This is a genomic window from Massilia timonae CCUG 45783 (assembly GCF_000315425.1).
Classification (GTDB): domain Bacteria; phylum Pseudomonadota; class Gammaproteobacteria; order Burkholderiales; family Burkholderiaceae_D; genus Telluria; species Telluria timonae.
Window position 1 is genome coordinate 894,124 of record NZ_JH992922.1, and the last position, 55,843, is coordinate 949,966.

44 protein-coding genes (1 of these 44 cut by a window edge) are annotated in these 55,843 nt (G+C 57.6%); 18 read left to right on the forward strand and 26 right to left on the reverse strand.

Going from position 1 to position 55,843, the window contains the following annotated elements:
- Positions 1–490 carry the 5' portion of a 16S rRNA (guanine(966)-N(2))-methyltransferase RsmD gene (gene rsmD / locus HMPREF9710_RS03810; protein ID WP_229409718.1) on the reverse strand. 152 nt of this gene lie to the left of the window's left edge, so 490 of the gene's 642 nt are visible here — the first part of the coding sequence; it begins with the start codon at positions 488–490; its stop codon lies off the left edge, out of view.
- Positions 491–559: 69 nt separating this feature from the next.
- Positions 560–1,438: a DUF6279 family lipoprotein gene (locus HMPREF9710_RS03815; RefSeq protein WP_005664077.1), complete on the reverse strand. Its 879-nt coding sequence runs from the start codon at positions 1,436–1,438 to the stop codon at positions 560–562.
- Between the two features lie 40 nt (positions 1,439–1,478).
- Between HMPREF9710_RS03815 and glmU the strand changes: the two genes are divergently transcribed.
- Complete coding sequence (gene glmU, locus HMPREF9710_RS03820) at positions 1,479–2,855, forward strand: bifunctional UDP-N-acetylglucosamine diphosphorylase/glucosamine-1-phosphate N-acetyltransferase GlmU (protein ID WP_005664079.1); 1,377 nt, start codon at positions 1,479–1,481, stop codon at positions 2,853–2,855.
- A gap of 124 nt (positions 2,856–2,979) precedes the next feature.
- On the opposite strand, the gene HMPREF9710_RS03825 is transcribed toward glmU, so the two are convergent.
- A complete protein-coding gene (locus HMPREF9710_RS03825; RefSeq protein ID WP_005664081.1) occupies positions 2,980–3,450 on the reverse strand; it encodes an Lrp/AsnC family transcriptional regulator in 471 nt (156 codons plus the stop codon).
- Between the two features lie 162 nt (positions 3,451–3,612).
- Between HMPREF9710_RS03825 and glmS the strand changes: the two genes are divergently transcribed.
- Positions 3,613–5,442: a glutamine--fructose-6-phosphate transaminase (isomerizing) gene (glmS, locus tag HMPREF9710_RS03830; protein ID WP_005664082.1), complete on the forward strand. Its 1,830-nt coding sequence runs from the start codon at positions 3,613–3,615 to the stop codon at positions 5,440–5,442.
- Positions 5,443–5,687: 245 nt separating this feature from the next.
- On the opposite strand, the gene HMPREF9710_RS03835 is transcribed toward glmS, so the two are convergent.
- From HMPREF9710_RS03835 to HMPREF9710_RS03850, 6 genes are all read right to left on the reverse strand, one after another.
- Positions 5,688–6,946, reverse strand: a protein-coding gene (locus HMPREF9710_RS03835; protein ID WP_229409719.1) for an IS3 family transposase whose coding sequence is annotated in 2 segments (ribosomal slippage) — positions 5,688–6,616 and positions 6,616–6,946 — 1,260 coding nt in all. Because the reading frame shifts where the segments join, the coding sequence is not laid out codon by codon here.
- A gap of 262 nt (positions 6,947–7,208) precedes the next feature.
- Positions 7,209–8,297, reverse strand: a complete 1,089-nt coding sequence (locus HMPREF9710_RS27665; protein ID WP_005664087.1) for a hypothetical protein — start codon at positions 8,295–8,297, stop codon at positions 7,209–7,211.
- A gap of 3 nt (positions 8,298–8,300) precedes the next feature.
- Positions 8,301–10,040, reverse strand: a complete 1,740-nt coding sequence (locus HMPREF9710_RS27670; protein ID WP_005664089.1) for a hypothetical protein — start codon at positions 10,038–10,040, stop codon at positions 8,301–8,303.
- Positions 10,030–11,247 carry an N-6 DNA methylase gene (locus HMPREF9710_RS26905; RefSeq protein WP_005664090.1) on the reverse strand — a complete coding sequence of 406 codons (1,218 nt, stop codon included), beginning with the start codon at positions 11,245–11,247 and terminating at the stop codon, positions 10,030–10,032. The genes HMPREF9710_RS27670 and HMPREF9710_RS26905 overlap by 11 nt, the downstream gene beginning before the upstream one ends.
- A gap of 340 nt (positions 11,248–11,587) precedes the next feature.
- Positions 11,588–11,929, reverse strand: a complete 342-nt coding sequence (locus HMPREF9710_RS03845) for a hypothetical protein (RefSeq protein ID WP_005664091.1) — start codon at positions 11,927–11,929, stop codon at positions 11,588–11,590.
- A 215-nt stretch (positions 11,930–12,144) separates the two neighbouring features.
- On the reverse strand, positions 12,145–13,080 hold the full coding sequence (locus HMPREF9710_RS03850; protein ID WP_157225422.1) for a hypothetical protein: 936 nt from the start codon (positions 13,078–13,080) through the stop codon (positions 12,145–12,147).
- 76 nt (positions 13,081–13,156) lie between these two features.
- Between HMPREF9710_RS03850 and HMPREF9710_RS03860 the strand changes: the two genes are divergently transcribed.
- Positions 13,157–14,406, forward strand: a protein-coding gene (locus HMPREF9710_RS03860) for an IS3 family transposase (RefSeq protein ID WP_085986696.1) whose coding sequence is annotated in 2 segments (ribosomal slippage) — positions 13,157–13,442 and positions 13,442–14,406 — 1,251 coding nt in all. Because the reading frame shifts where the segments join, the coding sequence is not laid out codon by codon here.
- Position 14,407: 1 nt separating this feature from the next.
- Here HMPREF9710_RS03860 and HMPREF9710_RS03865 read toward each other — a convergent pair.
- Complete coding sequence (locus HMPREF9710_RS03865) at positions 14,408–14,929, reverse strand: hypothetical protein (RefSeq protein WP_040774975.1); 522 nt, start codon at positions 14,927–14,929, stop codon at positions 14,408–14,410.
- Between the two features lie 226 nt (positions 14,930–15,155).
- Positions 15,156–16,621, reverse strand: a protein-coding gene (locus HMPREF9710_RS03870) for an IS3 family transposase (RefSeq protein WP_371855218.1) whose coding sequence is annotated in 2 segments (ribosomal slippage) — positions 15,156–16,225 and positions 16,225–16,621 — 1,467 coding nt in all. Because the reading frame shifts where the segments join, the coding sequence is not laid out codon by codon here.
- 251 nt (positions 16,622–16,872) lie between these two features.
- Between HMPREF9710_RS03870 and HMPREF9710_RS03880 the strand changes: the two genes are divergently transcribed.
- From HMPREF9710_RS03880 to HMPREF9710_RS03900, 5 genes are all read left to right on the forward strand, one after another.
- A complete protein-coding gene (locus HMPREF9710_RS03880) occupies positions 16,873–17,124 on the forward strand; it encodes a hypothetical protein (RefSeq protein ID WP_005664100.1) in 252 nt (83 codons plus the stop codon).
- A gap of 75 nt (positions 17,125–17,199) precedes the next feature.
- Complete coding sequence (locus HMPREF9710_RS26910) at positions 17,200–18,249, forward strand: TnsA endonuclease N-terminal domain-containing protein (RefSeq protein ID WP_229409720.1); 1,050 nt, start codon at positions 17,200–17,202, stop codon at positions 18,247–18,249.
- Positions 18,227–20,386, forward strand: a complete 2,160-nt coding sequence (locus HMPREF9710_RS03890; RefSeq protein WP_005664103.1) for a TnsB C-terminal domain-containing protein — start codon at positions 18,227–18,229, stop codon at positions 20,384–20,386. Before HMPREF9710_RS26910 ends, HMPREF9710_RS03890 begins: the two co-directional genes overlap by 23 nt.
- 42 nt (positions 20,387–20,428) lie before the next feature.
- Entirely contained in the window at positions 20,429–21,937 is a 1,509-nt protein-coding gene (locus tag HMPREF9710_RS03895) for an ATP-binding protein (RefSeq protein ID WP_005664104.1), read from the forward strand.
- Positions 21,906–23,708, forward strand: coding sequence for a TnsD family Tn7-like transposition protein (locus HMPREF9710_RS03900; protein ID WP_005664105.1), 1,803 nt, complete (start codon positions 21,906–21,908; stop codon positions 23,706–23,708). Before HMPREF9710_RS03895 ends, HMPREF9710_RS03900 begins: the two co-directional genes overlap by 32 nt.
- A 76-nt stretch (positions 23,709–23,784) precedes the next feature.
- Here the strand turns inward: HMPREF9710_RS03900 and HMPREF9710_RS03905 are convergent, their stop codons facing one another.
- From HMPREF9710_RS03905 to HMPREF9710_RS03925, 5 genes are all read right to left on the reverse strand, one after another.
- Positions 23,785–24,387, reverse strand: a complete 603-nt coding sequence (locus tag HMPREF9710_RS03905; RefSeq protein WP_040774981.1) for a PIN domain-containing protein — start codon at positions 24,385–24,387, stop codon at positions 23,785–23,787.
- 537 nt (positions 24,388–24,924) lie between these two features.
- Complete coding sequence (locus HMPREF9710_RS03910; RefSeq protein WP_005664107.1) at positions 24,925–25,908, reverse strand: IS5 family transposase; 984 nt, start codon at positions 25,906–25,908, stop codon at positions 24,925–24,927.
- Positions 25,909–26,188: 280 nt separating this feature from the next.
- A complete protein-coding gene (locus HMPREF9710_RS03915; protein WP_005664108.1) occupies positions 26,189–27,565 on the reverse strand; it encodes a Dyp-type peroxidase in 1,377 nt (458 codons plus the stop codon).
- A 1-nt stretch (position 27,566) separates the two neighbouring features.
- Positions 27,567–28,265: a hypothetical protein gene (locus HMPREF9710_RS03920; protein WP_005664110.1), complete on the reverse strand. Its 699-nt coding sequence runs from the start codon at positions 28,263–28,265 to the stop codon at positions 27,567–27,569.
- A 12-nt stretch (positions 28,266–28,277) separates the two neighbouring features.
- Positions 28,278–29,336 (reverse strand): catalase family protein, encoded by a 1,059-nt coding sequence (locus HMPREF9710_RS03925; RefSeq protein ID WP_040775587.1) that lies wholly within the window; start codon positions 29,334–29,336, stop codon positions 28,278–28,280.
- 464 nt (positions 29,337–29,800) lie between these two features.
- On the opposite strand from HMPREF9710_RS03925, the gene HMPREF9710_RS26430 reads away from it, so the two are divergent.
- Positions 29,801–32,404: a hybrid sensor histidine kinase/response regulator gene (locus tag HMPREF9710_RS26430; RefSeq protein WP_169331312.1), complete on the forward strand. Its 2,604-nt coding sequence runs from the start codon at positions 29,801–29,803 to the stop codon at positions 32,402–32,404.
- On the opposite strand, the gene HMPREF9710_RS26915 is transcribed toward HMPREF9710_RS26430, so the two are convergent.
- From HMPREF9710_RS26915 to HMPREF9710_RS03950, 5 genes are all read right to left on the reverse strand, one after another.
- The gene (locus tag HMPREF9710_RS26915) at positions 32,339–33,055 is read right to left on the reverse strand and encodes an IS6 family transposase (protein WP_005664115.1); all 717 of its coding nucleotides are present in this window, start codon (positions 33,053–33,055) and stop codon (positions 32,339–32,341) included. The two genes, HMPREF9710_RS26430 and HMPREF9710_RS26915, sit on opposite strands and share 66 nt — an antisense overlap.
- Before the next feature lies 1 nt (position 33,056).
- Positions 33,057–33,956, reverse strand: coding sequence for a PDDEXK-like family protein (locus HMPREF9710_RS03935; RefSeq protein WP_081589839.1), 900 nt, complete (start codon positions 33,954–33,956; stop codon positions 33,057–33,059).
- 392 nt (positions 33,957–34,348) lie between these two features.
- The gene (gene istB / locus HMPREF9710_RS03940) at positions 34,349–35,134 is read right to left on the reverse strand and encodes an IS21-like element helper ATPase IstB (protein ID WP_005663619.1); all 786 of its coding nucleotides are present in this window, start codon (positions 35,132–35,134) and stop codon (positions 34,349–34,351) included.
- The gene (istA, locus tag HMPREF9710_RS03945; protein WP_005663623.1) at positions 35,131–36,210 is read right to left on the reverse strand and encodes an IS21 family transposase; all 1,080 of its coding nucleotides are present in this window, start codon (positions 36,208–36,210) and stop codon (positions 35,131–35,133) included. The genes istB and istA overlap by 4 nt, the downstream gene beginning before the upstream one ends.
- Before the next feature lie 127 nt (positions 36,211–36,337).
- Positions 36,338–37,393, reverse strand: a complete 1,056-nt coding sequence (locus HMPREF9710_RS03950) for a hypothetical protein (RefSeq protein WP_040774986.1) — start codon at positions 37,391–37,393, stop codon at positions 36,338–36,340.
- Positions 37,394–37,479: 86 nt separating this feature from the next.
- Here HMPREF9710_RS03950 and HMPREF9710_RS03955 point away from each other — a divergent pair, with 86 nt between their 5' ends.
- On the forward strand, positions 37,480–38,730 hold the full coding sequence (locus HMPREF9710_RS03955; protein WP_157225494.1) for an IS256 family transposase: 1,251 nt from the start codon (positions 37,480–37,482) through the stop codon (positions 38,728–38,730).
- Between the two features lie 541 nt (positions 38,731–39,271).
- Here HMPREF9710_RS03955 and HMPREF9710_RS27685 read toward each other — a convergent pair.
- Positions 39,272–40,864, reverse strand: coding sequence for a TnsD family Tn7-like transposition protein (locus HMPREF9710_RS27685; RefSeq protein WP_157225425.1), 1,593 nt, complete (start codon positions 40,862–40,864; stop codon positions 39,272–39,274).
- On the opposite strand from HMPREF9710_RS27685, the gene tnpA reads away from it, so the two are divergent.
- The 4 genes from tnpA (at position 40,840) to HMPREF9710_RS03980 (ending at position 45,150) form a co-directional block, all read left to right on the forward strand.
- Positions 40,840–41,136, forward strand: a complete 297-nt coding sequence (gene tnpA / locus HMPREF9710_RS03965) for an IS66 family insertion sequence element accessory protein TnpA (RefSeq protein ID WP_005664128.1) — start codon at positions 40,840–40,842, stop codon at positions 41,134–41,136. The two genes, HMPREF9710_RS27685 and tnpA, sit on opposite strands and share 25 nt — an antisense overlap.
- Positions 41,133–41,474, forward strand: a complete 342-nt coding sequence (gene tnpB / locus HMPREF9710_RS03970) for an IS66 family insertion sequence element accessory protein TnpB (RefSeq protein ID WP_005664131.1) — start codon at positions 41,133–41,135, stop codon at positions 41,472–41,474. Before tnpA ends, tnpB begins: the two co-directional genes overlap by 4 nt.
- 57 nt (positions 41,475–41,531) lie before the next feature.
- Positions 41,532–43,052: an IS66 family transposase gene (gene tnpC / locus HMPREF9710_RS03975; RefSeq protein WP_005664133.1), complete on the forward strand. Its 1,521-nt coding sequence runs from the start codon at positions 41,532–41,534 to the stop codon at positions 43,050–43,052.
- Between the two features lie 721 nt (positions 43,053–43,773).
- Complete coding sequence (locus HMPREF9710_RS03980; RefSeq protein ID WP_005664134.1) at positions 43,774–45,150, forward strand: ATP-dependent nuclease; 1,377 nt, start codon at positions 43,774–43,776, stop codon at positions 45,148–45,150.
- A 20-nt stretch (positions 45,151–45,170) separates the two neighbouring features.
- Here HMPREF9710_RS03980 and HMPREF9710_RS03985 read toward each other — a convergent pair.
- A protein-coding gene (locus HMPREF9710_RS03985) for an IS3 family transposase (RefSeq protein WP_371855218.1) occupies positions 45,171–46,636 on the reverse strand; the annotation gives its coding sequence in 2 pieces (ribosomal slippage) (positions 45,171–46,240 and positions 46,240–46,636; 1,467 coding nt in all).
- Positions 46,637–46,796: 160 nt separating this feature from the next.
- On the opposite strand from HMPREF9710_RS03985, the gene HMPREF9710_RS03995 reads away from it, so the two are divergent.
- Positions 46,797–47,252, forward strand: a complete 456-nt coding sequence (locus HMPREF9710_RS03995; protein WP_005664137.1) for a hypothetical protein — start codon at positions 46,797–46,799, stop codon at positions 47,250–47,252.
- An 8-nt stretch (positions 47,253–47,260) separates the two neighbouring features.
- Positions 47,261–49,027 (forward strand): UvrD-helicase domain-containing protein, encoded by a 1,767-nt coding sequence (locus tag HMPREF9710_RS04000; protein ID WP_005664139.1) that lies wholly within the window; start codon positions 47,261–47,263, stop codon positions 49,025–49,027.
- A 119-nt stretch (positions 49,028–49,146) separates the two neighbouring features.
- On the opposite strand, the gene HMPREF9710_RS26925 is transcribed toward HMPREF9710_RS04000, so the two are convergent.
- The 3 genes from HMPREF9710_RS26925 to HMPREF9710_RS04015 form a co-directional block, all read right to left on the reverse strand.
- The gene (locus HMPREF9710_RS26925; RefSeq protein WP_229409721.1) at positions 49,147–49,911 is read right to left on the reverse strand and encodes an IS5 family transposase; all 765 of its coding nucleotides are present in this window, start codon (positions 49,909–49,911) and stop codon (positions 49,147–49,149) included.
- A 140-nt stretch (positions 49,912–50,051) separates the two neighbouring features.
- Positions 50,052–51,287 carry a Na+/H+ antiporter NhaA gene (nhaA, locus tag HMPREF9710_RS04010; RefSeq protein WP_005664141.1) on the reverse strand — a complete coding sequence of 412 codons (1,236 nt, stop codon included), beginning with the start codon at positions 51,285–51,287 and terminating at the stop codon, positions 50,052–50,054.
- Between the two features lie 209 nt (positions 51,288–51,496).
- Positions 51,497–52,978 (reverse strand): SulP family inorganic anion transporter, encoded by a 1,482-nt coding sequence (locus HMPREF9710_RS04015; protein WP_040774994.1) that lies wholly within the window; start codon positions 52,976–52,978, stop codon positions 51,497–51,499.
- A 626-nt stretch (positions 52,979–53,604) separates the two neighbouring features.
- On the opposite strand from HMPREF9710_RS04015, the gene HMPREF9710_RS26435 reads away from it, so the two are divergent.
- Both HMPREF9710_RS26435 and HMPREF9710_RS26440 read left to right on the forward strand, forming a co-directional pair.
- Complete coding sequence (locus HMPREF9710_RS26435) at positions 53,605–54,210, forward strand: hypothetical protein (protein WP_005664143.1); 606 nt, start codon at positions 53,605–53,607, stop codon at positions 54,208–54,210.
- A gap of 917 nt (positions 54,211–55,127) precedes the next feature.
- A complete protein-coding gene (locus HMPREF9710_RS26440) occupies positions 55,128–55,766 on the forward strand; it encodes a TnsA endonuclease N-terminal domain-containing protein (protein WP_229409722.1) in 639 nt (212 codons plus the stop codon).
- The last annotated feature ends 77 nt before the right edge of the window (positions 55,767–55,843 follow it).

Sequence of the window (55,843 nt, forward strand, 5' to 3'; positions counted from 1 at the left end):
CAAGCAGCAGCGCCGCGCACAGCGGCAGGGTCTTGGCCAATAAGTCCTGTTGATAAGGCGGGTCGAGGAAGATCACGTCGTAGCGCTGGCCGCGGGTGGCCAGGTCGCGCGCCAGGGTCAGGGCGTCGGCGCGCAGGATCGTGATGTTGTCGGCCTTGAGCTTGTCGCGGTTGGCTTCGAGCTGGCGCACGGCCGGGCCGTGGTTGTCGACCATGGTCACCTTCGCCGCGCCGCGGCTGGCGGCCTCGAAGCCGAGCACGCCGGAGCCCGCGTACAGGTCGAGAAAACTGGCCTGGTTCCAGTCGCTGCCGAGCTGGTGGTTGATCCAGTTGAACACGGTCTCGCGCACGCGGTCGGGGGTGGGACGCAGGCCGAGGGCGTCGACCACCGGCAGCAGCGTGCGTTTCCAGGCGCCGCCGATGATGCGGACCTGGTGCTGGGCCATGCGCGGCGCGCCGTGGGGTTTGGCGGCCTGGGGCCTTGATTTCATGGACTTTTTTTGCATGGGCGGCACTATAGCATGCGGGTTTCCCACCCTGCGCTGGCCGCCCTTCCCTGCTTATTTACCTTCCGCCAAGGCCTCGAAATCATTGATCCAGCCCTGCATGCGCTGCTGCGCATGGGCCTTCTGCTGCGGCGTCGCCAGTTTGATCGCGGTCAGGATGTATTTCGTCGTGTGGTCGATGCTGGCGTCATAGAAGGCCTTGCGCTCGGGCGACTCCATGCGTGTGAACAACTCGCGCATCAGGCCTTGCACCCTGGCCGTGGTCTGCTCGCGGTTGAGCTTTTTCTGTTGCACCTCTTGCAGCAGCGCCAGGATGCGGCGCTGGCGGTACTGGCGCTCCTCCAACCATTGCTGGTTGTCGAGCGGGCGCAGGTCGGAGGCGCGGCGCAGGGCGGCTTCTTGTTCGCTGGTGAAATTGCCAAACCACAGTTCCATTTGCTCCATCGATTTCTTGAAGCGTGCGCGCTGGCGCTTCTCGACGCTGCCGCTCATGAACTTGCGCCGGTATTCCTCGTTCTTGTCCTTGAACTTCTTGTCGATATTGGCGATCTGCGCGGGGGTGATCGACATGGCCAGCGTCGTCAGTTCCGGCACCGCGCGCTGCGACAGGCGTTCGCCGCGCACGCGGATCTCGCGGTAGGCCTGGAGCAGGTCGGCCTGGCTCGGGTTGCCCGCCAGTTTTTGCTGGAAATTGCCCAATAGAGCAGCATAGTCGCGCAACTGGGTCTGGCGATGCCATTGGAACAATCCATTGATGTCGCGCTTGGCGGTGTCGGCCTGTTGTCCTTCGAAGTCGACATAGGAATTCATCCACCAGTACAGTAAGGTGTCGCCCTGGTTGTACGAGAAGCGAATGGTGCTGCAACCGGCCGCCAGCGCCATCAGGGCAATCGCCATTAACGCTAAGGTGCGCCGGAACAGGGTATCTCGCATGCTAGAATTTTTCATATTTTCAACTTTTTGAGAACGGCTTATGAACGTTGTGATCCTCGCCGCCGGCATGGGAAAGCGCATGCAATCCGCCCTGCCGAAAGTCCTGCATCCATTGGCTGGTAAGCCGCTGCTCCGCCACGTGATCGATACGGCCCGTAGCCTGAGTCCGCAGAAATTATGTGTGATTTACGGCCACGGCGGCGCAGCGGTGCCCGACATGGTGTCCGCACTGGCGCAAGAAACCGGTGTGTCGATCGATACCGCCCTGCAGCAGCCGCAGCTGGGCACCGGCCACGCGGTGATGCAGGCCGTGCCGCAACTGGACGATGGCGCCGCCACCCTGGTGCTGTATGGCGACGTGCCGCTGACCACGGCGGACACGCTGCGCCGCCTGGTTGAGGCCGCAGGAAGCGACAAGTTGGGCATCCTGACCGTCGAACAGGCCAACCCCTTCGGCCTGGGCCGCATCGTGCGCGAGAACGGCCAGATCGTGCGCATCGTCGAAGAAAAGGATGCCAGCGAGGCCGAGCGCGCCATCCGCGAAATCAATAGCGGCATCATGGCGATCCCGACCCGCCACCTCAAGAAATGGCTGGCGGCGCTGTCCAACAACAATGCCCAGGGCGAGTACTACCTCACCGACATCGTGGCCCAGGCCGTGGCGGACGGCGTGCCGGTCGTGTCGGCGCAACCGTCGGGCGAATGGGAAGTGGCTGGCGTGAACAGCAAGGTGCAGCTGGCCGAGCTCGAGCGTCGTCATCAATTGAATATCGCACATGCACTGCTGGAAAAAGGCGTGACCTTGATGGATCCGGCGCGCATCGATGTGCGCGGCGAACTGGTTTGCGGCCGCGATGTCGTCATCGACGTCGGCTGCGTGTTCGAAGGCCGGGTGGAGCTGGCCGATGGCGTGAAGGTCGGCGCCAACTGCGTGCTGGTCGGCGCCACGGTCGGTGCTGGCGCCAATATCAAGCCGTTCTGCCATATCGAAGACGCCACCATCGGCGCCGCCTCGCAGATCGGACCGTATGCGCGCCTGCGTCCCGGCACCGAGCTGGGCGAGGACGTCCATGTGGGTAACTTTGTCGAGGTCAAGAACAGCACCGTGGCGGCGCACAGCAAGGCCAACCACCTGGCCTATATCGGCGACGCCACCGTCGGCTCGCGCGTGAACGTCGGCGCCGGCGTCATCACCTGCAACTACGACGGCGCGAATAAATTCCGCACCGTGATCGAGGACGAGGTGTTCGTCGGCAGCGACAGCCAGCTGGTGGCGCCGGTGACGCTCGGCAAGGGCGCCACCATTGGCGCCGGCACCACGCTCACCAAGGATGCGCCGGCCGGCATGCTGACCATCTCGCGGCCCAAGCAGATCACCATCGAAGGATGGAAGCGTCCGGTGAAAGTGAAGAAGTAATCCACCGGCTGTCGACAGGGTAATCACAGAAAACAAACAAGATAAACACAGGGTTTTACCGTGGTTACCCCCTGTCCATCCACCTGGTCTTCCACAATATTATCCACAGGCGGTGGCCCGTGTTTTACACGGCGATGCGGGTGTCGAATTTGCTGCGGTGGGTCGAAAAATAGGATTTCACGTTGCGCACGTTCGCGTGCGACGTGAACAGCCGGTGCGCCAGCGCATGGTAGGCCGGCATGTCGGCGACCTGCACGACCAGCACGAAATCGGGTCCCGGTGAGACCCGGTAGCACTGCAGCACGGCCGCTTCTTTGGCGGCCAGGGTCTCGAACTCTTCCATGCGCTCGGCGGCCTGCACGTCGAGCGTGATCTCGACGATGGCGGACAGGCGGCTGCCGACCTTGGCGGGCGCCACGATCGCCACCTGGCGTTCGATGACGCCGCTCTCGGTCAGCTGCTTCACGCGGCGCAAACAAGTCGGCGGCGACACGTGCACGAGCGCCGCCAGTTCGGCGTTCGTATGCGATGCGTCAGTTTGCAAAATATTCAGAATGCGACGATCGAGGTCGTCGAGGGTGGGTAGCTCGGTCATCGTGATGAAATATTCGGTAAATTTTTATGTGTATATGAAATATTATTTTGTTCATGAGTCGTCATGAAATAATCTAACAAATATGGCTGCGCACTGTAAGCTTATTTCATTACGATTGCTTTACGATAAGACTCAACAGTTTTTCCATTCGAGAGGTTAGCCATGTGCGGTATCGTCGGTGCAGTCGCCAAGCGTAATATCACCCCCGTCCTGATCGAGGGCCTGAAACGGCTCGAATACCGCGGGTACGATTCCTGCGGCGTCGCCGTCCACCTCGATGGCCGCCTGACCCGCTCGCGCTCCACCTCGCGCGTGGCCGACCTCGAATCGCAAGTCAAAGAGGCACGCCTCGACGGCTTCACCGGCATCGCCCACACCCGCTGGGCCACCCACGGCGCCCCGGCGTCGCACAATGCCCACCCGCACTTCTCGCCGACCGAAGACAATGCGCGCATTGCACTTGTCCACAACGGCATCATCGAAAACCACGACGAGCTGCGCGCCGAACTGACCGGCCTGGGCTACAAGTTCACGAGCCAGACCGACACCGAGGTCATCGCCCACCTGGTCGACCACCTGTACACCGGCGACCTGTTCGAGACCGTGCAGCAAGCCGTCAAGCGCCTGCACGGCGCCTACGCGATCGCCGTGTTCTGCCGCGAAGAACCGCACCGCGTGATCGCCGCGCGCCAGGGCTCGCCGCTGATCGTCGGCGTCGGCAAGGACGAGAACTTCGTCGCCTCCGACGCGATGGCGCTGGCCGGCACCACTGACCAGATCATCTATCTGGAAGAAGGCGACGTGGTCGACCTGCAGCTGGCCCGCTACTGGATCGTCGACGTCGACGGCCGTCCGGTCGAGCGCGAAGTGAAAACCGTGCACGCCCATAACGGCGCGGCCGAGCTCGGCCCGTACCGCCACTACATGCAGAAAGAGATCTTCGAGCAGCCGCGCGTCATCGGCGACACGCTCGAGGGCGTGACCGGCGTGATGCCGGAACTGTTCGGCGACGGCGCCTATGCCGTGTTCAAGAAGATCGACCGCGTGCTGATCCTGGCCTGCGGCACCAGCTACTACGCCGGCCTCACCGCCAAGTACTGGATCGAGTCGGTGGCCAAGGTGCCGGTGAACGTCGAGATCGCCAGCGAATACCGCTACCGCGACAGCGTGCCGCACCCCGACACCCTGGTGGTGACCATCTCGCAGAGCGGCGAGACGGCCGACACCCTGGCCGCGCTCAAGCACGCGCGCAGCCTCGGCATGCACCATACGCTGACCATCTGCAACGTCTCGACCAGCGCTATGGTGCGCGAGTGCCAGCTGGCCTACATCACCCGCGCCGGCGTCGAAGTCGGCGTGGCCTCGACCAAGGCCTTCACCACCCAGCTGGCGGCGCTGTTCCTCTTGACCCTGACCCTGGCGCAAGTCAACGGCCGCCTGACCGATGCCGAGGAAGCCGAACACCTCAAGATGATGCGTCACCTGCCGGTCGCGCTGTCGTCGGTGCTGGCGCTCGAGCCGCAGATCATCGCCTGGGCCGAGGAATTCGCGCGTAAAGAGAACGCCCTGTTCCTGGGGCGCGGCATCCACTACCCGATCGCCCTGGAAGGCGCGCTGAAGCTCAAGGAAATCTCGTACATCCACGCCGAGGCCTACCCGGCCGGCGAACTGAAGCACGGCCCGCTGGCGCTGGTGACCGAAGAGATGCCGGTAGTAACGATCGCGCCGAACGATGCGCTGCTGGAAAAGCTGAAGTCGAACATGCAGGAAGTGCGTGCGCGTGGCGGCCAGCTGTACGTGTTCGCCGACGTCGATTCGCGCATCACCTCGGGTGATGGCCTGCACGTGATTCGCCTGCCGGAACACTATGGCCTGCTGTCGCCGATCCTGCACGTAGCGGCGCTGCAGCTGCTGGCGTATCACACCGCGCTGGCGCGTGGGACCGATGTGGATAAGCCGCGTAATCTGGCGAAGTCGGTGACGGTCGAGTGAGCGCGATCCATTGTTACGCTGGTGACAGAATCAAATTATGTCTGTCAAAGTCAAATTATGTTTGTCAAATGCGCGGCAAATTTGTCAAATTTTGGCAGATCGATATTAATGCTTGAGAGACACATTTAAACACTAGTTTTGACCACAGTAATGGTCATCGTTCACGTAACTCATGCGGTGCCAGCTGAGCCGCATAGTTCAGATCAAGTGATCTTGCCCCGCTTTTCCCGGACACAGCCTGATGCCTATTTAGCGTCAGTTTCCAGAGCCTGACGGCGTCGCTCTTTCCTAAACATGCGCGGCGATCTGTAGCCGAGCGCCGAATGCGGATGCACCTCGTTGAAATGCCTGAATGCATCGGGCAACTGGGCCAGCACGACAGCGCCGCTGCTGCGGTCCATGCCGCCGACGTAATCGCGTTTAAACGTGTTCACGAAGCTCTCTGCCATGCCATTCGACTGCGGGCTGTTCACCGGCGTATGCACCGGCTTGATGCCCAGTTGATGCGCCAGGGCGTGCGTCTCGATGGCTCGGAAAGCGCCGCCGTTATCACTCAAGAATTCAACGGTAATCGCCCGCTCGTCCGTGCTGCCGAAACGCGTCTCCACGGCCTCGATCATCATGTCGCGAACCGGCTCACCAGGCAGGCCCCGGCCGATCCATGCACGCCAGGCGATGATCTCGCGGTCACAGCAATCCTTCATGAAAACGCCAGTCACCACCTCGCCGTTGTCGCAGGCGATTTCGAAGCCATCCGAGCACCAGCGCTGGTTCGATTCTTCGACCATCACTTTGCCGTCGTGAGTGCGGCCGCTATCACTACGCCTAGGCGATTTCGGCAGCAGCAAACCCTGCTCCTTCATCACGCGGTACATGCGCTTGTGGTTCACGGGCCGCAAGCCCATCAGGCTGCGCGTACGGTTCACCAGGGCGCCAGCACGACGGTAGCCATAGGTCGGCAGGGCCGTGATCTCGGCCCGTACCGCGTCAGCAATCATCGCGTCGGCGACCGGGTCGAGCCTGGCCACGGTGCGCTTGTCGACCCAGTTTGCGGATCGGGCAAGCAGGTCAATCACGTGCGAGCGCGCTACACCGAGGACAACGCAGACAGGCTTTACTGCCCGTCCTTGTCCGATAAGGGTGAGCGCGCAATCCACTTTTTTTCGCGAGCCAGCTCGACCGCTTCGCGCAGGATCTCCGCCTCCATCGTCTTCTTACCCAGCATGCGCTGCAGTTGTGCGATCTGGGCACGTGCCGCTGCCAGCTCGCTCGCCGGCACGACTGATTCACCTGATTGCACCGCGACCAGGGCGCCGTCTCGCTCGAGCTTGCGCCAATTGAACAGCTGGCTGGCACTGATGCCGTGCTTACGCGCGACCAGCGACACACTCATTCCTGGCTCGTACGTTTCCTTGACCAGCGCAGCCTTTTCCTGCACTGACCAGCGACGGCGCCGCTCCTCTGACACTGTCACTACTTCGATGGTTTGGTTGTTCCTAGTCATATTCACAGTCGTATTCCTATCCGTAAGGATACCGCATCAACTGTGTCTGGTGGATCAGGGGGCTATCTCACAAGTTGGAGAGCCATAATAAAAAACGGATTCACGTTGCACGTGAATCCGTTTTAGCTCCTGCTGCCTGCGGGTCAAGCCTTAAGTGACAGGCATTAGCCCTGAACCTGCTCTCTAATGGTATTTGTCAATGCTTAAATATAGCGCTGGAGCCCGCGTGGGTAACTCTTTCTGGCTGAGGTTTGTCAATGGCCTATTCTGCAGCTGCGGCAGCCAAGATGTCTGCCGCAGCCGGGGGAAGGTCTTTAAATTTATCGTCGTGAATAGCAGGCTCTGCATTTCGCACTGCTTCTGAGCGCGTTTGCTGTGCCGTTCCTGCCAAAGGAGTGTCCGGTTTGGCTGTCTTTTCTGGCTTCTTTGCAAGCTTGTTTCTAATCATTATCGTGTCCGTTGCAATGGAGCCTTTTGCCCATGCCAAAAAACCATTGTATTCTTCCCACAGCGACGGTGACGACGGCTGAGATTTAGTAATGGCGAACAAATCATAGTATCGGGCAAATCGTGTTTCATCTTGCAGAAAATCCAGGTTCCACGTAGAGATGTACTTAATCTCAGGATTTGTATGAATGCTCTTGCTAAGCCAAAGACTCCTCTGTAGGACATCGGTATAAATATAAGAGTTCAGTGAGCTTACAAACTTTTCCAGTATGATACTAACCTCCTCAATAGCAGGAGGTAGTATGGTTATGGGCTTTTCCAAGTAGTTTGCGGGAAGATTAAGGCGTCTAGCATTGTCGGCCCCTAATAGCCCAAACCGGTGTACGCAACAATGCCGTAGCTGACAAATTTGATTGTATTTTTGAAAAATTGGCTCCAGTGATTTCGGAACGCTTCCATCTCCCATCCCGCTAATTCCACAGAATTCTTTAAGGGTTTTAGAGATGTTGGCTTGACTAATGAATGAAACACCCTCCAGTAAAGCTTCCGGAAGTAACGTTTTCTCATGGTGAAGCGCCGCGAAGTATGTTACTTGTAACGGCGAAACAAGACGAGCCACACACTCGTCGACCTGAACTAGTCCACGAATAATTCCTCGTAAATAGCTCTCTACGGCTGATACGTAGCCCAACAGAAGTAGCGTTCCTAACTCATTGGTATATTGGCTTCTGTTATCCAGCAGAATTTTATTCAGACGGTTAGTGTTTTCCAAATAGCGGTCAATAGGCGAGAGCGGACCAGTTGGGTCAAGATTTTCGAAGAACGAAGTCAACTTCAATTGTTCAGACAACGCTTCGGCTGGCGAAATTTCAGCAGAAAACGGCTCGAGTTTTTGTGTGCCCATTATCTAGGATAAAAATTCATCGACGAAAATTTCAATGCTCTTATTTATGATTACTGCCCGCCGTGGGCCGACATAACTTATTTTCCGCAACTCTGAGCCAGGGTCTTGTAGTGCCAAAAAATCACCGACGGTGCGAACCTCGGGCATATCTTGTTTCAGTTTGTTTTTCTGCCACTGATTCAAAGTGGGGATGGAAGCAAGCTCGATTTCCATGCAGCTTTTGAAGGTGGATGCATCTGTAAGTTTTGCTCCACAAATATGACAATGACGCGAAGCTTCCGTGAGACGTTCCGCGCCGCAATTTTGACATCGTGGCAAATCAAACTTCAGTCCCTTTAAAGTATTTGATTCGATAAGAGTCGATATCGACCTACGAAGCGGATGTCGCACATTCGGCTTCTTCAAAACATCAACAACTTTAATTGCAGAGAATCCGCGAGCTTCCGAAAAGGCTCTGTCACGAATCAGCAGAGCCAAGTGTGGTATGAAGCGTTCATATACACGCGACTTACCGTGTGAAACTGATGCAAATCCATAAAGTAAGCCGGCTTCGATTAGCAATGAAAACATTCGGTCGACATAGGCCGTTCTGTCTGAGGATTCTTGGATGCCGATAAACAGTTGCTTTTCGCCTGTTTGGAGAAGATTTTGATTTTCGGATACAAGTTCGCTGCAAGTTTTATGAAATACATCAAGCCCGGCAGTGATCAAGGTCTTGAATTTTGGAATCTTCGTAGCCAGCGATAGATACTCGGCATCCTTGTTCTTTATGAAGGCGTCAAGAATTGCATTTACTTTACTTTGAATCGTACCTTCCTTGCCCATTTGCTGCTTCATAGCATTAAGCAATGTAAGATATGCACGAGGTATTCCAAATGCTGCGTATTTAAAAAGGTCGCGGACTTCCGGTGCAATGGTATCGTATGCGCTTAACCGTTTGCTGCCAATTGAATCCATCAGTTGAAGGTAATCAGGAGACTCGACTGAAAACCACGCGGCAACTTCATCGGCCTCGTGCGCTACGTGAAAACGTGGACCATATTCTGTAGTGCCAGGATACACAGAAGCTTTAGGCGAAATTGTCGGCGACTTGAGGGAGCGGAAAAAATCAAAGAAGTCAGGTAAATATTCCGGAGCCAAGGTTAGAGCAGCATCATCCAGCAAGATTATGCTGCGTCGCCGTTTCAGTGCTACGGTTATCCTATCTATTGTGGACTTCAAATGTGCAAGAGAAAGCGTATCAAATATCTCTTCCTGCTCGGGCAGTAACGCAGCACCACGTTCTAAACGTGCAACGATTCCAAGAAGCGCTTCTTGGGAATATTCCAGCCATAGCTCGTCCGAATCAATGGTGTCATCCTTCGAAAGATACGCTGCAATTGACTCGTAAATTCCCAAGTAACATAAACACAAAACCCATCCATGGAATAAATCTAACGCATTAGTCCTACTCTTTAAGAGGGGCTCAAGACGATAATACCGATTGAACGAAAGGTATATGGCGAACGGAAAGGTATTCTGTTGAAGCGAGTATGCCCACGTATACCTCATGAGGTGGGTTTTTCCGCACCCCCGCGGGCCGACTAGCAATTTCGCGCCAGGCACTAATAGTTCTCGGACTACGTTTAGCGCCGGCCCATCGACAGATGTACTCGTTTCTATAGTTGCAAGCGTTAATTGGTCCGCCCGGACTTCGAAAAAATTCTCGTCATCTATGTTAGACAAAATCTCGTCAATCGCCATTTTTTTTCCTAAACGGAATCTCTAATATTGCTTCCGAAGTTAAGAAGCGAGCGCCTACTCCATGCGCTATCGCTTTAAGTGCTTGACGGCCTATAGTGCTGCGCAAGTAGGCTAACAGCTCTGCTTGGTATTTCCGCTTGACCTTCAATATAAATACGCAGTCCGAAACAACAACGTTGTTGCTTGATACTCTGCAAACCTTTTCTTCTAAATTTCTACCCACTCGCGCTAGCAGAATATCTCCTCGATTGGCGATAGGCCCTCTTAGGTCGGCTAGCGCCTTTTCCGCTATGGCAAAATCGCGACCAATGCTATTTAACTGAGGTGTGATGTCGCTTGTATGTACGACAGGAAAAGTAACCTGTCTACGTTGCGCGGAGGAAATAGTCCCTCTTCTAAGCTCGTTAGCAACGTCCCGAATCGTCATCATTGAGGTACTCGCCTTTAACGACCGCTCGCATAAATACGAATAGTCCAATCGATGCGCTGCTTTTTCTTGCGATACAAATAACGGTTCTGACAAAGCCCCGTTCAACATGAGCTGCTGAACCTGAATATCAGCCGGCCCAGTTAAGTTTTTCGCGAGGATAACGATGTGGGCTTTAGCGTCAGTTTTGGAAAAAATGTTTCGCGGAAGCTCGATTACCTTTTCAATGGAATGGGTCGTTGCCAGCTTCCGCCGGAAATTGGTGCAATTTTCTCCGGATACCAAACCGTCCGGTACAATTATTCCTAATCGACCGTTGTTCTTAAGATAGCGTAAATTTTGCGCTATAAACAGAATGTCAGCGGGAACATCTCTGATCCTTGGTAGAATCCCGCTTAGCCCTGCCTCTTCCAAAATCGCACCAAAGCTCTTTTTCCAACGGCGCCTGATATAGGGAGGATTACAAATAGCGATGTCTGCGGTAGCGGGCTTCAAACCCAGTCTCTCGCCAATGTTGACCTCTAATGCGTCGCCTACATGGTGGGTAAAAGAACCCCCATACAACTTTCGCAGTTGACCGCTGTTAGCGTCACTATCAATGTCAACAGTGTAGTAGTGAGCAGCGCTCCAAATCTTTACAGCAGCGGCGGTCAGCGCACCGTCGCCCGAGCCGAGGTCGAGTACGATGCTTGGATGAGAGGTAGGAAGAGATGAGATAAGAAGCGAGCCCACCGAGCTAGCAGTGTAGTAACGACCCAAAACATCTGATGTGGTAGACAAAGTTCAGCCTGATTTCGAGAACTGGTGGTTGTTGCAGTTTACCAAGATTGCGGCTTATCCGGTCGGGTTTCTTTCCTCGATGTTGCGCTCGTATCTCTGCGCGGTTCGACAGCAATAATCGGTGGAAGAGTATGCTTAAGCCTCTCCACTACTCGGCTTCAAGCTCGAAGGTACCCGGCTCCGGGCAGAAAGTGCGCACACTTACTCACACGGAGCTCGCTGCCAACACTTTTTTAGTGGGTGTAACCGTTCTAAAAACAAGCATAGCGGTCACGTAAAAAGCCCCGTTCGCTTTAAAGCGGCGGGGCTTGTCATGTCGACGCGAGAGTGTTGTCAGTAGTTAGAGTGCGGTGATATTTTCGCCTTCTTCTGAGTACGTTTCCGACGAGCCACATGCGGCGCACGTGCCGTGGTGCGGGAAGTCTTCGTGTTCAAGCGTGAAGCAGCCTTCGTCCTTGATGCTTTCGATGTCTTCGTTGCGCAGGTGCGCGTCGTTCTCTGCGATCCAGCGGGGATCTGCGGGTGGCGTGATGGTGATGCTCTCGAGTTCTTCGCCGCGCTGGCCAGAAACCCAGTGGAACTCGATGTCGTCACGCGACAAGCCGGTGTATGGCAAGTCCATACGGACCGTCCCGCTGCAGTTACGATCGGTGCCATCTGGGCAGTGGGTGTGGATGTGCATGTCATTCTCCTGCGATAGGTCGATATCAGTGGTCAAGCAAGCAGCCAAGTGGGGCCGCTTGCTGCTTAAGTGCCAGCAACGCGCTAGCGAAGTGCCAAGATATCGACTTGGAGCGTCGCGATGGTAAGGTTTTTTTCAAATCGGACAGCTCATGCTCCCTCTCAGCAACGAGGTGGCCCGGCTGAGCCCAATCGAGCGCTGGCTAGGCGGTTCCGTCACCAGTAATAGCGCTGCCTATAATCAGGCCGCACTGCCGAAGCGGCCTCCGCCTCGAGAATTTTGCTCTCGATAAGTTGGGGAAGGCGCCGGTACTCTTCCATCCTCTCCCGCAGCAAACGAGTGTCATGATGACGGATGAATGGCAGTAGACCTTCCATGAGGTGCCGAGTAATAGCGAGCTTAGCTTCATAAACCGGAAGCAGTCCGCGTAGGCTATGAGCAAACCAGTCCAAATGATGCAGCCAAACTCGGGTGAACGCCTCTGGCACGACGTTATCCTCGGGCTTATGGCTAAACTTGTAATTCTGAAGAGCTGCTATCAAACTTCCGCTGATGGTCTTCTTGCCATGCCAGAATGGTTCAAAACCCGTCGTCGGGTGCAGTTTCTGGTGAAGTACGGTCGCCAGAGCGAGGAAGGCCGTGAGCGGGTCAAACCAAAAATCATCCTCGAATGCCCGTCGACCTTGCTTGGTTCGATACGCCCCCCAAAGTGAGAGTAGGGACTTCGACGGCGCGACGGATCCGGCCAGTGCTTCAGTGCTTACTTCCTCCCCAAACGAGTTGGTTAACGCCAGGAGTAACTCATCCCTGCGCTCGTCAACGTATTCCGACAATCCTTCAAGGCAAAGCCTCGGGCCCTTGTCCGGGTCAACCAATCCAGCCGCTTGAAGGTCGAAAGTTTTCAGCGGCCGCGTTGGCGTTTGCTCTACGTACACCGAAGACCAAGCGGCAGCAAAATTAAGGAATTCAAGGCTACTACAATGGATGTACAGCTGCTCGTCGAGTGGGAGCAAGGGCTGTTTTTCGGAAACCGGCGGTGACAACGTCTCAAATACAGTTGCCGCAATCGACAGATATTTCTGATACCTCTGCTCGTCATTCTTGCTGAGTTTTTTGATTGTGAACAATATCGCGTTCTCGGCACGATTCAAATTGTCGCGCGCGTTATAGTGGACCCCGAATCTGAGACGGTGGTTTAAGCTGTCGTCCGCGAAAGGATGACAGCGAATGAGTGAAGGTAAAAAACGCAGGGTGCACAGCGCCGAGTTCAAGGCCAAGGTTGGGTTGGAAGCGGTGCGTGGGGTGAAGACGGTGACGGAGATTGCGCAGGAATTCGGCGTGCATCCAGTACTGGTGGGCCAGTGGAAGAAGGAGATCCTGGAGAACGCCGGCGCCCTGTTCGACGTCAAGCGCGGGCCGAAGCCGGTGGACGAAAGCAGCCCGGAGGACAAGCTGTACAGCGAGATCGGCAAGCTGAAGATGCAGGTGGATTGGCTCAAAAAAAAGCTTGGGGAATGAGTCCGGCCGAGCGGGCACGGTGGATCGAGCGCGAGGACAAGATACCGCTGACGATGCAGTGCGAGCTGGCCGGCGTGCCGCGTTCGACCGTGTATCGGCGGCTGGAGGCGGCGGCCCGACAGGAATGCATCGAGGAGGAGGACGGCCAGCTGCGCGCCCTGATCGACGAGGAGTACACCAGCCGCCCGTTCTACGGCAGCCGGCGCATGGCGGTCTTCCTGCGAGGCCGAGAGCACCGCGTCAACCGCAAGCGCGTGCAGCGCCTGATGCGGGAAATGGGCTTGGCGGGCATGGCGCCGGGGCCGTCCACGAGCAAGCCGCACCCGCAGCACAAGGTCTATCCCTATCTGCTGCGCGGGGTGGCGGTCACGCGGCCGAACCAGGTGTGGAGTACGGACCTGACGTACATTCGGCTGGCGCGCGGCTTTGCCTACCTGGTGGCGGTCATCGATTGGTACTCGCGTCGTGTGCTGGCCTGGCGCATCAGCAACAGCATGGACGCGTCGTTCTGCGTGGACTGTCTGGAGGAGGCATTGCGCCACCACGGCAAGCCCGAGGTATTCAACAGCGACCAGGGCTCGCAGTTCACCAGTGACGCCTTTACCAGCGTGCTCAAGCGCGAAGGCGTGGCCATCAGCATGGATGGGCGAGGACGGGCGCTGGACAACATCTTCGTCGAGCGCCTGTGGCGCAACGTGAAGTACGAGGACGTGTACCTGAAGGGCTACGCCAACATGGCCGAGCTGACAGTCGGCCTGGCACAGTACTTCGCGTTTTACAACGCCGAGCGTCCACACCAGGCGCTGGGCTACGAGACGCCAGATCATGTCTACCGTGCCGGTGTTGGAGGAGGAGAGTTGATCGACGAAAAAATCGGAGACGCGGAACAAGAGCCGGAGAAAAACGGCGGAACGGGGCAGCGCCGGGCAGCTGCTGAAGTGGAAATGGACACAGCTTAAACTAGCCGGCTGAGTGTCTTGACTGATGGGTCCACTTTACGTGTCCATACGTGAAATCTATCTCGGCGCGGCGCAAGACCGGGATCTCGAGCCGCAAGTGCGCTTTCATATCGTTTAGATATGCAGTTCTGGAAATAGCGTATTCGTTAAGGATCGCGTAGGAATCTGCTACCTCGAACGACGGGATCGTAGTTTTGTCTGGCGCCCTGAGAAAATTGAAAGCGTGGCTGAAGCTGCATTCTTTCAACAGCATCATGGTCTTCATTACCTTGAGTGCCTTGGACGGGTCAGCCTTGAGGTATTCGTTGAACTGGTGTCCGGTGAGTTCGTAGATGGCCTTTCGCGCTGACTGGAACCCGTGCACAGTCGCCGCGCTACTTCCTTCCAGCTGCATCTCTTCCTTGAGGGCCTTCGTGGTAGGCGCCGCGACAGGGATACGGTTTCCGAGATCGTATGGGCGAGGAAAGAGCGTTTTACGGATGTCCGGCGGCATTTCGCTGAACAATATCTCAAGGTTGCTCATGCTGAGCGTCGTTGGGCGGCCATTAGGCAAACTCGGCCCCGGCGGATGCCGCATTCGATGGCTCGCACTTTTCTTGTCAAAGAGGTATGAACGCGGCACTTTGCCGCAGGCACTCTGGGTCTGCCGCGCAATTTGCACCAAGATTTGGTGAAACAAGACCTCGATATCGGAACGTGTCAATGAATTTGAAACACCTGGTGGAATGATGAGAGTCTAACTCTCTTGTTCAGGCTGCTTTTTTCTCCGTGACTGGTGGATTGATCCATGCCGCTGTCGGCAATTTGGTCTGTCGTGGTACGCAGTGCTTGAAGCGGCCCGGCGTGCGTTGGTAGGCGCTTTCAAGCGTTGCCTGGCGCAGCTTGCGGATCTCGGCGGCACGGCCGGCATGGACGCTTTCCGGGGTCATCATGCCGATGCCGGAATGGCGGTGCTGCTGGTTGTACCAGGTGAAGAAGGCTGCGCAGTGGGCGCGTGCGTCAGCGAGCGAGCCAAAGCGCGCCGGGAAGCCGGGCCGGTACTTCAAGGTCTTGAATTGCGCCTCGGAATACGGGTTGTCATCCGAAACGTAAGGGCGGCTATGCGATTTGGCGATGCCCAGATCGCTCAGCAGCGTAGCGACCGGCTTGGAGCGCATGCTGCTGCCGCGATCGGCATGCAGGGTCAAGGTACCAGGCGCGATATTTTCCTTTGCGGCGCTGTCGGCGATCAGCTGTTCGGCCAGTTCGGCGGTCTCCCGTTCGGCCACCATCCAGCCGACGACGTAGCGGCTGAAGATGTCGAGGATGACGTACAGGTGGAAACAGGTGCCCCGGACCGGTCCCTTGAGTTTGGTGATGTCCCAGCTCCACACCTGGTTTGGTGCGACGGCCAGCAGTTCCGGCTTGGTGTACTCCGGATGGCGCAACTGGTTACGGCGTTCGCGCACGGCAGCGCAGCCTTGTAGCAGGCGGTACATCGTGCGTACCGACGCCACATAGCGCCCTTCGTCGAGCAGTTGAGCGTGGATGGCGGCCGGCGCACAATTGGCAAAGCGTGGGCTGTTGAGCACCTCCAGCACGACACGCCGCTCATGCTCGGACAACGCGAGCGGTGGCCGTCGGGCTGGCGCAGCCGGCGTCACGGGCGCTAACGAACCAGGTCGTTGCGCGGTGCGATGGCGATATAGTGCGCTGCGCGGCAATTGCAATGCGCGGCAGGCTGCGGCCACGCCAACTTCGCCGGCGAGGTGATTGGCGGCGCTGATCACTTCGGCTCGCTCGGCGTGTCGGCCGTACTCAGCCCCAGCAGGGTGGAAAGTTTTTTTTGGACGTCAATGATCAGGTCGGCCTTGGCCAACTTGTCTCGCAGGCGCGCCACCTCTGCCTCCAGGTCGCGCACCTTGCGGTCCTGAGCAGCAGCTAGGTCGACCTTTGGGCCACGCTTGCGCGCGAGGACTTGAGAGGCCGCAGCGGCCTGGCGTTGCTTGCGCCAAGTGGCCAGATGGGACGAATAAATGCCTTCGCGGCGGAGCAAGGCACCGATGTCGCCAGGCGCCTGGCAGGAGTCGGCAGCGGCAAGAATGCGCAGCTTCTCGGCGTTGGAAAACGTGCGTCGCTTGGCGACCGGGACGACCTCGGGATCGGGACGGTCCACTGGCGTGGCTGGGCTGCTGGGTTCGACAGAATTGCTGATTTGATGCTTTCGGCTGTGCATGTTGGGGACCTACCGCTGTACTCTAAATTAATCGGGTAGGTGTCTCAAGTTATATTGGCACAGGGGGTATCCACTTCATCCATCGTTGCGCTCCTACTGAAATACACGTGCAATACCTGTACTCGTTAAAAACACAACAATGCCACACTACAGCAACTCGAGGGCAAGCATTGTGGTCGAGGAACGTTCTTTGCGTTCGGTGCATTACCGCCATCTACCGTCGAGCACCGTATGCAATCATCAAGGCGTGGATGGGAGCGGCGAATTTCCTGACGAAGGGATTGGAACGTGTGAAGGCCGAGATGAGCCTATACGTGCTCGTCTATAACTTCAGTCGTTTGCTGAGACTGCTTGGCACGACCAGCATGATGGCGGCAATCCGGGTCTATGCCCGCTTCCTGCGGCGTTTTAACTCGCACTGGACGCTTCGTCTACTGACCCGGCCGAAAACAGCACGTGCAAATTACCGCGTGCCAGTGCGCTTCCTGGCGTTCCAAAATTGACGTAACCTGCCTACGAATGAGCCGGCTATTCAATCCCGCGTTTTTACACGGGCCTGGGTCGGAAGCGGACATACGTTGAACAACTACAACCAGCCAAACCCGGACGCGAAACTCATCAACCCCAGCGAGGGCGAACAAACGGACTCGACATTTAACCGCCTTGATTGCACGGTATCTCGGTATACACTGATCGAAGATCGCGGGGTGCGCCGGGCCAATGCTGTAATTGCTTCGGGCGAAATGATGAGACGGGTGCCGATTACTGCTGACGACGTCGCTAGATGGAAAACGCAAGGACTCGGCCTTGGGGAAGGTGCACACTACAAACCCTGGATCGACGTTCGATGTTTTTCGTCAAGAGGGCGGATGAGCCGTCGCCTTGGTGTCACGACAGGCAGGGTGCATCACCTCTTTTCCGATAACGAAAGTTGCTTCTTCCTGATGGCAGATTACGCAGCCGACGTCGTGGATATTCGTGAGCAGTTTCCATTGTTTCCTGAGTCGGCAACCCAACGCGTTGCATCATCGTTGGGTGTCCGTCACCCAAGCTATCCTCGAAGCCAAACGCCGATCGTCATGACGACGGATTTTCTGCTTACGAGGATTGATAAGTCCGGCAAGCGATACTTGGTAGCCTTTAGCATCAAAAGCGCGGACGATCTGCGCGGCCGAAGCCGGAAATCTGTGCTAACCAAACTGGAGATCGAGCGGCGGTATTGGCTTGTGCGCGGTATTCCATGGTACCTATTCACAAATGCCGAATTCGACAAGACCGTTATCGACAACTTGGAGTGGCTCAGTTACTTCATGGTGGAGCATGATATCGACCGTGATGCTTTCGAAGCGCACTTGCCCCGGTTTCTTGCGGCATTCAACACGCCATCGTTACAAGGGCTCATGCTTGCAGACCGCCTGCGTGAGTGCGCGGCAGTGTTCGCTGCCGCTGTTTCCCCTGAACTGGCGACGGACATGTTCCGCTATTGCGCCTGGCACAAATTGATCAACCTGGACCTGCGTGTGCCGATCGGTTTGCGTTGTATTCCGGTGGTCCTGCCCGTCGCATCTGACTCGCGATTCAGCTGTGCTCAAAAAGGTGGCTACAATGGATCTATTGTGTCCTGCTGAGGTATTCGAGCCGGTGCCGGGCGTAGTGGACACAGGCTTTACGTGTCCGCAGCGTGTTCTGTGGGTTGTGCCAGATGAAGATGTGCTCGTTGCCATCGGCATGCAAAAGTTTTTGAAGAAACCGGATGTGTATAGCCTGCAGGAGGTGATGGGACTCCTGAACGATGGCATGCTGCAGCGACTCGAAGTTAAGCTGAGGCCCTATCTGTTGCAGCCCGAGGAAGCGATCTTGCGCCGAAGCCTGGACGTTAGGGATCGAGCCTGGGCGATCATTGAACCTCTGGTGCGCGAAGACTGCATTCCCGACATTTATCTGCCCCCCACCCGTGGCCGCCTAATCCTGGCACGCGCTGCGGAATTGGGGCTCGACCCTAAGCAGGTATATCGGCCCTTGTACCGGTATTGGGCGTACGGGAGCTGTATCGACGCGCTGATTGCATGCTATGACTTGTGTGGGCCGTCTGGGCAGCGGCAGCAGGCGGGATCGAATAAGCGCGGCCGGCGGCCGGACCGGGTCAAACTGCAGGACGATCCATCGCTGCTCGGACCGTCGAGAGCCGATGTCCAAACGAAAATCATCAAGGGCATTCGTGCCTTCCTGAAGCCAGGTGTGACGATAAAGAAGGCTTGGGAAGACACCAAGCGGACATACTTTAAGACCGCCGAGATTGAGCACGGAAATCTGCTGATTCCAGTGCCACCTGAAGCACACGAAGCGCCGTCACTGCACCAGTTCAAGCAGGTCGTGAAGGAGATGAACCACGACTTTTCGCTTACCAAGCGCAACATCAGCACGACCACCTGGAACCTTAAGCATCGCGGAGTGCTGGGATCTTCCAGGGACAGGGTATTCGGGCCCGGGGCACGATTCGAGATCGACGCGACCATCGTGGACGTTTATCTGGTATCGGTGTTCAACCGCGCCTGGCTGATCGGGCGGCCCGTCCTGTATGTCGTGGTCGACGTCTTCTCCCGGATGGTAGTGGGCTTTTATCTTGGGCTCGAGGGTCCGAGTTGGGAGGGGGCCCGGTTGACATTATTCAATGCGTTCTCGGACAAGGCCGAATTCTGCCGGCAGTTGGGCATCGACATCAGTCCGGATCTTTGGCCATGCCGTCACCTGCCTCACAAGCTATTGTGCGACAACGGAGAGCTGAAATCCAAGGCGTCGGATGCGTTGCCGAAAGAGTTCGGTATCACCATCCAGAACGCCGCGGTTCGCAGGCCTGACTGGAAGCCTAATGTGGAGCAGCAGTTCAACCTCATCAATAATCACACCATCCATTTCGAACCGGGTGCGTTGAACCGCCGGCTGGACGAAATGAAACGACGCCACTGTTCGCTCGACGCTTCCCTGACACTGCCTGAGTTGAGTAGGATCCTGGCGTACAAGTTGATCGAGTACAACCTGTCTGCTTACCGCGCCGACGCACTACCCAATGAAATGCTGGGCGATAATCTCATGGATGCGACTCCGGTAACGGTTTGGAATTGGGGTATGGAGCACCTGACGGGTGGAGCGAAGGTGCTCGAAAAACAGAGGGTATGGACGAAGCTGTTACCTGCCGCAACGGCATCGGTCCGGCGTGATGGTATCTATTTTCATGGGCGCCGTTACGCGTGCGAGCGAGCTGTCCGCGAAGAATGGTTTGCACGGGCTAGAACGAACGGCAAGGTCGAACCGATTGAGATCCGTCATTTGCCGTATGCGCCCGCGTGCATCTGGATTCTTAACGCCACGTCACGAGAGTGGGAGCCCTGCGAACTGTTGGACAACAACGAGAAATACCGGCTAGCCCGTCTGGAAGAGATGCTTGATCGTGCCAAACTGCTTGGTTTAGAAGCGGACCAAAAGGCCTCGGACCTGCGGCAGGTGCGTGCCACGCTGGACGCCGAATGCGAAGCTATCACGGCGGCCGCAAAGAAAGCCGCAGCGCATGCCAAGCAGGGACTGACCAAGACCGAGAAAAAGGCGAATGTGCAGGCCAACCGGGCCTTCGAAAAAGCTGCGGAGCGAGTCGAACACGCGCGTGATGCGGCGCAGTCGTATTGCGATCCACCGGCGCAGGACAATGTGGTGAAGCTGCGCCCCGATATGCGAAAACAAAACCCGCTCGACGAAATATGGGGTCTGTAACCTGGGCCCACTCCGGGAGCGGTGGTTATAATGGAGCAGCCGATGAGTACCGAACATTCTTCTCCCACGTATGTCGAGCAGAATATCGCGGAGTATCGCGACAACCCGTTGATCGAGGCCCTGCCCCCAATCCTCACGGAGAAGGAAGCTGCGAGGGCGATGATCCTCCGTCCGCAGATCCAACCTGAAGAGCGTGCGATGTCGACCGAGGAGCGCTGGCACCTGCTTGCACGGCTCAAGTATGTCGTGATCCCGCGCCTGATTTTCTATGACGTCGAACGCACTATCTCGCGGCTACTCCGGGCGGGCTACGTTGTCCGCAATCCGATCGAAGCGGCGACCTGGCGCAGTATTTATACCGCCCAGGATCGCGAGCAGTGGCGAAACCTCGACTGGCAACTGATCCCGTGCGAATCGCAACTGCTCATCGTCGGACTGAGCGGGTCTGGAAAGACAACCTGCGCCGATGCGATTTTGCGAACCTACCCCCAACAGGTTATCCATCACGCGTCCTGGCGAGGGCGCCATCTGCCGATCACGCAACTGGTATGGCTGAAAGTGACCTGCCCCAAAAACGGTTCGATCTCGAGTTTCTGCCGTGAGTTCGCACGACAGGTCGATGCAGCTCTCGACACCGGCGGCAAATACGAAAAATTGTTCTCAAGGACTGGAATGCGTGAGGACATGCTGGAAGGCGCCATGCGCCAGATTGCTGCGACCCACTTCCTCGGCATCCTGATCATCGACGAAATTCAGCGGCTCAGTTTGCAGAAGACGCATGGCACAGCGCCGTTGCTACATTTCTTCCAGGATCTGCGCACGGTCCTTCGGGTGCCAGTCGTCGAAATTGGTACCAGCAAGGCAGCCAACCTGTTCACTAATGAGATGAAGGACGGCCGTCGGGCTTCGGAAAGCGGCCTGATCCAGTTCGAACGGCCGCCAAAGCGTGTGAAGGAGTGGGACGATTTCGTTCGACGCATCTGGACATATCAGTGGGTCCGGGAACCGCGAGATCCGGATGACGAGATGCTCGATACCGTTTTCGATCTCAGTCAGAGCATCCCCGATTTCGTCGTATTGCTCTTCAAGCTTGCACAGCAGCGGGCCATGCTCGATGGTACCGAAACGCTGACTCCGAAGCTCCTAAGGCAGACGTATGACGACGGGTTGGCATTGCTTCATCCCGCGATCAATGCGCTGCGCAAGAATACGACGAAGTCCCTGTCGCAATACGAGGATTTGCTGCCGGTCGACGAAGCTCTGGCGAAATTGCTCGAGTTTCCGAAACAGGTCACGGTCGTGCACGATTATCTCGACCAGCTGTTTCCGGTAACAAGTTCTGCCGCGCCGGTAGAGGGGACTGGGCAGAGCGTATCACCACAGCCGTATGACGGTAGCACCGAACCCGTCGATTCCGGTGCGGTCGATTCAGCACTACCGCCTGGGTATGTGGACATGCGGACCGCAGCGGACGCGGATGATCCGCACCAGTACCTGGTCGAGAAGGGGGTGATCAGTCATGAAGGCGTCAACCTGGGCGGCCGTCGATGAATGGGCGGCGAAACCATCCGCAGCCCTGGAAGCGAAGCCGGCAGGAAAAGCTGGCGATGTCATCGTGCCCGAAGAGACAATATTTGGCATTGTGTCCCGCTACCACGCATTGACTGGGCATCCGACTTCCGGGGACACGCTGATCGAATTGCTGAACCGGCGATGCGTTACCTTGGGCACGGCATTTCCCAGTGGCCTGAACCTGATCTCGAAAGATCTTCGGTTGCCGGTGAACACGATCGAGGAACTGATCGAAGGGCACACGATCCTCCCGTGCTTCAGGCCATTTATGCACCACGCCCACTATATACGGATTGCCGATTCGATGGCGACGGGTACGGCGAGTTGCACGAAAATCACCTTAGGACTGTTGGCGAGCCGCGTGGGAGCGGAAGATGTGCTGCGATTCTGTCCCGTCTGTGCTGGGACCGACTGCGAAACGATCGGCATTGCGACATGGTATCGCGCGCACCAGTTTCCAGGTGTTCTGGTTTGCCCTTATCACGGTGTTCCTCTCGTGGCATTCGACTGCTTGGCGCAGCGCCTGAAGCGCACACAGTTATTTCTTCCAGCTGCCGCCACGAAGTGGAATGCTCAGAAGTGCGCTGCGAAAGTAGACGATCGGGCTCTTGAAAAATTAGTGATCGTCTCGCGGCTCATTGCTCAGTTATTTTTGCTGCGGGGTGTGCCAGTCGATCCACTGACCTGGCGGAACCATTACCTCGCCCATTTGGTGGACCGGGACCTAGCCACGGCAAGCGTGAGGGTTCGTCAACGAGCATTGCAAAGCGCACTCCTCGATTTTTGGGGGACCATGAGGAACCTGTCCCCGTTTGATGGCATATTCGCGCGCTGCGCTGGGGACGATTCGTGGTTGACGAGTCTTTACCGTCGGCCTCGTGCTGCACACCATCCACTGCTGCATGTTCTGCTGATCGGATTTCTGGCCGAGAGCATGGAATCTTTTCTTTGGACCGACATGCCTTCTCCGGCGATCACTTCCGCACCTGATGAACAGGTGTACACAGCTACGGAATGCAAGATCGCCGCTTTAGCTGCCGATGGTCGGTCGATGCGTCAGGTGGCGAAAAAGCTCGGTTTGTCTGTCAACGCGGTCCTGGTCAAAGCGGGAAAAATCGGCATCAGCTTTACGCGCAGGCCCAAGAAGCTTGATGCCGCGGTCCGTTCGGAAGTGCGGTATGCCTTGGCGGCGGGCGATGCCATCGCGCATATTGTGAACACGACCGGGCTGTCAGCATCGACCGTAAATCGAATTCTAGGGGCGGATCTCAGCCTGCAAACTCAGCGTGCTGCCACCATGCGGGAGCAGCGGCAGGCACATGCCCGTGACAAGCTGCGCGCCGCTCTGGTCGCGTCACCATCAGCCGGATTCAAGGCGCTCCAGACTGCGTTGGGGGCCGACTTCATTTGGCTTTACCGGCACGACCGCGTCTGGCTCCGGGCTCAGCTTCCCACCACACTTCGGATTGTGGAGCGGACCTCGTCAGTTGATTGGTGCGCCCGCGACAGGACGATGGTGGAGCGCGTGAGGTTGGCGGCTGCAGAGATACTGGATCCGTCGAGATGCCCGAGGCGTGTGACCCTCAATGAGATTGGACGATGCACTGGCAACGCATCGTGGCTCGACAAGTACCTTGCACGGCTGCCCCGAACGGCAGAACTGCTGTCCCAAGTCCTTGAACCGGCTGCCGCGTTTCGGGTACGCCAGCTTGCGTGGCGTGAGAAACATACTGTAGACGCCCGAGATTAGAGTCGGGTTTTTTTTCAACAACAGGCGCATAGCGGAGGTTACAACGAAAAAAAGGCCGCTACTCTAAAGGTAAGTATTAGTTCGAGTTCGAGGTCGTGTATGTTACTTTTCCGGCAATGATCGACAAGTAATTAAGCCCCTGTAATGCGTTGATGACAGAAGAAACCTCGGAGTCCGTAAGCTGCTTTTGAAAATGAGCGGCAACAGAGCTTTGCAGAGTCTTTTCGGTTCGAGGTTTTGTTGAATTTGGCTGCTGCAACCTGCCAAGAAATGCGCGGGCTCGCTCCTCAGGCGTCTTCAAGTGCATAGTTTTCACCGCTGGGATTTCCTCGAGCGATGACCATCGACCACAGAAGATTTTTTGCTCTTTAAGATGCTGGATGAGCGGATCAAAGCCTGTATCCTTTGAAATTATGTGAAAGAAAGCGTCCGACTCGTCGCAGGAAATGCGTCCAATATAGTAGGCAATATGGAAGTCCAAAGCATTCGGTCCCACACCGGCAATCTTGATGTACTCCGCACGTTCACCCATCCGCTGCATAGCCGTTACTAAATCAAAGGGCAGCTTATTCTGCGTCGCTCCGACAAATACCTTGAGCCTAAAGTGGTCAGCCGCAAGGACACCCAGAGATGCCGGTTGAACGCTCTCAAAATCGATAAGGACTATATTTTTACGCAACTGGTCTCTTTCTATGGACTACTGACCGACCGTGGACGACGAAATTCTTCGACCGGCAGCATCCGGCTCCTCGGCCGTTGACTCACACAAGCTCGCGCCGTTGATGGGGTTGCGTCCTGCCGAGTTCAGTCTTTCTTTGGACCAAACTTGTTTGCCCCTTTAGAGTTCGACTTTTTCACTCCATGCGGGGGAAGGTACACTTTCCGATCACCCGATGGTTTAAGATCCTTGGGTTTTTTGTCGCCAAGGCCGAACAATTTTCCTAGAAAAGACATATAAATCCTCTTGTGTTGGCTACCGGCTATGCAGGCGTACCAATTAGTACCAGACTTTTCCTATCTCAAGCGTTTGAATTGAATTGCTCCAATAAACCGCGGAGGTCTTACTAAGAACTAAGGAAACGCTGATTAATTGACGATTTTTGCGTCTCCGAGGTTTTTTTGCGACGCGGTTGCGCTCCAGCTGCGATCTCGTTTTTAGAGATCACTACAGCCTGTTTTTATGCGATATAGCGGTATCCCTTGCGCCTTTTGGCGCTCAGGACGCAACTCGGGTTTCAGTGACCCTAAATCGCCGGCCAGCCAGCACTAAATTGGCGAAGCCAAACAGAGTAAACAGTTGCGCGGTGTTCTTCGCCAGGCCGCGGTAGCGCGTCTTCCGATGACGGAACAGGTTCTTGATGACATGGAACGGATGCTCGACTTTCGCGCGCACGCTGGCCTTCAAATGCTCCAGTTTTTCCGTCATGCGGCCCAGTTTGTTTTTGGGAAGCGCCTTGCGTTTGGAACGCTTCATGGCGACATGCCAGGTCACTGCTTTGCCAACATTTTCGGGGCGCTTCTCCACGCCCTGATAGCCTGCGTCGCCGAGTGCAGCGGTCTCGTCTCCATGCAAAAGCGCATGTGCTTGCGTCATGTCGGAGACATTGCCAGCCGTGCCCACGACGGTGTGCACCAGGCCAGACGCAGCATCAACGCCGATGTGCGCTTTCATCCCGAAGTGCCAGTCATTGCCCTTCTTCGATTGGTGCATCTCCGGATCACGCTTGCCATCCTTGTTCTTCGTCGATGGTGGCGCGGCGATCAGCGTGGCGTCAACAATGGTCCCCTCGCGCATCATCAGACCCTTTTCGGCGAGGTGTCGGTTGATCGTATCGAAGATCTGGCGCGTCAGATCTTTTGCTTCGAGCAGGTGACGAAACTTGAGCAGCGTCGTCGCGTCTGGCGCCGACTCGCGGCCCAAATCGATGCCGACGAAAGCGCGAATGGCCTGGCTGTCATAGATCGCATCTTCAATACCTTCGTCCGACAAACCGAAGCATTGTTGAGCCACATACATCCGCAGCATTCGCGCCAGCCCGATCGGTGGACGGCCAGCGCCTTCGACCTTCGGATAGAACGGCTCGACCAGTTTGTGCAGCATGCTCCACGGTGTCACGCTTTCGATCTCAGCGAGAAAAAGGTCGCGCCGCGTGAGCTTTTTCTTGGCGGCGTATTCGAGGTCGGAGAAGCTCTTTTGCATGATCGATGGCGGGCGAGGAACGTAGCGTCATTGTCTCAGGTTGCGGCACCGGCGGGAACCGGAGCGGCCGAATTAATCAGCGTCTCCTTAATACAGATAGAGGGCCTGCTGCGTCCGGAATCGTCATAACGATAGCCGCTCGCGGCTAAGGTAAGGCAGCGTGTCGCGCCCGCTCAACTGTGGCATCAACGGCACCCGACGATTGGCAAAGTACTCGAGCGAAGCGCGGGAGGCAAAATGCTTTCGTCTGATAGTGTAGGTCAGCAGTTGCGAGTCGTCCTTAGCTTGACCAGCCAGCCTCACCTATCCAGCGGAGCGCACCCAACGAGGGCATGAACAAGTACTCTCCGCCCTTCAGCCGGTTGAAAGTGGTCACGCCATCCAGCCGGCGCCGCACCGGCGCCTGCGGCATCGTGAAACTACCAGGCGTCTCGTGCAGGCCAACGATGGCGTCGCGCTCGGTGCCCAGGTCGATGAAATTGCCGCGGTTGATCCACTCCTGCTGAAGGAACTCGATGGTGTCATAGGCGCGCGCACTGATGAAGATGAAGAAGATGCCGCGTTCGTCTCGCGCATCATCGGCCGCTGTCACCTCGCGGCTCCACTTGGGGCCGAAGGTCGAGGAACGCCGGATGATGCGGTGGATGTTCACGTCGGTCAGGATCGTCAGGCTGCTGTCGCGCGGATTCAGGCGCCGCATGTGGGACGCGTGCGCGCAGACGAAGCCGCGCGGATCCTTCGAAAAATCGAAATCGTTGTTGCGGGCCGGGTCGGCGCCCAGTTCCGGGTCGTCGCGTTCGGGTGCCAGGATCAGGGGCGCCCCGCTGCGCCAGCGGCCGACCAGCTTGGCCGCCAGCAGCTCTTCGTCGGATTCGCTGGCGGCATGGCGGCATACGAAGTCGTTGAACGCACCGACCTGACTGGCGTACTTGCGCATCACCACGAAAGAACCGTTGCGTCCGAGTTCGGGCGGATCCGGCATCGCCACCGGCGCTCCGGTCTCGCTGTTTTCGCCGAGGATGAATTCGCCGGCCGCGATCGCGCGTTCCTGGCCAGGCAGCGCATCGACGCCGCTGCCGGCAACCGCTGGCTGCGAAATCGAATCGCGGAAGCCGAAGGGGTTTTTGGCATCGGCATCAGCGCCGAATGTGTGGGTACCGAGCAAAGTCACGCCGTGCGAGCGCGCCAGTTCGCCCATGGCCTTAGCGCGCGCTGTTTCGAGCGCGGCGTCGTCGCGTGCATAGATCGTCAGCGCCAGGTGGCAGGCGCCGGGGCGGAACGCTTCATCCCAGTGTTCGGGCGCATTGACGTCGACGTCGCGCAACTGCTCGGCGCGCGCCGCCATGCCTTGCTGGAAAGGCAGCGGAAAACTCTTGAGCGAGGATTCCGGCAGACCCAGCGCCTTCAAGCCCTCGAAGCTGAGCGCGGCGCCGGTCCAGGCATCGCGGTCGTCGGTCCAGCCGGCCGCAGAAGGGATGTGGGCGGCCAGACGGCGCACCAGGTCGCGTCCTCCTTCCTCATCCTCGAAATGCAGCATCGCGTGGATGCCGACATAGGGTTCGGGACGAGAACGCAGGATCAGGGCCTGGATGTCGTCTAGGGCCAGCGTCACCCGTTCACGCTGGAAGCGCGCTTTCAGATCGTTGAGCAGGCCCATGTCAGTAATCCACCCCTTCTGGCTGCGAGATCGTGGCAGTGAGGGTGTCCAGCGCCTTGCGTGTCGCCTCGTCCGCAGGCGGATGCGGGGCCATGGCGTCGAAGAAGGTGTCCAGCGCCTTTTCCATCCGCTGGTAGCGGCGGGTGTCGACCACGGTCACCTGCGGATTGGCGACAAACCAGCCGGCGGCGTCGATCTGGTGCGATGCGATGAAGTCTTTCACCTTCGGGCTGGTGATGCCGGGCCAGCCCTCCACGTTCGCGAATAGCAGGTCCATCAGTTCTGGAATCTTGGTCGCGAAGTCATTGATGTAGCTGTCCCAGTCGCCGTCATAGGTGGTGGCGAACAGGATGCGTGTGTCGTTGTCGAAGAAAACAAAGCGCATGTCGTGCAAGGTAGAGACGCGCTGGGCGCCATCCATATTGCCGTTGGTGAGATCAAAGATGCGGCGCAGACGGTCGGCGCCGCCCGGCTTAAGCGGCGCGATGGCCGTCAGCTCGGACACGTTCCCGGACTGTTTGCCGGCGCGCCCGGCCGATCTGGCGCTGCCTTTCAGGTCGGGATTGTGCTTGCGCACCATCGCTTCCAGTGCGATCTTGGCAAGATGCGGCGCGTCGTGCGCAACCGCGTCGATGCGGCGCCTGACTTCCTGCAGCCAGGTTTCGTCGTCCAGGCGCGGGTCGGTGGTCTTGTCGGTCATGGTTCTGGCTCCTCAGTCTGGGATGTCGGAAGGCTGCGATGGCTCCGTGCGCGGACGCGCATTCATCGTGTGCCGATACGCGCTCGAACGCTCGTAGGCCGCGCGCCGGATGCGCATGATGCCGCCCAGCGGCCGGTGCGCCTCGATGCCGTTCCAGGGGTTGAAGGAAAGGACGTCATCGCCAACCACCTGGCGCTGCGGCGTCGCGGTGGGCTGCGGCGGGAAGCGCAGCGTGGCGATGGGACGGTGCGGGGAACGCTCCTCACTCCACCGTACGGCGGCATCCTCAACCGGCATCGCCGCCAGGTCGACGCACAGTTGCGCCGACAGTTCGTATTCGGCGCCATATTCGGCAAAGAAGGCGCTGACGGCGTCGCGCATGCAGGCATCATGCACCTGGCTCAGCGGCTGGCCGGCCAGCGCGCGCACCTCCGCCGACTTAGGCGCGAGCGCGAGCTTGGCAATGTAGTCGCCGAAGCGGATCGCCGCCTGCGTGTGGTAAGTCTCGCCGAGCGGATGGTGGTTGTCGCGCGCCAGGCCTTCGAGCGTGGCGCCCGGTTCCATGCCCAATGCCTGCACCAGCTCCTTCGCGCCGCGCGCGGTGCCGGCCACCAGCCGTTGGAAGGTATCCGGCGCGTGCGCGTTGGCTTCGAGCAGCGCCAGCATCTGCTTGTACTTCGGGATGGTGCCGAAGGCAAGCACCGGAAAGTTCACCATCAGAAAATCCTGGTTGGCGCCGGCGATGCCGGACGACAGGCGCTCGCCCTCGACGCCCATCACCTTGAGCGCGAAGCCGCGTGGCGCCGGAATCTTGTCGGAGTGGATGTCGCCGGGCGCCGAGGACAGGCGCGCGACGACGTGGTAGACACGCGCCTCGGCGAAGATTCCCTGGCGCAGCTCGGGTGGCAGATCCGCATGCACCTCCAGTTCGCCGACCAGCAGGCCGTTCGACTTGGCATGGGCGTCGCGGATTGCATGGCGGTGGCGCTCGAAGGCGCGGCCGTTGGCGGCCGCCATTTGTTTGACGATCTCGTCGGTCAGGCGGGCTTCGTCTTCAGAAACTGTTTCCACATCGGCGTAGTACGGAACAGGACGCAAAGCGATAATCCCTCAGAAAGTTGCATTAAAAACATCATTGATGCATATCTTACGAGATAGTTTGTTGCACTGCAACCGAGAGTACACTCTATCGTGCAGCTTGACGCTATAACTCCCTGAACTTTACCGTGAAAGATCGTGAGCAAAAGCAAACGGCCAAAAGAGCACTGATTTTGATTGCTGATTAGTCGAATTGAGCGCTCGGGTTCAGCCAAGCCGAAAGCAGTAACGCGCTTAAGTACGTCTAACAAAACCCTCCGCTTCCCAGCAGAGCAACATGGGCGTTACACTGTGCCTTAACGAACTTCCGTAGCCAGAGAACGGAAGTTCAATGTACCGATCGGCAACCGTGCGTTCCCGGTCGAGGGAAACGCGGACTGCCTGTAGTATGGGCACTTATGGCTCATAGCACAGACATCGTGAACATGGAAACGAACTTGCGTTCCCCAGCAGCAACTGAACCGGATTTCAGCGCGCTATTCGACGCCACACCATCTCCTTATCTGGTGCTGTCATCAGACCTCCGTATTGTTTCAGTCAACCGTGCTTATCTCCGTGCGACCAGTACAGTCCGTGAAGATATCCTCGGCAAGGGTATTTTCGAGGTTTTTCCCGACAACCCTGCGGACTCAGCCGCTAACGGCGTTGAAAAGCTGGAGGCGTCGCTCCTGCGCGTGTTGCAAACCAGGTCTGCAGACACGATGGCTATCCAAAAATATGACATTCGGGTGCCAGGGCCGCATGGCACATGTTTCGAGGAGCGCTATTGGATCCCGATTAACACCCCGGTTTTTGGTGCCGATGGGGAGGTAACACACATCATTCACCGCGTCGAAGACGTTACCGAATTTGTCAGGGCGAAAGACAATACCGCTCGCATGGTATGCAAGATCGACGATCAAGCAATTGAAATCGAGATTGCAAACAGGCGTCTGCGAGAAGCGAACGACACACTCGAGCAACGTGTGATGGCACGAACCGAAGCGCAACGCTTAACGGAAGAAAAACTCCGTGCAAGCGAACTTCGCTTTCGGCTGATGGCCGATTCCATTCCTCAGATGGTCTGGATCATTGACGAGAGCGGTCGAATCATATATTTCAACAAGCAGTGGTCTGCCTATACCGGCGTCGTCTCGGACAACAATACACTTGATGAGATTTCTGGGAAATTCTTACATCCCGACGATCAGGGTATCACCATGAAGGCGTGGGAGCTTGCCAAAAGAAGCGAGAAGAATTTCGGGGTCGAACACCGTATCCGATCAGCCTCAGGCGAATACCGCTGGTTCCTGGCGCGTGCGGAGCCTTACCGAGACCCTCAGTCGGACCAGATTGTCATGTGGTTCGGTACATCTACCGATGTCCACGACCGCAAACTGGCCGAGGCTGCGCTGAGCGAGCGCGAGGAACAGCTGCGACTAGCGATCGATGCGGCGGACGTCGGCGAGTGGGACGTCGACATGGAAACCGGAACCATGTATTGGCCGCCCCGCGTGAAGGCCATGTTCGGGATATCGGCTGCCTCTTCGGTCACGCTGCAGGACTTTTACGATGGAGTCCACCCGGACGATCGCGAGCGTACGTTGACTTCGTTTGCAAACACTGCTGATCCGCAATTGCGCGTCCAATACGAGGCTGAATACAGGACGATAGGCAAGGAAGACCAGCTCATTCGCTGGGTTGCTGCAAAAGGCCGGGGTCTGTTTAACGAGTCGGGTAAATGCGTACGCATCATCGGTACGGCCATCGACATCACCAAACGCAAGGCAGATGAAGAAGCATTGCGCGAAAGTGAGGAACGCCTACGGCAGGCTGACCGGATAAAGGACGAGTTCCTGGCAATGCTTGCCCATGAGTTGCGCAATCCGCTTGCTCCCATCATCGCTGCCGCCGAGCTGCTACAGCTGGGGAAGCTGAACGATGAACGTGTTCAGCGCACCAGCCAGATCATCGGCAGGCAAGTACGTCATATGACCAGCCTGGTGGATGACTTGTTAGATGTGTCACGGGTTACCCGTGGCTTGGTAGAGCTGGACAACGCGCCGGTCGACATCAACCACATCGTTGCTGATGCCATGGAGCAGGTCACCCCATTGATCCGTACGCGGCGCCATCATCTGGAAGTGCATCTGACTCCGAATGCAACGATCGTACTAGGAGACAGGAAACGGTTGGTACAAGTGCTTGCCAACGTGCTCAATAACGCCGCCAAGTACACGTACGAAGGCGGCAAAATCCGATTGCGGACTGATGTTCGTGACTCGCGCGTACTCATTGAGGTAGCGGATAACGGCATTGGCATGGCACCCGACCTGGTATCGCGAGCCTTCGACCTGTTTGCGCAAGCCGAGCGCTCGTCTGACCGATCCTCTGGAGGGCTGGGCCTTGGGCTCGCGCTAGTCAAGAGTCTTGTTGGACTACACCATGGTACGGTAACGTGCGAAAGCGCCGGGGTCGACAAGGGCAGCAAGTTCACCATCTGCCTGCCTCGCCTGTGCCAGCAGGAAGACAAGCTACGAACAGGACAATCCGCCGAAGCCGGGCTGTCGAAGCAAGCGCAGAGCCTGCGCATCATGGTGGTGGACGACAACGTGGATGCAGCGGCGATGCTAGCCATGTTGCTGGAAGCGTCAGGTCACCAGGTAACCGTAGAGCATGACGCGCGCCGGGCGCTGGCACGAGCCAAGGCCGACGTCCCGCAGGTGTGCCTGCTTGATATCGGCCTGCCGGAAATGAATGGCAACGAATTGGCGCAGCAGCTACGCGCCTGTCCCGAGACCGCCAAATCGGTGCTGATCGCTGTTACCGGCTATGGCCAGGAAAAAGACCGAGAGCAATCGCTGGCTGCAGGATTCGACCATCACCTCGTCAAGCCTGTCGATATCAAGACGCTCACGTCCAAACTTGACGCGATTGGTGGCTCTGGTGCAAATTATGGACAAAGGTACGCCAACCTGCCGGTGCGCCGGCTGAGTTTACGCAGCCAGAACAGCTGCCCAGATTTCGGACGAAGTTTGCCCCTGAGTTCCCAGACCTCGTAGGTCGAACTGCCCTTTGCGAATGCGATGCATGAGCTCAATGCCTTGTATTGTCGTGGTAGCGGAAGTGAAGCTTTTCAACCCCAGCATCGGTCCAAGTCTGGATTTGACATTGCGATGGTCCTGCTCGATCAGATTGTTTAGATATTTTGACGAGCGAAGCTTCGTCAAGTCAGGAAGACGTCCCTGCTCTTGAAGTTCGCGAACGGCACGGTGGGAAGCGGCATAACCGTCCAGCGTAATAGTCTCGGGTAACCGGCCTTGAGAACGTATTGCTTTACGAAAGAATGCCTTGGCCGAAGCGACGTTGCGCCGCGGGCTGAGCCGGAAGTCGACGGTATTGCCGGTCGAGTCGACAGCCCGGTAGAGATAAGCCCACTGGCCGCGGATCCTGACGTAGGTCTCGTCCACCCGCCAGGAGGTGCCAGCCGACGTCGCGAAGCGGCTCCAGCGTTTGTCGAACTCCGGTGCGTACCGCTGAACCCAACGCAGGATTGTTGTGTGAGCGATCGGCATGCCTCGCTCAGCCATCATCTCGACCAGGTCTCGGTACGACAGCTTATAACGCAGGTACCAGCGCACGCAAAGGATGATGATCTCTTGTTCGAAGTGTCGGCCCTTGAACAGGTCGCTCGTGCTCGCGTGACTACGCATGTCAGGCAAAGGCCGTCATTCTAGCTGAGCTGCAGGTTTGCACCAGAGCCAATAGTTGCTGCCTCGGATCCTTTTTCTTCGAGAAGATCTCGGCGGCCAGGTTGGTGCGCGATGCTTTGTCCCGGTTCCATGCAGCCATCACCGCAAAGACCGTCGGATGGGCGAGCACCATGTCGAGCAGGTGATGCTCATCAATGCCGGGGAGATCGTCGCCGGCGCCATTGCGGTCGATCGCGAGACGGAACTCGCGAATTGACTGGCGTGGTTCGTCACCCAGCCACGAAGCCTGTTCCGCGATCGCCAGTTCCTCGATAAGCCAATCGTAGTCCAGTCCGATCCACTCCGCGCTGCTTGGCTGCATGCCATTCATGTCGAGATAGACATGCACGCGTTGCCAGTCCTTGAAACGCGTGGCCAGGGCTTTCTGATAACGCTTCAATTGCGTAGGCGACTCCCGGGCGCCAACTTTGTTCTCGATTGCCACCAGCAGCTTCATGCCGGGAACGAGCACAAGCACGTCGAGGCGGCCGGAGTCCTGTGTCAGGACGACCTCGCGATCGATCACGACGTCGGCAAACGACTGTATCGCCATCTGGCTAGGTGCGATACGGCGCCGCGGCACGAGCGGCAAGGCGGTGCTCGAGGCGGTGTCCCAGCAAGCGGTTAACAAGCGGCGTAGTACTGCAGCGTTCAGGCCGTGTCCTTGGCTCGGATCTAGCAACCATGCGAGAAATCGGGAGACCGGGATCTCGCTCGGATAACAAATTTGGAGCGGACGCGACTCGCGGGACGCCTCAATGGCACCCTGGACAGTGCGATCAGCAAAAAAACGGTCGATATCGGCGGCAAGTGTCATCGCGGTCGCTTCATGGAAAAGGGGAGATTCTATCTGGTCGCGCATTGTCTAGGCATAAGTCGCGCGCAGGAAATAAGGCCGTACCGGCAAGCGCCGGTATGATAGTGCTCCGCTTTATAGTGCTGAAAGCGCCCGAAGAGGTAATCCCGGTAACTCGAAAAACATGCAGCAGATGCTGACATTCTACAGCCTCGGCTGCTGAATTGATGTTGCGGGGCCGAAGCAAGGGATGCCGCCCCGCCCCCACGTTACTTGCCCTTTGGCTGATTATTGCCCCGGCCACTACCGGACGGATTGCCAGTCTTGCTTGGTGCGTTTTCGAGTGCTGCCATAATTTTCTCCTTGAATATTGTCAACGGCGATTGAAAACTGATACAGATTTCGTCGTCCCAGCGATTTAAAACTGATACACCGCCGTCGCCGAACACCGTCCGTGTTCAGCCCATTTCTGCAACATCGCTCCCCCTCATCATCCCGGCCTGTCGCTGGTGCTTCAGCCGGTAGCTCTCACCTGCAATCGGCACGATATGCGCATGGTGCAGCAGCCGGTCGAGCAGGGCCGCGGTGAGCGTCGTATCCTGCGCAAAGGTCGTGTCCCATTGTCCGAACGGCAGGTTACTGGTCACGATCAGGCTGCTGCGCTCATACAAGGCCGCGATCACCTGGAAGAACAGGTTGGCCTGTTCCCGGTTCATCGGCAAGTAACCTATCTCGTCGATGATCAAGAGCCGATATGCCTTGATCGCGCGGTGCATCACCGCTTTCAAATTGTTCTGCGTATGCGCCGTCGTCAGTGCCAGCATGAGGTCGGCCGCCGTCGTGAAGCGCGTCTTGATGCCGGCCTGCGTGGCCTTGTAACCCAGTGCCATCGCCAGGTGCGTTTTGCCTACACCGCTCGGCCCGACCAGTACCACGTTCTCATGCCGCTCGACGAATCCCAGGCCGGCCAGCTCCTCGACTTGGCTGCGCTTTACGCCTTTGGCGAAGTCATAGTTAAATTCGTCCAGCGTCTTCACCACGGGGAATCCTGCCAGACGGGTCATCGTGTTTTGCTTGCGCACGTTGCGCCCAGCTGCTTCCTCCCTCAGCAGCCCCTCCAGGAAGTCGCTGTAGGCCATCTCCTGTTTCGCTGCTTTCTGGGTTGCGGCGCCGTAGCCCTGTGCCACGAACGGCAGGTTCAGGCTCTCGCACAACGCCGCGATACGCTCATGCTGCAGGTTCATGCCGCCACCCCTTCCGATACCCGCACCAGCAGCGCGTCATACACCTGCAACGGATGCTGTACCGGAGAAGGTTGCGCGATCCGCTCCACCACTGCTGCCGGCCGCGGCGCCGCAGGTGCTGCAGCAGCCGGCTGCGGCCTGGCTGCCGCGATGTCCGCCCGCCACGGTGCCGGCAGCGCTTGCAGGTGCTCCACTTCCCGCTTCAAGGCTTCGGCTGGCGGTTCTCCGGTCGTGCCGTGGATGCGCGCATTGGCCACTTCGCGCAGCCAGTGGGCCACCTCGACGTTGGCCGTCACGACGTCGAGCTTCTGGCCGCTCTGTGCCAGCCGGCTCGCCAGCGGCACATAGAACGATCGGCGCAGGTAGCCGTTGAACCGCTCGACCTTACCCTTGGTCTTGGCCCGGTACGGCTGGCACAGCTTGATCACGAAGCCGCTATGCCTGGCATAGTCCAGGAAGCCGGCGTGGAAGCGGTGCTCGCCCTCACCGTACGCATCGCGCTCCAGTACCACCGTCTTCATATTGTCGTACAGGACCCGCCGCGTCACGCCGCCGAACGCTGCAAAGGCGCGCTCGTGGCAGGCGATCAGGGTATCCACCTTCATGTTGTTGACGAACTCCACGTAGCTGGCCCGGCTAAAGCCGAGCGTCGCGCAGAACGCGTGCAATGGCGCGCTGCCTTTACGAAATTCGACCCAGTCCACCTGCAGCTGCTCACCCATCGCCGTCTCGAAACGCACCACCGGATCGGCGGGAGGCGCCGGGCGCAAGGTGCGCACGAAGGCCCTCAACTGGCTCATGCCGCCCTCGTAGCCGCGCGCGGCAATCTCGCGGTACAGCACGGTGGCTGGAATCACGTCGGGCTGAGCAGCTTGCTGCCGATCCCTCAGGTACTGCTCGAACTGCGCCAGCTTCGTCTGGCGTTTGACTTTGCGTTCGTACTTCGGCACGGCCTCCAGGGCCAGGTGCCGGCGCACCGTGTTCACTGCACAGCCTACCTCGGCGGCGATCTGCCGAAGGCTTAACCCATGCTTCTTCAGTAGTTGGATTTCCACGTACACCTCTTTGGGTTTCAAGGCCGCTCCGCAAAGCGGCCATCTTCTCAAAATGGTGTATCAGTTTTCAATCGCTGCCTGTATCAGTTTACAACCGCTGCTGACAAATATTCCCGGCTTGGAATGGCACGGCCCGGGATGTGCCGTGCTAAAAGGTTTCAAAGTCCGGCCGTTCGTCGACGTCGTCCCGATCGACGTCATCCTCGACTAGCCAGGCCTCGATGTTCTGCCTGAGTTCTTCGAGTTCCTTATCGCGGACCGGCACGATTTCAAATTTGCCGGCAGCAGTTTCCTCCGCCAGCGTGATCCGGTACCGCATTTCTGCATAGATAATGCCCCTGTTGCGCGGGTCCTTCAGGCTGACTTCGACGGCACCTCCGTTAACGCTCACATGCCACCCCAACGCGGCATTCACTGCTAGATGGGGCATAAGTGCCTTCCTGAGGCCATTTGTCAGCCAATTCACAAACAGGATTCGTGTTGAGCAGTCGCGGGCAAAGTTTTCTTTGAGATAGCCCGGCATCTGGCCGACGCCACCGTCCACAACCATTCTACGAAGCGGCGCTCCATGTGTGCCGTCATGCTCATCCACGACAAAGCGTAAGCACCCAAAATCCGCAGGTGCAACTCTGCCCATGAAATCGGTGACAACATCGGCATTGGCGAAAGCACTGGAAACGAGACCAGACTCAAGAAAGAACTCGTCATGCCAAGAGGGTGCGACCCAGCGCAGTCCGGTAACGTCCGGCTGGCAGCGTGTGAAGTCGACGAGCATCCGGTCGCGAATCCGCGGGCGGCAGATTTCGATACGCACCCATGGCCTGTCGTACCACATGCGTATCGTGCTGTCGTCGCGGAGAGCTGCTAAGTAAGACTGCATGACTTCAGCGATTCGGTAGTTCAATGCGGACACGCCATCGACCACCTCGGAATGATTGATGATGCGCGACTTCACCGATAGGAACCAGAAGCCTCTTACATTTGCTGGCGCAAGGAGGTCGCCCTCGGACAACTTAGTTAAGGCGACCAATTCTGCAACCATAGTCGGGTTGCGGACGAGTTGAACTTGCTCGATCCGTTCGGCGAGGTCTTCAGCAAGGTGGTTTAGAGCTTGTTCTTTGTCGTCTCTAGCTCGCTGCGATAGAAGATCGCACAGGGTTTGGCTCTGTCCGGCGTTCAATTGCTGCGCCAGAAGCGTCTTCACGTATCGCAGGTAGGGAGCCTGTCAGAATTTCTGTGTGGAACGGGGTCATGAAATAATCCCGAAAGGACTGTTCCATGACCGAAGTGATGACCACCAAGAAGCCCAAAAAACAGAAAGCAGCGTACCCGTTTCCCGTTGAGCTGATCGACCAGTTGCTGGCCCAGGTTGAGAACAAGGACGCCGAGTCGATCCTTGGCGAATCGGGCCTCGCCGGGCAGCTCAAAAAAATGCTGGCCGAGCGTATGTTGTCGGCCGAGTTGAACCACCACCTGGCCAACGAGGAAGACGGCAGCAGAAACCACCGCAACGGTAGCAGCCCGAAGAAGGTCTTGACGCCAGGCGGGGAGCTCCACCTGGACATTCCGCGCGATCGTCTGTCGAGCTTCGAGCCCAAACTGGTGGCCAAACATCAGCGCCGGATGTCGGGCTTCGACGATCACGTTATCAGCATGTACGCTCGTGGTATGAGCGTGCGCGAGATTCAGGCGCATTTGCTGGAGTTGTACGGCACCGAGGTGTCGCCAGACCTGATTTCGACCATCACCGACGAAGTGCTCGAGGAGGTCGCGCAGTGGCAGCAGCGGCCGCTCGAGGCGATGTATCCGATCGTGTATTTCGACGCGTTGCGCCTGAAGATCCGGGACGAAGGCACGGTCAAGAACAAGGCCGTATATCTGGCCTTGGGCATTCGTGCCGACGGCCGCAAGGAAGTGCTGGGTCTGTGGATCGAACAGACCGAAGGCGCCAAATTCTGGCTGAAGGTTTTCAACGAACTCAAGAACCGCGGACTGGACGATATCCTGATCGCCGTCGTCGATGGCCTGCGCGGCTTCCCGGAGGCCATCGAGGCCGTTTATCCGCAAGCGCAGATCCAGACGTGCATCGTGCACCTGATCCGCAATTCGACGACGCTTGCGGCCTGGAAGGACCGGAAGGAACTGGCAGCGGCGCTCAAGCCGATCTACCACGCTGCCAACGCCGAGCTGGCCGAAGCGGCGCTGGATGCCTTTGCAGAAGGCCCATGGGGCACCAAGTTTCCGACCGTGGCCGCGATGTGGCGGCGCCAGTGGCAGCAGGTGATTCCGTTCTTTGCCTACCCACCTGAAGTGCGCACGATCATCTACACGACCAACGCTATTGAAAGCCTGCATATGCGTCTGCGGAAGATCGTCAAGAACCGTGGTCACTTCCCCAGCGACGAAGCCGCGACCAAGTTATTGTTCCTGGCCTTGCGCAATATCGAGAAAGATTGGAAGATGCCACAGCGTACCTGGAAGCAGGCTGCCAACCAGTTCGCCATCATGTTCGGCGAGCGCTTCACGAACGCGATTATCTAACTACGAATTCTGGCCCCGCACACAGAATTTCTGACAGGTCCCAGGTAGGCGTTCGGATCCGGGTTCTCTAGTCCTTGCAAGAGCGATACTGAAACGCCGAGAACATCTGCCAGTGCTGTTGCGTAACCGACGCTTGTCTGTCCGGTTTCCTCGATGCGTTGATAGTGCCGAGCAAGGGACTCGGTCACAGGTTTGCACATCAGCTTTGCGGCACTCGTCGCAAGCGCGCCCTGCGTCAAGCCTTTTTCCTCGCGTAAAGCGCGAAGTCGTGTGGGATTGATTGCGAATGATGGACGTCCCATTTTTGCTCCGTTTGGTAAGTAGGAGCATGATCCACGAACCTGTTTATGTCGTCGATAGACATAAACACGTCATAAACCTCAGGTGCGTCTGTGAAAAGCCGAGAGTAGACTACAAGGAAGGACTGTTGCCGGCCTATTATGTTGCAAAATCGTCAATAAGAATTGGCGCTCCTAGACTCGTTGGCGAAATTAAGTACAGACTATGCCTGCTGAAGCTGAGCTAAGTCAGGCTTTGCAATTTAGGTCTGGATTTTCGTATAGTACCGTCGGCCAGCGGGAGGAAATTGCCGTTCTGGGCAGGGACCGAGCCAGTCCCGTTCGATGCCGCGTTCCGCAAGCAATCGCGTTATAGTCTCAGCATCGTAAGAAACCGATAGATCAACATCCCGAAAAAAATGCATCAGCACGAGTGAGCGATGGTATTCGACTCCTGACTGAGCTCTTACCACGCTGATCGCAGCATGCTTGTGCGCCAGCTTGGCCCATAAAATCCGCCGGGCATAAAAGTGCCAGTTGGATTCCTCGCACTCTTCCAGCGCTCGCAGTGTTTCCGGGAAGGCGTGCCGATCGAGGGCTGCAGGATTCCAGCCAGTGTCTTTGGCGAGACGGTTGATCGTAACTTTTTCTGGCTTCCTGACAGATGCATACAGGGCAGCGGCTGTCTGCATAACCGAGCGCGCCCGCTCGCTATCTTTCTCACTTTTCCGCGGAACTTTGGTCGGGCCTACCGGCCTCGGTTTCAATTGCTGAAGCTTTCGTCTTAGCTGGGTAATCGCTTCCAGATCGAGAGACACAAGTCGCTTCATCAATCCATAATGCGATTTCCACAAATCTTCTATAGAACAATCAGGAATATCGCGAGCATGATCAGCAAGCTCGCGCAAAAGGCCGGCGATACGCTGTTTAACGCTCGGCTTATTAACCCTCCCGGTGCCAATGCCGATGCCGACCGCCCGTCGTTTCATGGCGGGCTGTTCAATGCCCTCCGTTCGCCCATTCCCGCTGGTCGCACCAATGGTGCTCAGGAACTGGGCCGCATCGCGAAACAGGAAATGCGCAAATAGCAGGTGGCGGCCGAGTGGTGGTTCTGTGACACAGGAATCGTTCAGCATCTTCAACCATTCACTGAGCCGGTCGTCACGATAAGCCGCATCCGTCCTGCTGAGAAAGGCTTTTCCATAGAATTTTTCCATCTCCGCCTTCACGCGGACATGGCTCACTCTGTCGTTGCCCCAACTGTAGCCGATTGCGCGTGCGCGTTCACGGTAACTTTCTACCAGCACACGTGGTGACACTGTTGCGCGCTGGGCTGACTGTAGAAGCGTTGCAGAGAACTGGGCGTAGGACAGCGCGACAGGGTCCGCTTCTTGCGCAGGCGATATGCTGTCGAATACATATTTTTTGCAGGTGCATCGCCGCCACGGTACCAGGGCAAGATTGTAGTGCCGGCCAAATGAACACTCGCAGTGAGGGCACTTGTAAAGCAAGCGGGAACCATGCCTGCTGCACACTTCTACGCCGGGAATTTGATGGGACCGGTGAATGTAGCGAACACCATAGACATCCAGATCTTCACGCAGGCATTCCAAACAAAGTCGGATCGTCTCAGTTGAAAACCGCTTTGGCGTACTCGTGGCATTGTTCTCGGCCCCTCTTCTTGGACTGGCAGGAAACGACAGTCCGTTGAAAATTGCGAGAAGTGGGTACAGCGTATGTGAGCGCAAGATCTCCGTAAGCGTGCAGCCCAACCACCTGTAATGTCGCCGCGATGACATGCAGACTCGAGGTTTTCTACTTCGAGGATCCCATGACCCGTCAACGCATTTCCGCATCGACCTGGCATGAGCATGTCGCGCATTGGCGCAGCAGCGGACTGCCTGTCCAAGCCTATGCCCACGAGCATAATATCGGCGTGGAGCGCCTCAGATACTGGGTGCGCCGCATCGAGCGCATGGCCAGTGGCACCCAGCTGCTGCCGGTGCGCATTGGCTCTCCAGGCTCTTCGACTCCCCTGGAACTGCGCAGCGCCTCGGGCTGGAGCCTGCGCATGGATGGCGGCGTCGATGCCGCCTGGCTGGCCAGACTACTGCAGGAGTTGCGGTGAAACTGCTGCCCGAATCGATCTGGCTGGCTGTCGAGCCAGTCGACATGCGCACCGGCATCGACGGACTGTCGCTGCACGTGCAGCAGGCCTTGGGCCGCGCGCCCTGCGATGGGACAGCCTACGTGTTCAGCAACCGGCGCCGCACGCGGATCAAGGTGGTGAGCTGGGATGGCACTGGCGTGTGGATGTGCCTGCGCCGTCTGCATCGGGGCCAGTTCGTCTGGCCGCAGCCGGGCGAGAGTTGCTGGCAGCTCAGTGCCGAGCAGTGGCAGTGGCTGGTGATGGGCGTGGACTGGCAGCGCCTGTCGGCCCAGGCGCCGGCACAGTGGCGGCTATAGATGCCGACGTAAACTGTTTCGCTTGTAAACGTCGGACCGGTTCGCTACACTTTCACCATGAACCTGCTCGATCAACTTGCCCAGACCGATATCGCCCCAGCCATGCTGGCGCAGGTTCGGGCGCTGTTCGAGCAACAGCAGGCGCAGCTGGCCGAGAAGGACTTCAAGATCACGGCATTGACACACGAACTGGCCTACCTGAAGCGCATCCGCTATGGCAAGGCCAGCGAAGTGCTCACCGGCGAGCAGCGTTCGCTGTTCGAGGAAGCGGTCGACATGGACCTGGCCGCCATCGAGCAGGAGCTGGAGAATCAAGCCAGCGTCAAACCTGCGCGCAAGCGCGCCGGTCGTCAGGCACTGCCACCGGAACTGCCACGCATCGAGCACCGCCACGAGCCCGAGTCGTGCGCTTGCGGTCAGTGCGGCGCCAACCTGGTCAAGATTGGCGAGGACGTCAGTGAGCAGCTCGACGTGGAACCGGCGCGCTTCTTCGTGCACCGCCACATTCGCCCGCAATATGCTTGTCGCGCCTGCGAGACCGTGACGGCGGCGCCGGTGCCGCCAGCGGTGATCGACGGTGGCCTGGCCGCACCCGGCCTGCTGGCATGGGTTGCCGCCAGCAAGTACCTCGATCACCTGCCGCTGTACCGGATCGAGCAGATCGCCGCGCGCCAGGGCGTGCCGCTGGCGCGCTCGACACTGGCGCAGTGGATCGGGCGGATTGGCGTGGCCCTGCAGCCACTGGCCGAACGCCTGAGCGAGCTTCTGCGCCAGCGCAGCTGCCTGCATGCCGACGAAACGCCGGTGCGCCAGCTCGATCCTGGCAGCGGCAAGACCCGCCAAGCCTATTTATGGGCCTACCGCTCCGGCACTTGGGAGGATGGGCCACCGATCGTCGTCTTCGATTACCAGGAAAGCCGGGCCGGCAAGCACGCCCGCGATTTCCTTCAGGACTGGCGCGGCCACCTGATGGTGGACGACTACGCCGGCTACAAAGCCCTGTTTGCCAATGGGCCGACCGAACTGGCGTGCCTGGCGCACATCCGTCGCAAATTCTTCGACCTGCACGCTGCCAGCAGCAGTCCTGTCGCCGACGAGGCGCTGCGCCGCATTGCGCAGTTGTACGCCATCGAGCAGGACGGCGCAGACACAACGCCGTCCGAACGGCTGGATCTGCGCCAGGCGCGCGCCGTGCCGGCGCTGGCCGATCTGCACGCCTGGCTGCTGTCGATGCAGCGCACCGTCGCCATCGGAAGTGGTACGGGCAAGGCCATCGAACACTCCCTCAAGCGCTGGAATGCCCTAGTGCGCTATGCCGATTCCGGCATCCTTCCGATCGACAACAACCCGGTCGAGAACGCGATCCGTCCCATCGCCATCGGTAAAAAGAACTGGCTGTTTGCCGGCTCTGAACGCGCCGGCCGCCGCGCCGCCGTCATCCAGAGCCTGTTTGCCACTGCCAAACTCAACGGCCTGGACCCGGCACGCTGGCTCGCTGAGACACTTGAGAAACTGCCTACCTGCCCGAACAGCCGAATCGACTCGCTGCTGCCATTTTCGGACTCTACGCTGGCTTGATTCCGCTGTGAAGGTGGAGCGGTTGGACGCTTACAGATCTCCAATGTGCACGCTTCCACATCCTCACCTATCCGCGGTCCGAGCATCTCGATATGCGGGGGGATCCAGGCAGACAAATTGAACGGGGCGCAGTTGAATAACTCCTGGAAAGTGGCGGTCGGTGTCCCGTTACAGCTCAGTATATGAAACCGCCCGACAACGGAAATGATTGCTTCATCTGGCAAGGACGGCGCGACGAGGCAATGCTCAGGCCCAGTTGTTGCAAGAGATATAGGCGTATCACTCTGCAGCAGGTGCCGGTCGTGACTTGGTTGCACCAGAGAATCGGATGATATTCTTGTTGCCATGACGGTCCCGCTGCCCTATCGGACGAGCACTAGGCTCGCTGTGCTTGTTCTTACTTTAGGCTGCGCAGCGGTTGGGGACAAGGGTCCTCGAGTGGTTGGAACTGAAATCGGCTACTGATGGCCGCAGACTACAGTTTCAAGCGTCTGCGCGCACGTGGTTTGACAAACATTGATGGCACATCAACAGAGCACTCTACCGCCGCAGAGCTAGATTTGACAAACATTGACGAATCAGTAACATACCTAAGCTGTTGATTTTACAGGTGCGGATTTGACAAACATAATTTTGCTCTCTCAAGTGGTGCTTAAAGCACTTTGGGTGATGTTGTCGTTCGTGATAGTGTTCTTTCTTTTCTGCATCAAGGACGGGAAGGATGTACATCAGCGAACTGACGGTTGAGGGGTTCCGCGCATTTAATCAGCCATTTACCGTGAAGTTGAACAAAGGTCTGACGGTAATGGTTGGCGAAAACGGTGCCGGCAAGACTGGCGTCATTAGTGCGCTGCGGCAGTTGTTCGTTGATTCGGAAGCTGGGCGTTACGCTGTGGACGATCAGGACTTCCACCTCGGTTTTGCTGTAGGTGACGCACGCGCGCAAAGCTTTAAGGTCTCCGCGACATTTTCCGCTTTAGACATGGCCGAGAAACTAGCTTTCATGGCTTGGGAAGATATCGATCACAACACCAAACTACATCTGCACGTCGAGACCCGTGAATACCGTGCCCGGCCTAAGCGGTCGCTATGGGCCGGCAAGACTAAGGCCACGGTGGAGCCGGAGGTCCTCGACCTGATCCGCTGTATTTACTTGCCGCCGCTACGCGACGCGGAAGAGAAACTGTCGAACGGCTCGCGGTCCCGACTTGCGAAGCTGCTGAAGGTCATCTGCAAGAAGGACTTGTTGAAGCACGAGGATGATGGCACGGATCATCCTCTGGTCGCGAAAGTAAAGGAGTTCAACAAAGAGCTAGCGGAGTGCGACGATTACGAGATCAAGAAGGCCAATGCGCTGATTTCGGATAGCTTGAAGAAGGCGATCGGGGAAAGCCTAGCGCAGGGTACGCGCATCCAGTTTTCGGAAAGTGATTTCTCGCGAATCGTTGAGAGCTTGCGTTTGCTGTACTTCCCGGACTTGTCCGCGGTGGACACTAGCCAATTCCGCAGCCTGAATGAAAACAGCTTGGGCTACAACAATCTGATCTACATTGCCTCGATCCTGGCTGAGCTGCATCTCGAATCTAAGCTTCCTGACCAGGACAACGGCCTCTTCCATCTCTTGCTGATTGAAGAGCCAGAGGCGCATTTGCATCCGCAGCTGCAAACGCGCCTTCTGAAGTATCTGGCTGACACGGCGCAGGAAACTGGGGTTCAGGTCATCGTGACCACGCATTCTACCGTGCTTGCCTCGGCAGTGCCGATGCATGCCATTGTGCACATGACCGCCGGAGCACCGCCTGTCGCGACCCGTCTAGCCGAGTGCGGTCTCCCGGATAAGAGTGAACGCTTCGTGAACCGATGGTTGGATGTTACCAAGTCCAACCTGCTGTTTGCGCGCGGCCTGATGTTTGTGGAGGGCATCGCTGAAGCGATTTTACTGCCGGAATTGGCGAAGCTTGTGCTGAAAGCACAGCCTATAGGAAAGCAAACTTTGCATGACCTGGGGGTGAGTGCGATCAATCTCAATGGCATCTACTTCAAGCACTTCATGCAGCTGCGGAACGTGTCAATGAATTTGAAACACCTGGTGGAATGATGAGAGTCTAACTCTCTTGTTCAGGCTGCTTTTTTCTCCGTGACTGGTGGATTGATCCATGCCGCTGTCGGCAATTTGGTCTGTCGTGGTACGCAGTGCTTGAAGCGGCCCGGCGTGCGTTGGTAGGCGCTTTCAAGCGTTGCCTGGCGCAGCTTGCGGATCTCGGCGGCACGGCCGGCATGGACGCTTTCCGGGGTCATCATGCCGATGCCGGAATGGCGGTGCTGCTGGTTGTACCAGGTGAAGAAGGCTGCGCAGTGGGCGCGTGCGTCAGCGAGCGAGCCAAAGCGCGCCGGGAAGCCGGGCCGGTACTTCAAGGTCTTGAATTGCGCCTCGGAATACGGGTTGTCATCCGAAACGTAAGGGCGGCTATGCGATTTGGCGATGCCCAGATCGCTCAGCAGCGTAGCGACCGGCTTGGAGCGCATGCTGCTGCCGCGATCGGCATGCAGGGTCAAGGTACCAGGCGCGATATTTTCCTTTGCGGCGCTGTCGGCGATCAGCTGTTCGGCCAGTTCGGCGGTCTCCCGTTCGGCCACCATCCAGCCGACGACGTAGCGGCTGAAGATGTCGAGGATGACGTACAGGTGGAAACAGGTGCCCCGGACCGGTCCCTTGAGTTTGGTGATGTCCCAGCTCCACACCTGGTTTGGTGCGACGGCCAGCAGTTCCGGCTTGGTGTACTCCGGATGGCGCAACTGGTTACGGCGTTCGCGCACGGCAGCGCAGCCTTGTAGCAGGCGGTACATCGTGCGTACCGACGCCACATAGCGCCCTTCGTCGAGCAGTTGAGCGTGGATGGCGGCCGGCGCACAATTGGCAAAGCGTGGGCTGTTGAGCACCTCCAGCACGACACGCCGCTCATGCTCGGACAACGCGAGCGGTGGCCGTCGGGCTGGCGCAGCCGGCGTCACGGGCGCTAACGAACCAGGTCGTTGCGCGGTGCGATGGCGATATAGTGCGCTGCGCGGCAATTGCAATGCGCGGCAGGCTGCGGCCACGCCAACTTCGCCGGCGAGGTGATTGGCGGCGCTGATCACTTCGGCTCGCTCGGCGTGTCGGCCGTACTCAGCCCCAGCAGGGTGGAAAGTTTTTTTTGGACGTCAATGATCAGGTCGGCCTTGGCCAACTTGTCTCGCAGGCGCGCCACCTCTGCCTCCAGGTCGCGCACCTTGCGGTCCTGAGCAGCAGCTAGGTCGACCTTTGGGCCACGCTTGCGCGCGAGGACTTGAGAGGCCGCAGCGGCCTGGCGTTGCTTGCGCCAAGTGGCCAGATGGGACGAATAAATGCCTTCGCGGCGGAGCAAGGCACCGATGTCGCCAGGCGCCTGGCAGGAGTCGGCAGCGGCAAGAATGCGCAGCTTCTCGGCGTTGGAAAACGTGCGTCGCTTGGCGACCGGGACGACCTCGGGATCGGGACGGTCCACTGGCGTGGCTGGGCTGCTGGGTTCGACAGAATTGCTGATTTGATGCTTTCGGCTGTGCATGTTGGGGACCTACCGCTGTACTCTAAATTAATCGGGTAGGTGTCTCAAGTTATATTGGCACAGGGGGCTGTTCTGCAATATCGATCCCGCTGTGCCCGGCGCTAACATACCAGTACGTTGTGCCGGACTGACCGATCTTGATCCTCCCAAGACGGAAACAATGAACATTGGCGGCAAGGACGTAGTGGTAAATGTCAAACCGCATGCAGGGAACCTTCGCAAGGGAACCAATCACGCCCTGGAGTTGATCCCTGAAATCGCTACGTCTGTACATGCGCGCCTTTTTGTCGGTTTGTACAAGACCTTCGAGTACGACTTGGCCATGGAGGGAGGAAACATTAGGCCGATGGCTAAGGTTATGCATGACGAGTGGGAGACGAACGGGAAGAATAAGCAGCGCTTGGCGGAGCTGTGCGACCCGAAGACTGATTGGGCGGTAGCCAATCCCGCGGAGAAGGCGGATGCCGCGTTCGAGCTGCTGGAACTGATCGAGAACGGCGACATGGGGAAGGGGCTGTTCGCGCAACTGCTCGCTGACGCGGTCGCGAATGGTACTGCTGAGCTTGTGGTTCCGAACTACATCGCAGATGCGATCAAGTGGAGTTGCAAGCTCTGAGGCCTACAATGACCGATTTTTCCAAAGAACAGATTGCCTACGTCGAAGAACCGCTGGCCCATAACGTCTACCTGCGTGCATGCCCCGGCAGTGGAAAGACCGAAGTCATTGCCGCGAAAGTTGCTAAGGAAATGCGCGAGTGGCTGCATTTCCCGGCGGGGATCGCCGTGCTGTCATTCTCGCGCAGCGCAACGGGTGAACTGGTCGAACGCATCGCATTGGCCCGGCGCGGCGGCCGCAGCACTTTTCCGCATTTCGTGGGTACGGTGGACAGCTTTTTCCTGAAGCTGATTGTCAACCCGCTTGCCCACCGATTGACGGGTTACAAGGGGCGCGACGAGGATTTTGCGATACGTGTTGTGGATGAGAAAGCGGTCTGCTTCCATCGGACAAAGTACAAGATCGACCATGAGCACATCCCAGCCAATCGTTTCGACTGGGACCCAGCTGCGGACCGGTTCGTGTTTCGGCATCCCGTGCCCGCCAAGCAGCGGGCGCTGAATGCACTGAAATTGGAAAAGTACCAGCTCGAGGATCTCGCCGCAGCGAAGGCAGCCTTCAATTCCAATGGTTTCGCTACCTATAAGGATGTGGAGCGGTTGGCTCTGGAGATCCTGAGTAGTGAGCAGTTTAACGAGCATGTGTACCGCTTAGTAGCACGGTACCCGCATATCATGGTCGACGAGTGCCAAGACCTGTCGGCGGATCAAATTGCGATCTTTGCGCAACTTGCGGGGAGAGGGGTGACCTTCCACCTCATCGGCGATCTGGAGCAAGCGATCTATTTGTTCAGGAATTGCAAACCGGACGACGTCGCGGAATTCGTGCGCGCTCTGGATTGCAAAGAAATGCTGTTGCGGCGGAATTTTCGCAGCGGGCAAAGTATCGTCAACCTGCATGGCGCACTTGTCAAAGCCGATAAGATCACAGGGCAAGCAAATTACGCTGAAGCAACGTGTTACCTCGTGGAGTACCGGGATTGCCCAAGTGAGGCACTGGGGATTTTTGACGAGCTGGCGGCAGACCATGCGCGGTCTGTGATCGTGGCGCGTGGGCACAGTACGCTGCACAGGATGCGCGTGGGCGAAGCGGCACAGGGCGCGGTACAAGGGCTTGCTGCAGCCATTGCGAGCTTCGCGCGCGGGCGTGCCGGTGATTTGCATGAGGCCTTGTCCGCATTTGCCGGGTACTTGGCAGAGGAATGCATCCAGCAGGATACTTTGGGGGAAGACGCCTTCTGCCGGCCTGTGGAAATGCAGTCGGCATTGGATTGGCACCGATTTCTTTCTGACTGCTTGTCCGTGCTTGTTGAGGCGGGTTTGGCAGAGCAGTCCCTTACTTGGTCGGCCTGGTGTGCTTTGCACAAGAAGGCGCTTGCTACCTTGGCGACAGTACCGTGTCCAAATGCTGAGTGCGAGAGCGTTCACAGAGCACTCATGGCGCGGCAGCATCGGGCCCCCTCGGGACTGGGCGCGGCCTTGGTGGGAGCGGTGATTGCACCCGGAAGTCCGCGTTCAGCCAAACGCCGGCTGGCGACCATTCACGAAGTGAAAGGGGAAACCCATGACTTGACCATGCTTGTGTCGAGCAGCCGGCAGGGCGAGCAAGCACACTGGAAGGAGTGGGTGGGTAATCCCGCATCCGAGGCGGCCCGATTGGCTTATGTCGCTTCCTCACGGCCGCGTCACATCCTGATCTGGGCGGTTAAGACGTTGAAAAAGAATGAACGAGAGGCTTTGATGCTGCTGGGTTTCCATAAATCTCTGCAGCTCTGAGTTCCATCACTAGCTGCGCTTGCTCCCCGCGCGATCGATTACTAGCCAGTTTTGCTCTGTCGGACAGTAGGTATTTTTACTTCTACTTGTCCGCCTTTACTGCATGCGACTTAGAGCGCCTAACAAAACCTCTCGAAATACCGCCAACAGATGAGCGAGCAGGCAAGCGACAGGAATGCCTGATGGATGTCTGCTCGCCGCTCGTACCGGATGCGCAATCTGCGGAAGCGGTGCAGCCAACCCAAGGTTCGCTTGACGAGCCAACGCCACCGTCCAAGCTTTTCGCGCGACTCTACACCATAGCGCGCGATGCGAGCGGCGATGCCCCGACTGCGCAGCCAAGCCCGATGGGCTCTCGAAGCGTACGCTCGGTCAGCATGCAACTTACCTGGGCGTTTGCGGGCACGGCCAGCCAACCCTTTCATTGCCGGGATCGACTCTACCAACGGGATGAGGAAACGCGAGTCATGTACTTGGGCGCCCGACATCTGAGCCACCAGCGGAAGCACACGCCCATCGACCAGCAAATGGTGTTTGCTTCTAAGTTTGCCGCAATCGGTTGGGTTTCGGCCTGTGTGCTCGCCCCCGGCAGGTGCCGGTACGCTTGCAGCGTCAACGCAAGCTCGATCCCACATTATCTGGTCGTGCTCTCGGAGCCGTCGAAGAATCGCCGCGTGGATACGCTGCCAAACGCCGGCTAGCATCCATTTATGAAGGCGACGCCAGCATGTCATGCCACTGCCGAGTTCGCGCGGCAAGTACTCCCACGGTATTCCAGTCTTGAGAACAATCAGGATTCCGGTCAGGGCGGCGCGATCATCGATGCGCGGGCGGTTGCCTTTCGGCGATGGGCTATGGGTCGGAAGATGAGCTGCTATTAGCAACTACAGGTCTTCGGGAAGAAGTGCACGGGCCATGGCATCAGTTCGTCTACGAACACGGACGCCATGTTAGTGCCCTGACTGGACCAGCGTACGTCCGCTATCGACCCAAAGCGGACATTGCCTCTGCCGGAGTCAGTTCTTTAGGAATCGGGTTTCGGGCTGTCTGGCCTAACCGATCCGTCATCGAAATCCATTGTGTCTGGATCAGGGTCGGATGCCAGCGGTGTTCCCATAAACTTCAGCCACGCGAAACCTACTAGCCCGGCCGTGAGGGACGCTAGCAGGATTGCCATCTTTGAGGAAGTGATCACGCCGGCTTCTCCGGTATAAGCCAGGTTGGTGATAAAAATCGACATCGTGAAGCCGATGCCGCCAAGCAGGCCTGCGCCCAGCACATGACGCCACGCGAGGTCGAGCGGCAGGCGGCAGATGCCGAGCGAGACGGCGGCGAAGCTGAAGAGCAGGATGCCGATTGGCTTGCCGACGATCAGTCCAAGCAGGATGCCGAGGCTGTTGGCCGACAAGAGTTCTTCAGCCCAGCCTGCGCCGACGACAATCCCCGTATTTGCCAAGGCGAACACGGGCAGAATAAGGAAGGCGACTGGCGTGTGCAACGCATTCTCCAGGCGATGCGAGGGAGACTCGGCATCATCTTGCTTAGCCGAGTAAGGAATGGCAAAGGCTAGCAGCACCCCAGCGACAGTCGCGTGTACGCCGGACTTGAGCATCAAGAACCACATCAGCGCGCCACCCAGCAGGTATGGCACGAGCGCCATGATGCGTAGCACGCGGTTCATCAGGATCAGGATCGCAAAGACACCAAGTGCGGCCAGCAGGTAGAGGAAGGAAAACTCTGCCGTGTAGAACACGGCGATAACGATAATCGCGCCAAGATCGTCCATAACGGCGAGCGCGGTCAGAAAAATCTTGAGGGAAGCCGGTACCCCGCTGCCGAGCAGGCTCAGCACTCCTAGTGCGAATGCAATGTCGGTCGCCATCGGGATGCCGATGCCTGCCTGGGTAATTGTCCCACCATTGAACATGAAGTGGATGAGCGCCGGAATGGTGAGGCCACCTACAGCGGCCATGATCGGCAGCATGGCATTCCTGATGTCGGACAGTTCGCCGTTATACAGTTCGCGTTCAAGCTCCAGGCCGATGAGCAGAAAGAAAATCGCCATCAGCGCATCGTTCACCCAGTGCTCGATGCTCAGGCCCCCAACATACTGGTGCCAGAATCCAAGATAGCCCTTCCCCCACGGGGAATTGGCGATGATCAGCGAAGCCAGTGTGCAGAGGATCAGGAGGACTGCCCCCGCCTTGCCGGAATGGGCAAACTGCTTGAACGTGGCCGATAGTCGCTTTTCAACACGCATTTTTCTTCTCCGCCTTTGTTTGTGTGGTTTTACGGCTTGGCTGGCGATATTAGCCTACTGGAAGTAGTCAACGCACACTCTTGGATGTCTGCTTTTGGCCGAAGCGGGCCGTTCGGCTCAGCATAGCACCTCACCCGGCTAGAAATTGCAGGCCGTCACAAAGGGCAGCAGGCGACCGCAAGCGGACATTCCCAGACGGGTTGCCGAGGCTAGTGCCCGATCAGCACATCATGGCCGTCATGCTTGTCGTGGATACCAAATTTATCTACTAGCGTGGCGCTCGCCTCGTTGAGACCATGAACCTCTACTTGCGCACCGAGCCTGCGAAACTTGAACACGACCTTGTCCAAGGCACTGATCGCGGTGATGTCCCAGAAGTGCGCATGGGTGAGATCAATGTGCACCCTGTCGAGAGTTTCGGTGTAGTCGAACGAATGGACGAGCTGATCCGAAGAAGCGAAGAACACCTGCCCCGTCACTTGGTATCGGCGGGCGCGCCCCCCATCGTCGGTGTGCGAGCTGACATTGAGAAGCCGGCTGACCTTTTGAGCGAAGAAGACGCCTGACAGCAAGACGCCGGTCAGCACACCCTTCGCCAGGTCATGGGTCGCCACGGTGACAACGACTGTTGCGACCATGACGATGCTCGAACTGGCCGGGTGCTCGCGCAAATGCTTGATCGAGCCCCAGTTGAAAGTGCCAATCGACACCATGATCATCACTGCGACGAGCGCTGCCATTGGAATCTGCCTGACCCATTCACCTAGGAACACGACCAGAATAAGAAGCACGACACCGGCGGTCAAAGTTGAGAGACGGCCGCGTCCACCGGACTTCACGTTGATGACCGATTGTCCAATCATCGCGCAACCAGCCATACCGCCAATGAAGCCGGTGGCAATGTTGGCAACGCCCTGGCCCACGCATTCGCGGTTCTTGTCACTCTTGGTATCGGTGAGGTCGTCGACGATGGTGGCAGTCATCAGCGACTCGAGCAGACCTACCACCATCAGCGTTACCGAGTAAGGCAGAATGATCTGGAGGGTTTCAAGATTGAACGGCACATTTGGGATCAGGAAGGCTGGCAGGCTATCCGGAAGCTGACCCATGTCGCCCACAGTCCGAATGTCCAGGCCCAGTGCAAGTGACATACCAGTGAGCACGACAATCGCTACCAACGGGGATGGCACCGCGCGCGTCACATAAGGCAGGCCGTAGATGATTGCCAAGCCTGCAGCCGTGACGGCGTACACGTGCCAGGTAACGTTGGTCAGTTCAGGCAGCTGCGCCATGAAGATCAGGATGGCCAGCGCGTTCACGAAGCCCGTCACAACCGAGCGTGAGACAAAGCGCATCAGCCGCCCGAGCTTTATCCAACCCGCAGCGATTTGCAGTACCCCTGCGAGGATGGTGGCCGCAAGCAGGTAGTCCAAGCCATGGGTTTTTACCAGTGTCACCATAACAAGGGCCATGGCTCCAGTTGCAGCCGAAATCATGCCTGGGCGCCCTCCAAAGAAAGCGATCAAGGTGGCGATGGAGAACGAGGCGTACAAACCAACTTTCGGGTCTACGCCAGCAATGATAGAAAAAGCGATTGCCTCGGGAATGAGCGCGAGCGCGACTACAAGACCTGCAAGCAGGTCATTACGGACGTTGGACAACCAGTCCTGGCGAATAGTTTGTAGTGACATAGATATACCTTCTCAAGCGGGTGTCGCCGAGTTACAGATGAATAAGCGCGCTGCGCGGCTAGCCGCGTGCAGCGGATTGGGACGGAGATTGATAGGCACGACGTCGCACGACGCGATATCGATTTATGTGCCAATGAGAAGGGGTCTTACGGGGGAGTAACGGAGCAAAAATAACCGCGTGGCATACCGGCTCCTGGGTAGGAAGGAGCGTCCTGCCCGATACATAGACAAGCGCACTCAGCGGCGTGTGTCGCGCGCGAAGTTGTGTCAGATGTAGGGAAAGGACCAGTCATAACCCGCTATTTTGCGCCGCAGCGTGGATGCAGTCAAGGCGCTAGTGAATGTCTGCTTCTGGCCGAAAGCGGACGGTCAGCACGGCTCAGTGTACTCGGCTGTTGCCTGCTGAGCAACTAAAGGGTTTGTTAGGCGCTCTAAAGTGCTCTTGCATAAAGCGAGGAGAACGCTAGCGTTGAGTATCGCGTAAGAGAGAAGTAGTTTGCTGCTTGAAGCGTAGCTCTTCTACACTATGTCCGGTACGCATTTGCGGGAAGTGGGTCTCTAGATTGCGGTCGCTTGCAAAAACATGACTTGCTCATCAAGTCGGACGTATGCCACGATCGGCCACCATGGATCAGCAAACCATCATCCAGCGCTTACGAGCGTGCATTGAGACGGCGTCGACGCAGACGTTCCTGCGTCGCGATTTCGCGCACTTGGGCAGTGCGCGGCAGCTGAGCCGATGCTTGGCCATGCTGCAGGATGAGGGAATCATTGAGCATGCCGGCTACGGCCTTTACCTGCGACCAAACACAATTACGATAGAGAATGCGATACGTGCCATCCGCGACCGGCTTGGGCCCCGCGCGCGGCGCCTTGTAACCATCTCTGGCGTGACGGTCGCTCTAGGCGACACTCGAGAGCGGCCGAACCCACAAACCCTGCTCGATGCGAAAAAACTTGCCTCGGCCGTACGCGTCGTCCAATGCTGCACGGTCGACGAAATTCGGCGCAAGAGTTTAGAAAATATTGAGCGCTGGAACAGCAAGGGTACGTGGGTATCAGCGCACGACGAGTGGCGAGCGCTAATGGAGCACGGGACTGATGAGGAAATTATCGCTGTGATGACTGGGACTGATGAGCGGTGTAACCGCCTGCGACAGTCGCCGCCCTATGTTGGCCTTGTCGAGCCGGTCGAATTGCGTACGGTGACGCGGCGGCTGATGCCGCGCTGAAGCGCTCATGCCCATATTGTCAGCTTGCCGGACTAATGCCGTCGTGCGCTGCAGACGGCCACAGTTTCCAACGTTGGAAATAGACGGCCACTTGGTGATGACAAGGCTGGCATGGGCGCTCAGGACGACAGTTTATTTCCATAAGTCGCTGATTTTAAAGGGTAATTCCTGTATAATGGAGGCTATTACTAACCTCTCTAGGAGACCCAAAATGAAGCGGAAAAACGGTACTGTGAAGCGAGCAAAAATCCGGAAAAATCGAGCTACTGATGGCGGGCATGCTACCCTCAGAGCGTTCCGTTTGCTGCATAGTTTGAAAAACGCTCTGAGGGTAGCATGCCCGCCAGGTACTGTCAATTTATACAGTATTTGTTAAGGTGCCGATCATGCCCTTTAATTCAATCATTTCTGGATATTTGTTGCTATTAAGGCCTTCTTGGAGCATTAAGGCGCTAGGACGTTATAAAGCATCCAGGAAATCTTCTACTGTTCAAAGGCCGCTTCTATAGCGGCCTTTCGTTTTATGGAACCTTGATTATCGCTGTCGAGTGCACAGCGAAAGGCTCGCTCCAACCTATGCTCATCTGTTCGCTACGTGTGAAGCGGTTACGTTACAGGGACCGAGACAATCAGCAAGATCTAGGTCTTCCATTACTTACTTAGTGGAATCTTTAGCTTGGTGACGTTCCCAGGCAGGTGCTACTTCACCTTGAACTAACCGTTTTTAGCTTTAGACTGATTGGATTGGATGCAGGACTCCTGGCGAGCTTACATAGTGCGCAACAGGCGGCATGATGAGACGGGCACCGATCACTTCAGATGACGTCAGCAGATGGAAGGCTCAAGGGCTCGGTTTAGGCGAAACCGTGAGCTACAAACCTTGGATTGACGTTCGATGCTTCTCATCGAGAGGTCGCATGAGCCGTCGGCCAGGTGTGACGACTGGTAGGATGCATCATCTATTTTCTGACAACGAAAGTTTCTTCTTTTTGATGGCGGACTACGCGGCCGACGTCGTTGATATCCGGGAACAATTTCCACTATTTCCGGAGTCTGCCACCCAGCGCATCGCATCGTCGTTGGAAGTCCGTCACCCACGCTACCCCGGAAGCCGAACGCCGATCGTCATGACGACCGATTTTCTGCTGACGAGGATTGATAGGGCTGGCAAGCGGTCCCTTGTAGCCTATAGCATCAAGAGCGCGGACGACTTGCGTGGTCGAGGCCGGAAGTCTGTGCTCACCAAACTGGAGATTGAGCGACGGTATTGGCTATTGCGCGGTATCCCATGGTACCTGTTTACAAACGCTGAATTCGACAAGACAGTCATCGACAATCTAGAGTGGCTCAGCTACTTCACGGTAGATCATGGCGTTCATCCGGATGCTTTCGTGAAGCAGCTGCCCCGGTTTCTTGAGGCGTTCAATACACCGTCGTTACAAGATCTAACGCTCGCGAAGCGCTTGCGGGAATGCACGGCAGTGTTGAGTTCCGCTGTTTCTCTTGAACTGGCGACCGACATGTTTCGCTATTGTAGTTGCGGAACGTGTCAATGAATTTGAAACACCTGGTGGAATGATGAGAGTCTAACTCTCTTGTTCAGGCTGCTTTTTTCTCCGTGACTGGTGGATTG

Bases quoted from the DNA above. Each gene is read 5' to 3' on its own strand.
- HMPREF9710_RS03920 (WP_005664110.1), bottom strand. From the start codon at position 28,265: ATGACCGACAAGACCACCGACCCGCGCCTGGACGACGAAACCTGGCTG.
- HMPREF9710_RS04000 (WP_005664139.1), top strand. From the start codon at position 47,261: ATGACCGATTTTTCCAAAGAACAGATTGCCTACGTCGAAGAACCGCTG.
- HMPREF9710_RS03910 (WP_005664107.1), bottom strand. From the start codon at position 25,908: ATGCAAAAGAGCTTCTCCGACCTCGAATACGCCGCCAAGAAAAAGCTC.
- HMPREF9710_RS03880 (WP_005664100.1), top strand. From the start codon at position 16,873: ATGGGAGCGGCGAATTTCCTGACGAAGGGATTGGAACGTGTGAAGGCC.
- HMPREF9710_RS03995 (WP_005664137.1), top strand. From the start codon at position 46,797: ATGAACATTGGCGGCAAGGACGTAGTGGTAAATGTCAAACCGCATGCA.
- tnpA (WP_005664128.1), top strand. From the start codon at position 40,840: ATGACCCGTCAACGCATTTCCGCATCGACCTGGCATGAGCATGTCGCG.
- glmU (WP_005664079.1), top strand. From the start codon at position 1,479: ATGAACGTTGTGATCCTCGCCGCCGGCATGGGAAAGCGCATGCAATCC.
- HMPREF9710_RS03915 (WP_005664108.1), bottom strand. From the start codon at position 27,565: ATGGGCCTGCTCAACGATCTGAAAGCGCGCTTCCAGCGTGAACGGGTG.
- HMPREF9710_RS03815 (WP_005664077.1), bottom strand. From the start codon at position 1,438: ATGCGAGATACCCTGTTCCGGCGCACCTTAGCGTTAATGGCGATTGCC.
- HMPREF9710_RS03980 (WP_005664134.1), top strand. From the start codon at position 43,774: ATGTACATCAGCGAACTGACGGTTGAGGGGTTCCGCGCATTTAATCAG.
- HMPREF9710_RS03890 (WP_005664103.1), top strand. From the start codon at position 18,227: ATGGATCTATTGTGTCCTGCTGAGGTATTCGAGCCGGTGCCGGGCGTA.
- HMPREF9710_RS26915 (WP_005664115.1), bottom strand. From the start codon at position 33,055: ATGCGTAGTCACGCGAGCACGAGCGACCTGTTCAAGGGCCGACACTTC.
- HMPREF9710_RS27670 (WP_005664089.1), bottom strand. From the start codon at position 10,040: ATGGCGATTGACGAGATTTTGTCTAACATAGATGACGAGAATTTTTTC.
- HMPREF9710_RS03825 (WP_005664081.1), bottom strand. From the start codon at position 3,450: ATGACCGAGCTACCCACCCTCGACGACCTCGATCGTCGCATTCTGAAT.
- nhaA (WP_005664141.1), bottom strand. From the start codon at position 51,287: ATGCGTGTTGAAAAGCGACTATCGGCCACGTTCAAGCAGTTTGCCCAT.
- HMPREF9710_RS03935 (WP_081589839.1), bottom strand. From the start codon at position 33,956: ATGCGCGACCAGATAGAATCTCCCCTTTTCCATGAAGCGACCGCGATG.
- HMPREF9710_RS27665 (WP_005664087.1), bottom strand. From the start codon at position 8,297: ATGGGCACACAAAAACTCGAGCCGTTTTCTGCTGAAATTTCGCCAGCC.
- HMPREF9710_RS26440 (WP_229409722.1), top strand. From the start codon at position 55,128: ATGAGCCGTCGGCCAGGTGTGACGACTGGTAGGATGCATCATCTATTT.
- HMPREF9710_RS03900 (WP_005664105.1), top strand. From the start codon at position 21,906: ATGAAGGCGTCAACCTGGGCGGCCGTCGATGAATGGGCGGCGAAACCA.
- glmS (WP_005664082.1), top strand. From the start codon at position 3,613: ATGTGCGGTATCGTCGGTGCAGTCGCCAAGCGTAATATCACCCCCGTC.
- HMPREF9710_RS04015 (WP_040774994.1), bottom strand. From the start codon at position 52,978: ATGTCACTACAAACTATTCGCCAGGACTGGTTGTCCAACGTCCGTAAT.
- HMPREF9710_RS03955 (WP_157225494.1), top strand. From the start codon at position 37,480: ATGACCACCAAGAAGCCCAAAAAACAGAAAGCAGCGTACCCGTTTCCC.
- istB (WP_005663619.1), bottom strand. From the start codon at position 35,134: ATGAACCTGCAGCATGAGCGTATCGCGGCGTTGTGCGAGAGCCTGAAC.
- HMPREF9710_RS27685 (WP_157225425.1), bottom strand. From the start codon at position 40,864: ATGCGGAAATGCGTTGACGGGTCATGGGATCCTCGAAGTAGAAAACCT.
- HMPREF9710_RS03865 (WP_040774975.1), bottom strand. From the start codon at position 14,929: ATGAGCAACCTTGAGATATTGTTCAGCGAAATGCCGCCGGACATCCGT.
- HMPREF9710_RS03895 (WP_005664104.1), top strand. From the start codon at position 20,429: ATGAGTACCGAACATTCTTCTCCCACGTATGTCGAGCAGAATATCGCG.
- HMPREF9710_RS26435 (WP_005664143.1), top strand. From the start codon at position 53,605: ATGGATCAGCAAACCATCATCCAGCGCTTACGAGCGTGCATTGAGACG.
- tnpC (WP_005664133.1), top strand. From the start codon at position 41,532: ATGAACCTGCTCGATCAACTTGCCCAGACCGATATCGCCCCAGCCATG.
- HMPREF9710_RS03845 (WP_005664091.1), bottom strand. From the start codon at position 11,929: ATGCACATCCACACCCACTGCCCAGATGGCACCGATCGTAACTGCAGC.